Source organism: Pseudomonas sp. FSL R10-2964, assembly GCF_009600035.1.
In the GTDB taxonomy this organism is placed as follows: domain Bacteria; phylum Pseudomonadota; class Gammaproteobacteria; order Pseudomonadales; family Pseudomonadaceae; genus Aquipseudomonas; species Aquipseudomonas bubulae.
Genome location: NZ_WIWH01000033.1, coordinates 1 through 56,998, shown reverse-complemented (window position 1 = coordinate 56,998; position 56,998 = coordinate 1). Strand labels below are relative to the sequence as shown.

At 60.8% G+C, this 56,998-nt stretch carries 53 protein-coding genes (1 of these 53 cut by a window edge); 28 read left to right on the top strand and 25 right to left on the bottom strand.

Annotated features, from left to right (window positions below; all coding sequences use genetic code 11):
- Nucleotides 1-246, bottom strand: partial view of a FadR/GntR family transcriptional regulator gene (locus GHN92_RS17985; RefSeq protein ID WP_138738075.1) — the 5' end (the start) only. It extends 465 nt beyond the left edge of the window; 246 of the gene's 711 nt are visible here — the first part of the coding sequence; its start codon is at nt 244-246; its stop codon lies beyond the left edge, outside the window.
- Between the two features lie 321 nt (nt 247-567).
- Here GHN92_RS17985 and GHN92_RS17980 point away from each other — a divergent pair, with 321 nt between their 5' ends.
- A complete protein-coding gene (locus GHN92_RS17980; RefSeq protein ID WP_178102643.1) occupies nt 568-1,908 on the top strand; it encodes an MFS transporter in 1,341 nt (446 codons plus the stop codon).
- Between the two features lie 13 nt (nt 1,909-1,921).
- Nucleotides 1,922-3,271, top strand: a complete 1,350-nt coding sequence (gudD, locus tag GHN92_RS17975) for a glucarate dehydratase (RefSeq protein ID WP_095000500.1) — start codon at nt 1,922-1,924, stop codon at nt 3,269-3,271.
- Nucleotides 3,272-3,828: 557 nt separating this feature from the next.
- Here gudD and GHN92_RS17970 read toward each other — a convergent pair.
- From GHN92_RS17970 to GHN92_RS17940, 7 genes are all read right to left on the bottom strand, one after another.
- On the bottom strand, nt 3,829-4,239 hold the full coding sequence (locus GHN92_RS17970; protein WP_150628377.1) for an SRPBCC family protein: 411 nt from the start codon (nt 4,237-4,239) through the stop codon (nt 3,829-3,831).
- Nucleotides 4,240-4,268: 29 nt separating this feature from the next.
- Nucleotides 4,269-4,574: an NIPSNAP family protein gene (locus tag GHN92_RS17965; RefSeq protein WP_095000502.1), complete on the bottom strand. Its 306-nt coding sequence runs from the start codon at nt 4,572-4,574 to the stop codon at nt 4,269-4,271.
- 65 nt (nt 4,575-4,639) lie between these two features.
- On the bottom strand, nt 4,640-5,599 hold the full coding sequence (locus GHN92_RS17960; RefSeq protein WP_095000503.1) for an isoaspartyl peptidase/L-asparaginase family protein: 960 nt from the start codon (nt 5,597-5,599) through the stop codon (nt 4,640-4,642).
- The gene (locus GHN92_RS17955) at nt 5,596-6,372 is read right to left on the bottom strand and encodes an amino acid ABC transporter ATP-binding protein (protein WP_095000504.1); all 777 of its coding nucleotides are present in this window, start codon (nt 6,370-6,372) and stop codon (nt 5,596-5,598) included. The genes GHN92_RS17960 and GHN92_RS17955 overlap by 4 nt, the downstream gene beginning before the upstream one ends.
- Nucleotides 6,369-7,466 (bottom strand): amino acid ABC transporter permease, encoded by a 1,098-nt coding sequence (locus GHN92_RS17950; protein ID WP_095000505.1) that lies wholly within the window; start codon nt 7,464-7,466, stop codon nt 6,369-6,371. The genes GHN92_RS17955 and GHN92_RS17950 overlap by 4 nt, the downstream gene beginning before the upstream one ends.
- Nucleotides 7,467-7,468: 2 nt before the next feature.
- Nucleotides 7,469-8,623, bottom strand: coding sequence for an amino acid ABC transporter permease (locus GHN92_RS17945; protein WP_153380710.1), 1,155 nt, complete (start codon nt 8,621-8,623; stop codon nt 7,469-7,471).
- A gap of 13 nt (nt 8,624-8,636) precedes the next feature.
- Nucleotides 8,637-9,674, bottom strand: a complete 1,038-nt coding sequence (locus GHN92_RS17940) for an amino acid ABC transporter substrate-binding protein (protein WP_095000507.1) — start codon at nt 9,672-9,674, stop codon at nt 8,637-8,639.
- A gap of 154 nt (nt 9,675-9,828) precedes the next feature.
- On the opposite strand from GHN92_RS17940, the gene GHN92_RS17935 reads away from it, so the two are divergent.
- Nucleotides 9,829-10,698 carry a LysR family transcriptional regulator gene (locus tag GHN92_RS17935; protein ID WP_095000508.1) on the top strand — a complete coding sequence of 290 codons (870 nt, stop codon included), beginning with the start codon at nt 9,829-9,831 and terminating at the stop codon, nt 10,696-10,698.
- 165 nt (nt 10,699-10,863) lie between these two features.
- Here GHN92_RS17935 and GHN92_RS17930 read toward each other — a convergent pair whose 3' ends face one another.
- On the bottom strand, nt 10,864-11,643 hold the full coding sequence (locus GHN92_RS17930) for a DNA-binding transcriptional regulator (protein ID WP_095000509.1): 780 nt from the start codon (nt 11,641-11,643) through the stop codon (nt 10,864-10,866).
- 140 nt (nt 11,644-11,783) lie between these two features.
- Here GHN92_RS17930 and GHN92_RS17925 point away from each other — a divergent pair, with 140 nt between their 5' ends.
- The 12 genes from GHN92_RS17925 (at nt 11,784) to GHN92_RS17870 (ending at nt 26,674) form a co-directional block, all read left to right on the top strand.
- On the top strand, nt 11,784-13,442 hold the full coding sequence (locus tag GHN92_RS17925; protein ID WP_095039196.1) for a bifunctional 3-(3-hydroxy-phenyl)propionate/3-hydroxycinnamic acid hydroxylase: 1,659 nt from the start codon (nt 11,784-11,786) through the stop codon (nt 13,440-13,442).
- A gap of 1 nt (nt 13,443) precedes the next feature.
- On the top strand, nt 13,444-14,397 hold the full coding sequence (gene mhpB / locus GHN92_RS17920; protein ID WP_095000511.1) for a 3-carboxyethylcatechol 2,3-dioxygenase: 954 nt from the start codon (nt 13,444-13,446) through the stop codon (nt 14,395-14,397).
- A 17-nt stretch (nt 14,398-14,414) separates the two neighbouring features.
- Complete coding sequence (locus GHN92_RS17915; protein ID WP_095018100.1) at nt 14,415-15,284, top strand: alpha/beta fold hydrolase; 870 nt, start codon at nt 14,415-14,417, stop codon at nt 15,282-15,284.
- Between the two features lie 14 nt (nt 15,285-15,298).
- Nucleotides 15,299-16,105 carry a 2-keto-4-pentenoate hydratase gene (mhpD, locus tag GHN92_RS17910; protein WP_095000513.1) on the top strand — a complete coding sequence of 269 codons (807 nt, stop codon included), beginning with the start codon at nt 15,299-15,301 and terminating at the stop codon, nt 16,103-16,105.
- 32 nt (nt 16,106-16,137) lie between these two features.
- Nucleotides 16,138-17,076, top strand: a complete 939-nt coding sequence (locus tag GHN92_RS17905; protein WP_095018102.1) for an acetaldehyde dehydrogenase (acetylating) — start codon at nt 16,138-16,140, stop codon at nt 17,074-17,076.
- Between the two features lie 10 nt (nt 17,077-17,086).
- Nucleotides 17,087-18,097 carry a 4-hydroxy-2-oxovalerate aldolase gene (gene dmpG / locus GHN92_RS17900; RefSeq protein ID WP_095000515.1) on the top strand — a complete coding sequence of 337 codons (1,011 nt, stop codon included), beginning with the start codon at nt 17,087-17,089 and terminating at the stop codon, nt 18,095-18,097.
- Between the two features lie 163 nt (nt 18,098-18,260).
- Complete coding sequence (gene mhpT, locus GHN92_RS17895) at nt 18,261-19,454, top strand: 3-(3-hydroxy-phenyl)propionate transporter MhpT (protein ID WP_153380708.1); 1,194 nt, start codon at nt 18,261-18,263, stop codon at nt 19,452-19,454.
- A gap of 62 nt (nt 19,455-19,516) precedes the next feature.
- On the top strand, nt 19,517-20,788 hold the full coding sequence (locus GHN92_RS17890; protein ID WP_153380705.1) for an OprD family porin: 1,272 nt from the start codon (nt 19,517-19,519) through the stop codon (nt 20,786-20,788).
- Between the two features lie 93 nt (nt 20,789-20,881).
- A complete protein-coding gene (locus GHN92_RS17885; RefSeq protein ID WP_153380702.1) occupies nt 20,882-22,585 on the top strand; it encodes an amidase in 1,704 nt (567 codons plus the stop codon).
- Between the two features lie 556 nt (nt 22,586-23,141).
- On the top strand, nt 23,142-24,500 hold the full coding sequence (locus GHN92_RS17880) for an 8-oxoguanine deaminase (RefSeq protein ID WP_095000519.1): 1,359 nt from the start codon (nt 23,142-23,144) through the stop codon (nt 24,498-24,500).
- A gap of 96 nt (nt 24,501-24,596) precedes the next feature.
- The gene (locus GHN92_RS17875) at nt 24,597-26,111 is read left to right on the top strand and encodes a nucleobase:cation symporter-2 family protein (RefSeq protein ID WP_153380700.1); all 1,515 of its coding nucleotides are present in this window, start codon (nt 24,597-24,599) and stop codon (nt 26,109-26,111) included.
- 197 nt (nt 26,112-26,308) lie between these two features.
- Entirely contained in the window at nt 26,309-26,674 is a 366-nt protein-coding gene (locus GHN92_RS17870; RefSeq protein WP_165484574.1) for a hypothetical protein, read from the top strand.
- A 37-nt stretch (nt 26,675-26,711) separates the two neighbouring features.
- Here GHN92_RS17870 and GHN92_RS17865 read toward each other — a convergent pair whose 3' ends face one another.
- A complete protein-coding gene (locus GHN92_RS17865; RefSeq protein ID WP_153380697.1) occupies nt 26,712-27,923 on the bottom strand; it encodes a YeeE/YedE family protein in 1,212 nt (403 codons plus the stop codon).
- 142 nt (nt 27,924-28,065) lie between these two features.
- Here GHN92_RS17865 and GHN92_RS17860 point away from each other — a divergent pair, with 142 nt between their 5' ends.
- Together GHN92_RS17860 and GHN92_RS23885 are read left to right on the top strand one after the other, a co-directional pair.
- On the top strand, nt 28,066-28,548 hold the full coding sequence (locus GHN92_RS17860; RefSeq protein ID WP_170943704.1) for a MarR family winged helix-turn-helix transcriptional regulator: 483 nt from the start codon (nt 28,066-28,068) through the stop codon (nt 28,546-28,548).
- Between the two features lie 4 nt (nt 28,549-28,552).
- Nucleotides 28,553-28,906 (top strand): peroxiredoxin family protein, encoded by a 354-nt coding sequence (locus GHN92_RS23885; RefSeq protein WP_178102642.1) that lies wholly within the window; start codon nt 28,553-28,555, stop codon nt 28,904-28,906.
- Nucleotides 28,907-29,372: 466 nt separating this feature from the next.
- On the opposite strand, the gene dctM is transcribed toward GHN92_RS23885, so the two are convergent.
- The 9 genes from dctM to GHN92_RS17810 form a co-directional block, all read right to left on the bottom strand.
- Nucleotides 29,373-30,653, bottom strand: a complete 1,281-nt coding sequence (gene dctM, locus GHN92_RS17850; RefSeq protein WP_095000525.1) for a C4-dicarboxylate TRAP transporter large permease protein DctM — start codon at nt 30,651-30,653, stop codon at nt 29,373-29,375.
- Entirely contained in the window at nt 30,650-31,288 is a 639-nt protein-coding gene (locus GHN92_RS17845) for a TRAP transporter small permease (protein WP_150629039.1), read from the bottom strand. Before GHN92_RS17845 ends, dctM begins: the two co-directional genes overlap by 4 nt.
- 99 nt (nt 31,289-31,387) lie before the next feature.
- Nucleotides 31,388-32,380 carry a TRAP transporter substrate-binding protein gene (locus tag GHN92_RS17840; protein ID WP_095000527.1) on the bottom strand — a complete coding sequence of 331 codons (993 nt, stop codon included), beginning with the start codon at nt 32,378-32,380 and terminating at the stop codon, nt 31,388-31,390.
- A gap of 76 nt (nt 32,381-32,456) precedes the next feature.
- A complete protein-coding gene (locus GHN92_RS17835; RefSeq protein ID WP_095025854.1) occupies nt 32,457-33,284 on the bottom strand; it encodes a CoA ester lyase in 828 nt (275 codons plus the stop codon).
- A 16-nt stretch (nt 33,285-33,300) separates the two neighbouring features.
- Nucleotides 33,301-34,506, bottom strand: coding sequence for a CaiB/BaiF CoA-transferase family protein (locus tag GHN92_RS17830; protein ID WP_153380695.1), 1,206 nt, complete (start codon nt 34,504-34,506; stop codon nt 33,301-33,303).
- Entirely contained in the window at nt 34,503-35,873 is a 1,371-nt protein-coding gene (locus tag GHN92_RS17825) for an MmgE/PrpD family protein (protein ID WP_153380692.1), read from the bottom strand. Before GHN92_RS17825 ends, GHN92_RS17830 begins: the two co-directional genes overlap by 4 nt.
- Nucleotides 35,870-36,262, bottom strand: coding sequence for a VOC family protein (locus tag GHN92_RS17820; protein WP_095018112.1), 393 nt, complete (start codon nt 36,260-36,262; stop codon nt 35,870-35,872). The genes GHN92_RS17825 and GHN92_RS17820 overlap by 4 nt, the downstream gene beginning before the upstream one ends.
- A 16-nt stretch (nt 36,263-36,278) precedes the next feature.
- Nucleotides 36,279-37,442 (bottom strand): acyl-CoA dehydrogenase family protein, encoded by a 1,164-nt coding sequence (locus GHN92_RS17815; RefSeq protein WP_095000532.1) that lies wholly within the window; start codon nt 37,440-37,442, stop codon nt 36,279-36,281.
- A gap of 21 nt (nt 37,443-37,463) precedes the next feature.
- Nucleotides 37,464-38,291, bottom strand: coding sequence for a MaoC family dehydratase N-terminal domain-containing protein (locus GHN92_RS17810; protein WP_153380690.1), 828 nt, complete (start codon nt 38,289-38,291; stop codon nt 37,464-37,466).
- A 124-nt stretch (nt 38,292-38,415) separates the two neighbouring features.
- Here GHN92_RS17810 and GHN92_RS17805 point away from each other — a divergent pair, with 124 nt between their 5' ends.
- Complete coding sequence (locus GHN92_RS17805; RefSeq protein ID WP_095000534.1) at nt 38,416-39,324, top strand: LysR family transcriptional regulator; 909 nt, start codon at nt 38,416-38,418, stop codon at nt 39,322-39,324.
- A gap of 56 nt (nt 39,325-39,380) precedes the next feature.
- Here GHN92_RS17805 and GHN92_RS24225 read toward each other — a convergent pair whose 3' ends face one another.
- A complete protein-coding gene (locus GHN92_RS24225) occupies nt 39,381-39,923 on the bottom strand; it encodes a GlxA family transcriptional regulator (protein WP_256666491.1) in 543 nt (180 codons plus the stop codon).
- A 9-nt stretch (nt 39,924-39,932) separates the two neighbouring features.
- Nucleotides 39,933-40,451 carry a DJ-1/PfpI family protein gene (locus GHN92_RS24220; RefSeq protein WP_256666490.1) on the bottom strand — a complete coding sequence of 173 codons (519 nt, stop codon included), beginning with the start codon at nt 40,449-40,451 and terminating at the stop codon, nt 39,933-39,935.
- Nucleotides 40,452-40,533: 82 nt separating this feature from the next.
- Between GHN92_RS24220 and GHN92_RS17795 the strand changes: the two genes are divergently transcribed.
- Both GHN92_RS17795 and GHN92_RS24215 read left to right on the top strand, forming a co-directional pair.
- Nucleotides 40,534-41,370, top strand: coding sequence for an aryl-sulfate sulfotransferase (locus GHN92_RS17795; RefSeq protein ID WP_256666489.1), 837 nt, complete (start codon nt 40,534-40,536; stop codon nt 41,368-41,370).
- A 6-nt stretch (nt 41,371-41,376) separates the two neighbouring features.
- Nucleotides 41,377-41,655 carry an arylsulfotransferase family protein gene (locus GHN92_RS24215; RefSeq protein WP_256666488.1) on the top strand — a complete coding sequence of 93 codons (279 nt, stop codon included), beginning with the start codon at nt 41,377-41,379 and terminating at the stop codon, nt 41,653-41,655.
- 95 nt (nt 41,656-41,750) lie between these two features.
- On the opposite strand, the gene rssC is transcribed toward GHN92_RS24215, so the two are convergent.
- The 3 genes from rssC to GHN92_RS17780 all read right to left on the bottom strand — a co-directional run bounded on the left by rssC (nt 41,751) and on the right by GHN92_RS17780 (nt 44,446).
- Complete coding sequence (gene rssC, locus GHN92_RS17790; protein WP_095000537.1) at nt 41,751-42,233, bottom strand: anti-sigma factor antagonist RssC; 483 nt, start codon at nt 42,231-42,233, stop codon at nt 41,751-41,753.
- A complete protein-coding gene (gene rssB / locus GHN92_RS17785; protein ID WP_095000538.1) occupies nt 42,230-43,414 on the bottom strand; it encodes a two-component system response regulator RssB in 1,185 nt (394 codons plus the stop codon). The genes rssC and rssB overlap by 4 nt, the downstream gene beginning before the upstream one ends.
- A gap of 342 nt (nt 43,415-43,756) precedes the next feature.
- On the bottom strand, nt 43,757-44,446 hold the full coding sequence (locus GHN92_RS17780; protein WP_095000539.1) for a VacJ family lipoprotein: 690 nt from the start codon (nt 44,444-44,446) through the stop codon (nt 43,757-43,759).
- Between the two features lie 298 nt (nt 44,447-44,744).
- On the opposite strand from GHN92_RS17780, the gene GHN92_RS17775 reads away from it, so the two are divergent.
- Nucleotides 44,745-45,008 carry a DUF4404 family protein gene (locus GHN92_RS17775; protein ID WP_095000540.1) on the top strand — a complete coding sequence of 88 codons (264 nt, stop codon included), beginning with the start codon at nt 44,745-44,747 and terminating at the stop codon, nt 45,006-45,008.
- Between the two features lie 77 nt (nt 45,009-45,085).
- Here the strand turns inward: GHN92_RS17775 and GHN92_RS17770 are convergent, their stop codons facing one another.
- Nucleotides 45,086-49,942 carry an NAD-glutamate dehydrogenase gene (locus GHN92_RS17770; RefSeq protein WP_153380688.1) on the bottom strand — a complete coding sequence of 1,619 codons (4,857 nt, stop codon included), beginning with the start codon at nt 49,940-49,942 and terminating at the stop codon, nt 45,086-45,088.
- A gap of 433 nt (nt 49,943-50,375) precedes the next feature.
- Between GHN92_RS17770 and GHN92_RS17765 the strand changes: the two genes are divergently transcribed.
- From GHN92_RS17765 to GHN92_RS17735, 7 genes are all read left to right on the top strand, one after another.
- Nucleotides 50,376-50,732: a hypothetical protein gene (locus GHN92_RS17765; RefSeq protein ID WP_095018116.1), complete on the top strand. Its 357-nt coding sequence runs from the start codon at nt 50,376-50,378 to the stop codon at nt 50,730-50,732.
- Nucleotides 50,733-50,882: 150 nt separating this feature from the next.
- Nucleotides 50,883-51,629, top strand: coding sequence for an amidohydrolase family protein (locus GHN92_RS17760; RefSeq protein WP_153380686.1), 747 nt, complete (start codon nt 50,883-50,885; stop codon nt 51,627-51,629).
- A 320-nt stretch (nt 51,630-51,949) separates the two neighbouring features.
- The gene (locus GHN92_RS17755) at nt 51,950-52,909 is read left to right on the top strand and encodes a MoxR family ATPase (RefSeq protein ID WP_016780594.1); all 960 of its coding nucleotides are present in this window, start codon (nt 51,950-51,952) and stop codon (nt 52,907-52,909) included.
- Nucleotides 52,910-52,912: 3 nt separating this feature from the next.
- Nucleotides 52,913-53,857, top strand: a complete 945-nt coding sequence (locus GHN92_RS17750; RefSeq protein WP_095000549.1) for a DUF58 domain-containing protein — start codon at nt 52,913-52,915, stop codon at nt 53,855-53,857.
- Nucleotides 53,854-54,348, top strand: a complete 495-nt coding sequence (locus GHN92_RS17745; protein ID WP_095000550.1) for a DUF4381 domain-containing protein — start codon at nt 53,854-53,856, stop codon at nt 54,346-54,348. Before GHN92_RS17750 ends, GHN92_RS17745 begins: the two co-directional genes overlap by 4 nt.
- Complete coding sequence (locus tag GHN92_RS17740; RefSeq protein WP_095025859.1) at nt 54,341-55,414, top strand: VWA domain-containing protein; 1,074 nt, start codon at nt 54,341-54,343, stop codon at nt 55,412-55,414. The genes GHN92_RS17745 and GHN92_RS17740 overlap by 8 nt, the downstream gene beginning before the upstream one ends.
- Nucleotides 55,411-56,998 (top strand): VWA domain-containing protein (locus GHN92_RS17735; RefSeq protein WP_256666487.1); only part of this gene is annotated, 1,588 nt, incomplete at its 3' end. The genes GHN92_RS17740 and GHN92_RS17735, both read left to right, overlap by 4 nt.

Here is a 56,998-nt window from a genome sequence, read left to right as displayed (position 1 = left end):
GCGCTCAAGCACGAAGGTACCAATGCCGTGACGGGTTTCGACCAGCCCGGATGCCTGCAATTTTGAAATCGCTTCACGCACCACCGTGCGGCTTACACCGTGCTCGCGCACGATGGCCGACTCGGAAGGCAGCTTCTCGCCGGGCGCCAGTTGGCCCAGCAAAATTCGCTGGGTCAGCTCGGCCACGATGTCGTGGGCCAGGCCCGGTGAACGCTTGCGCAGCGGCGCATTCTGGGGGTCATGCATGGGGCAAATCCATTCGTACAAGACCGCTTGATACTAGCACCCCAGCATGTATGACAAGTTATATAAATCTCAGAAAAAATTGGGTTTTGAACGAACTTTGCTCCTCAGGCAGATACGTTTCCGAACCTGACATCAGGCTTTAAAACGCTCTAAACAGCGATAAAACCTCATAAAAGGTATCTAAACCTGCATCTTTTATAACTTTTTCGTTTGTTTCATAGCATTGCTAGGGAAAAAACCAACTCGTATGATGTCTGGCAACTGCAGAGCCATCTGCAGCACACACAACCCGCATAAAAATAATCAGTGGGGCTTTGAATTGTGAACACTTCCAGCAATCCGTCTGCTGCACACGCCAACGACCCCGTCCTGGCGCGTGCGATCCAAAAAGTGAAGAGGCATGTACTGCCACTTTTCGTCATCATGTTTATCGTCAACTACATCGACCGGGTAAACATCGGCTTCGTACGCAGCCACATGGAGCACGATCTGGGTATTGGTGCCGCCGCCTATGGTTTCGGTGCCGGGCTGTTTTTCATCGGCTACGCACTGTTTGAAGTGCCGTCCAATATGCTGCTGCAAAAAGTCGGCGCCCGCATCTGGCTCACCCGGATCATGTTCACCTGGGGTATCACCGCCACCCTGATGGCCTTTATCCAGAACGAAACCCACTTCTATATCCTGCGTTTTCTGCTTGGCGTCGCCGAAGCGGGCTTCTTCCCGGGCGTGATCTATTACTTCACCCGCTGGCTGCCGGGCGCCGAACGCGGCAAGGCGATTGCCATCTTCCTCAGCGGCTCGGCACTGGCCTCGCTGATCTCGGGACCACTGAGCGGCCTGCTGCTGCAAATCACCGGCATGGGACTGCACGGCTGGCAGTGGATGTACATCATCGAAGGTATGGCCTCGGTGGTGCTATGCGTGTTTGTGTGGTTCTGGCTGGACTCAAAACCCCATGACGCCAAATGGCTCAGCCTTGCAGAGCAAGATGCGCTGGTTAACGAAATTGACCGCGAACAGCGTGAACGCGATGCCGCCAACACCGCCAAGCCGACCCTGGGCATGCTGCTCAAGGACCGCCAGATCATGCTGTTCTGCGCGATTTACTTCTGTATCCAGCTGACCATTTACGCGGCCACGTTCTGGCTACCGAGCATCATCAAAAAAATGGGTGACCTGAGCGATATCCAGGTGGGCTTCTACAACTCGATCCCGTGGCTGATTTCAATCATTGCCATGTATGCCTTTGCCTCGCTGGCCAGCAAATTCAGGTTCCAGCAGGCCTGGGTGGCGGCCGCCCTGGTGATTGCCGCCATCGGCATGTTTATGTCCACCACCGGCGGGCCGATCTTTGCGTTTATCGCCATCTGCTTTGCCGCCATCGGCTTCAAGTCGGCCTCGGCGCTGTTCTGGCCCATTCCCCAAGGCTACCTGGATGCACGTATCGCGGCGGCAGTCATTGCCTTGATCAATTCCATCGGCAACCTCGGCGGCTTCGTCGCCCCCACCACCTTCGGGTTTCTGGAACAAACCACAGGCTCGATCCAGGGCGGGCTCTATGGCCTGGCCGGCACGTCGATCATTGCGGCACTCATTGTGTTCTTTGCCAAAACCAAACCCACACCCACGGCCGTGAACCCCACCGCCCTGCAAACTGCCTGACAAGGACCAGACCATGAATGCCGACCATCAACACCACGCCAGCCAAGCTCCGATCGTGACCAGCCTGCAGGTGATCCCGGTGGCGGGCCATGACAGCATGCTGCTCAACCTGAGCGGCGCCCACGGCCCCTTCTTTACCCGCAATATCGTTATCCTCAAGGACAGCAGCGGCAATACCGGCGTGGGTGAAGTGCCCGGTGGCGAACGCATCCGCGAAACCCTGGAAGACGCCCGTAGCCTGGTGATTGGCCAGCCCATCGGCAATTACCAGGCTGTCCTCAACGCCATGCGCAGCACCTTCGCCGCACGGGATTCGGCGGGGCGCGGCCTGCAAACCTTCGACCTGCGCATCACCATCCACGCCGTGACGGCAATGGAAGCCGCCCTGCTCGACTTGCTCGGTCAATTTCTGCACGTGCCGGTAGCCGCCTTGCTCGGTGAAGGCCAGCAACGGGATGCCGTGAAGATGCTCGGCTATCTGTTCTATATTGGCGACCGTCAACACACCGATCTGGCCTACCGCAGTGAAGCGGATGGCGATGACTGGACACGCCTGCGCCATGAACAAGCCCTTACCCCACAGGCCATCGTGCGCCTGGCGGAAGCGGCACAAGCCCGTTACGGCTTCAACGACTTCAAGCTCAAGGGCGGCGTGCTGCGCGGCGGCGAAGAAATCGAAGCGGTCACTGCACTGGCCGAGCGTTTCCCCGATGCCCGCATCACTCTGGACCCTAATGGAGCCTGGTCTCTCAAGGAAGCCATCGCCCTGTGTCGCGACCAGCACCGGGTACTGGCCTATGCCGAAGACCCTTGCGGCGCCGAAAACGGCTATTCGGGGCGCGAAGTCATGGCCGAGTTCCGCCGCGCCACGGGCCTGCGCACCGCCACCAACATGATTGCCACCGACTGGCGCGAAATGGGCCATGCGATTCAATCGCAGGCCGTGGACATCCCATTGGCCGACCCGCACTTCTGGACCCTGCAGGGCTCGGTACGCGTTGCGCAGATGTGCCACGAATGGGGCCTGACCTGGGGCTCGCATTCCAATAACCACTTCGACATTTCCCTGGCCATGTTCACCCAGGTTGCGGCTGCAGCGCCGGGGGACATCACCGCCATTGATACCCACTGGATCTGGCAGGACGGCCAGCGCCTGACCCGTGAACCGCTGAAAATTGTCGACGGCCATATCAAGGTTCCGACAAAGCCTGGCTTGGGCGTGGACATCGACATGGACGCCGTGGCCAAGGCTCACGAACTGTACAAAGGCATGGGCCTGGGTGCCCGGGATGACAGCGTGGCCATGCAGTACATGATTCCCGGCTGGAAATACGACAACAAAAAGCCCTGCCTGGTGCGCTGAGTCGCTTATTAGAGCGTGGCAACTGCCACAAGGCGCCAGCGATTGGCGCCTTTTTATTGCCCGAAAATTGGATCCAATATCAAATTTCAGGCAAAAAAAAGCCCAAGTAGCTGATGGAAACTTGGGGCTTAAAAATGCATAAACCGTGGTAGGTGAACGCAGGGCGATCTTACCCTATCGTAACAATCAGTAACAAGTGATTCTGCACATTTTATTTCAAGGCAATACTGACCTAAGTCATTAAATAGCCACACTTTTTAAGATTTAGTTGATTTGAAATGGCCATCACGGCACGGATAACGGGTATTTTCAACCCACTTTTGCGCTTGCATTTAATGTGGAAACTGGGCTCGAGCGATTCAGGCGACGCGGTTCAGTTGGTACACCGCGTCGATACCTTCGCGAGCAAGCTCGCTCCCACAATAATGATCAGGCAAACCTCATTTATGTGAGCACAACATGCCCTGTGGGAGCTGGCTTGCCTGCGATTCAGGCGCTGCGGTGTGCCCGTCGAACCGCGTCGATACCATCGCGGGCAAGCCCGCTCCCACAACAAATCAGCCGGGAAAATTGCCGCGCAATGCCGCCAGCCCACCCTGATAGACCCCGGTAAACAGCTCTTCGGCAGCTTCAGTGCTTACACCTGCCGGGGTGAACTGCCCCGACCAGGTCACACGGGCGCCGTCGCCCAGCGCTTCAACGCGCAAGGTCGCCAGGTAGTCGGTCACCGGAAACGGCGCCTCGACAATGGAGTAGCTGTAGGTCTTGCCGGCATTGTCGAATGTTTGCAGGCGCTCAACGATCACCGTGCCATCCACGGTCTGCAGATGGCGCAAGCGCCCGCCTTCGCCAGCTTCGCTGACGGCAACCAGGGGCAACCAGTCCGGCAGCGAGTTGAAACCACCGATCAATTGCCAGACCTGATCGGGTGAAGCGGGAATATCAATAAATGCGGATGCAGTTGCCATAGGGGCATGCCTCTTTGAAGAAGTGGGGGTTAGTCGAAAACCGGCCTGAAAAAGCTGCGCTCGTAACTCAGGATACAGCGATTATCTTCAGCCAGTTTGAACGCGGCAATGCATTCGGCATCTGTTTTTGAGCGTTCGCGGTAGTCTTCATAGGCTGCGAGGCTGGGGAAGGTAAACATGGCCAGAGCAATGTTATTGGCACCTTCCGAGGGCAGGAAGTAACCGTGATGCTGGCCGCCAAATTTGGCTACCAGCGGGATCCAGACTTTGGCATAGGCCTCGAATTCGGCCAGTTGGTAAGGGTCAATCACGTAACGCAGGTAGCAGGTGATCATCGATGCATTCCACGGGGCGAAAGGAGATCGAGACTAATCTCCAGCCGCCCCGCGGGTCAATTCACTCAAAGTCGATGCAGGCAGTCGTCCTCGGCATAAATGGCGGTGTGCAGGCCGCCGTCAGTATCCAGCCAGGCGCGGTACATGCCCGGCGTATTAAAGCTCAGCACGGTCTCGCCGCCCGGTGTCACGGCGACCACGCCGCCGTTACCACCCAGCTCCTTGAGCTCGCCCTGCACAACTTGCTCGCAGGCGTCTGCCAGGCTCGAGCCCACCAGGCGAATACGCGATGCAATATTGTGGGCCACCACGGTGCGCATAAAGAACTCGCCGTGGCCGGTCGCCGAAATCGCCGCGCTGCGGTCATCCGCCCAGGTGCCGGAGCCAATCAGTGGCGAGTCACCCACCCGGCCGTAGCGTTTGTTGGTGATGCCCCCGGTGGAGGTGGCTGCTGCTACATGGCCGTGACGGTCCAGGGCGACAGCCCCCACAGTGCCGAATTTTTTCTCCACACCACCCGGCTCCAGCAACACCGTCTCCGGTTGCTGCTGTTGCGCAGCCCACTGGCGACGACGCAAGGGCGTGTCGTACCAGTCATTGCTGACATGTTCGAGACCCGCCTGTTCGGACAGGAACAAGTCCGCCCCGGCACCGGCCAGCAGCACATGCTCGCTATGCTCCAGCACCGCCCGCGCACCGCATATCGGGTTGCGCACATGATGCACGCCGGCTACGGCTCCGGCTTCCAGGTTGGCCCCGTTCATGATCGCGGCGTCCAGTTCGTGGTCACCGCTGTGGGTAAACACCGCGCCTTTGCCGGCGTTGAACCAGGGGCACTCTTCAAGCTCAACCACACTGGCCTGTACCGCATCCAGACTGCTGCCGCCCTTTTCCAGGACATCGACACCCGCCTTGAGCGCCTGCAGCAGTGCTGCGTGGATCGCCTGTTCGTCTTCGCGGGTCAAAACACCGGGCATCAGCACACCGGCACCGCCATGCAAGGCCATCGCAATGGATTGGGTCATTGGGCATGCACTCCGTGATTGATGATCTGGCTCAAAAAACGTTGGGTTCGAGGTGATTCAGGGGCCGAGAAAAACCGCTCCGGGGGGGCCTCTTCAATGATTTCACCCTGATCCATAAAGACAATGCGGTCGGCTACCTTGCGTGCAAAACCCATTTCGTGGGTCACGCAGATCATGGTCATGCCTTCCTGGGCCAGGCCGGTCATGACGTCCAGCACTTCAGCGATCATTTCCGGGTCCAGGGCCGAGGTCGGCTCGTCAAACAGCATGACCTTGGGTTGCATGCACAGCGCCCGGGCTATGGCGATTCGTTGCTGCTGGCCACCGGATAACTGCGACGGAAACTTGTTGGCGTGGTCGCGCATCTTGACCTTGTCCAGCAAGCCCAGCGCTCGTTCAATGGCCTCAGCCTCGGGCACGCCCAGGTTGGAAGTCTGCGGTAACGTGCAGTTTTTCAGCACCGTGAGGTGCGGGAACAGGTTGAAGTGCTGGAAGCACATGCCCACCTGGCGGCGGATGCGCTCAAGCCCCTTGAGGTTGCCGTCAAGTTCCTCGCCCAGCACGACAACCAGGCCCTGCTGGTGTTGTTCCAGCTGGTTGATGCAGCGGATCAGAGTTGACTTGCCGGAGCCCGAAGGCCCGCAGATCACTACTTTTTCCCCGGCATGGACATTCAGCGAGATGTTTTTCAGCACATGGGCATTGCCGAACCACTTGTTCAATTGTTCGATGCGTACCATTGCGGCGGCATCAGCCTTGGGTTTGCTGATCATGAGCGGCTTTGCTCCATACGTTGTTCAAGGTGTCGGGCATAGCGCGACAGTGCAAAACAGATGACGAAGAAGTAGATCGCCAGGAAGACGTAGATTTCGTGGCCGTACTCAACCCATTCCGGGGCGACGGCGGTGCTCATGGCGATACCGACGATGTCCAGTACGCCGACGATCATCACCAGCGTGGTCTCTTTGAACAGGCCGATAAACTGCGTGAGCAAGGGCGCAATGGATTGCTTGAGCACTTGCGGCAAAATGATCTGGCCCATGGTTTTCCAGTAACCAAAACCCAGCGCCATGGCCGCCTCGTATTGGCCCTTGGGCAGGTTCTGCAAACCGCCGCGCAGGGTTTCAGCCATATAGGCGGCGGTAAACAGGATCAGCACCAGTTGCACCCGCAAGAGGATGTCGAAGGCCGAATCCGGCGGCAGGAACAGCTGAATCATCAGCGAAGCCATAAACAGCAGCGAAATCACCGGCACCGAGCGCACCAGCTCGATATAGAGCACGCAAAGCATGCGCACCACCGGCAGTTTCGAACGTCGGCCCAGCGCCAGCAAAATCCCCAGCGGCAGCGCGAAAATCATCCCGGCGGTGCCCAGAAATACTGTCACCAGCATCCCGGCGAACTTGGTCGAAGACACCTCGGGCAAACCGGCACCGCCCTTGAGCAGCCACCACATCACGATCGGCAGCAACGCCAGATACGCCAGCAGCAGGCGACGGTCCAGGCGCTTGAAAAACAGCAAGACAAACGCCGCCCCTGCCAGCACCAGTGCCAGGCTTACCCGCCACTGTTCGGCTTGCGGATAGAAGCCGTACACAAACAGGTTCCAGCGTTGGGTAATCGGCAACCAGCAGGCGCCGCCGGGGTTGCAGTCTTTGGCACTGCTGCCGATGAAGGTGGCATCGAATACCAGCCAGTTCAGCGCAGCAGGAATGCACCAGCACAGCAGCGCCAGCACGCCCAGGGTCAGCAGGCTGTGGCCCACGCTGGGGAACAACTGGCTGCGGCTCCAGGCTGCGGCGCGCTGTACCCAGGGCAAGCGCGGCGGTGCCAGCGGGACTGCCAGTGCCTGATTCATTGCGGTCATGTTCAGTGCCCCCTCTGGCCGATACGGTGGTTGTAGATGTTCATCCCCAGGGAGATCACCAGGCTGATCAGGCAGTAAGTGCCCATCACCAGCGCGATGCATTCAATGGCCTGGCCGGTCTGGTTCAGGGTTGTTCCGCCGGTGGACGACACCAGTTCCATAAAACCGATGACCACCCCCAGTGAAGAGTTCTTGACGATATTCAGGTACGTGTTGGTGATCTGCGGGATCATCGGGTAGATGGCCTGGGGTACGATCAACTGGCGCATTGTGGAACCGGATTTGAAGCCGAGCGCCCTGGCCGCTTCGTACTGGCCGCGGTGTACCGACTCAATCGCGCCACGCACAATCTCGGCGATATAACTGGCGCTGTAGAACGACAAGGCCAGGCATAACGCAAGCATCTCCGGCACCAGGGTGATTCCGCCCTTGAAACCGAAACCGCGCTGCACCGGTACTTCCCATTGCACATGGGCATCACTCAAGGCGTACACCAGCACGGGCAGCAGCACCGCCCCGGCCAGCAGCGCGGGCCAGCGCCTGGAAGCAAAACCGCGCCACGGCCCGCGGGCTTCCTTCAAGCGGCAAAACACATAATCCAGCAACGTGCCCAGCAGCATGAGGAAAAGCCCCCAGCCGACCACACTGCCCTGTTCGAGCCAGGGCAGTGTGAGGCCGTTGTTGTTCAGAAACACCACGCCAAACAGCGAGGCCGAGTGCTTGACCCCGGGCAGCGCCAGCACCAGGCCGTACCACCAGACCAGATGCACCACCAGCGGCACATTGCGCAAAAATTCGATGCAGGTGCCGCTCAGGCGCTTGATCAGCCAGTTGTCCGAGACGCGCGCCATGCCCAGCGCACCTCCCAGCAGGGTCGCCAGCACAATGCTCAGCACCGACACCAGCAAGGTGTTGAGCAAGCCCACCAGATAGGCGCGGGCATAGGTTGCATCCGGAGTGTAATCAATCAGCGAGAAGCTGATGTCATAGCCTGCGCGCTGGGACAGAAAACCGAATCCCGAGGCGATATTGAGGTTCTTCAAGTTCAGCGCGGCGTTGCTGGAGAGCAGATAAAACACCGCGGCAACCAGAGCCAGTACCAGCCCCTGCTGCAGCACGCTCGACAGGCGCAGATTGGGCGAACGATGGGTCGACATCACAGAAATCCCCTCAGCGAATCGGCGGCGCGTACATCAGGCCATGGTCTTTCCAGCTGCGGTTGAGGCCGCGCGGGATGTTCAATGCCGTCTGCTGGCCGAGGTTACGGTCGTAGATTTGCGCATAGTTGCCGACTTGCTTGAGGGCGCGATAGGCCCAGTCACTGTCCAGGCCAAAGGACTTGCCGATGGTGCCTTCGGTGCCCAGCAAACGGGCGATATCGGTGGATGCGCTCTTGTTGCCACGCAACTCGTCGACGTTATCCGAGGTCACGCCCAGTTCTTCGCCGGTCATCAGGGCATAGGCGGTCCAGGTCACAATATTGCGCCAGACCGTATCACCCTGTGCGACAAAGGCCCCCAACGGCTCCTTGGAAATCACCTCGGGCAGCAGCGCATAGTCCTTGGGGTTGTTCATCAGCGCCAAACGCGCCGCCAGCCCCGAAGAGTCATTGGAAATGGCGTTACAGCGCCCGCGCTGGAAGGCAGCGTAGAGTTCGGGGCTTTTTTCGATGACCACGGTTTTGTAAGTCAGGCCACGGCGGCCAAAATAGTCCTCCAGGTTTTGCTCGGAGGTGGTGCCCGGTGACAGGCAGAAAGTGGCACCGTCCAGGTCGGTGAGTTTCTCGATGCCGTCGGCAGCGTGGGTCATAAAGCCCTGGCCGTCGTAGAACCAGACCGTGGTGAAGTCCACGCCCAGGTTGGCTATGCGTTCAGCGGTCCAGGAAGCGGCACGGGACAGAATGTCGATCTCCCCGGAAGCCAGGGCGGTAAAGCGGTTTTTGGCGGTGGTGGTCAGGTACTCGACCTTGTCTGCATCCCCCAGCACCGCAGCGGCCACAGCGCGGCACAGGTCTACGTCCATACCGGTCCAGCGGCCCTTGTCATCGATCAGCGAAAACCCCGGCTTGTCACCTGCGACCCCGCAGCGCACGCTGCCATGGGCCTTGACCTTGTCCAGCACACCTGCCTGGGCAGCCTGGGCACCGGTCAACAGCAGGGCCAACAGCGGAGCCCCCAGCAAAAGCTTGGCCCTATTCAATTTGTGCATATCATTGCCCTTTTAAAATTCTTCTTGTTATGCCTGTCAACCACAATCCAACGGCAGGTGGCGGTTTAGGTGCACAATAAAGACGGCGGCATGGCGCGGATAGCGGCAATTGATCCACTATGCTGGACGGGCTATCGAATATTGGAATAAGTCTATGAACATTGACTGGTACGAAGATTTTCTCGCCCTGGCCGATACCGGCAAGTTCACGGCCGCGGCCAGCATGCGCAACTCATCGCAATCGGCGCTGAGCCGACGCATTCAATTGCTGGAAGCCCACCTGGGCGCGACCCTGATCGACCGCGAGCGCAACCCGGTGCGCCTGACCGCTGCTGGCGAAGCGCTGCTGCCCAATGCCGTTGAGCTGGTACGCATGGCCCGCGACTGCGAGCAAAGCGTCAAGGTGCTCAACCGGCCGCTGACCTTTGCCTCGCTGCATACCCTGGCGTGCAACTTTTTCCCGGGCTGGATCAGCCAGTTGAACAGCCCGCAGGCGCCGCTGTTCACCCGTATCGACACGGGCTATCGCAGCACCGACGACTACTACATGGCGCTGATGTCCGGGCGCTGCGACTTCATCCTGTTCTATCGCGACACCAAGACCGCACCCTACTCGCGCCAGAGCGAGTTCGAGGTCAAGTCCCTGGGTCATGACGAGCTGTACTGGGTGGCCACTCCGCAACTGGCGGCGCATTGCACCCAGACCGACGAACCGATCCCGCTGCTCAGCTATTCGCGCAGTGCGCAATTGCATGAACTGTCGCGTACCCAGATCAACCGTCACCCCCAGCCTCAGCGTTTGCTGCAGGTATTCGAGGCCACGGTGTCCGAGGCACTCAAACCGATGGTCGCCAGTGGCCAGGGGGTGGCGTGCATGCCCCACAGCATGGTGGCGCCGCTGATTGAGCGCGGTGAACTGGTGCGCGTGTACCCGGACATGGAGTCCGACCATCTGGAAGTGATCCTGGTGCGCTGGCGTGACAACCGCAACCCCCAGGCAGAAGCGCTCTGGCAGCGCCTTTAGCCACACGCACCCCCTTTGTGGGAGCGGGCTTGCTCGCGATGGCAGCACCGCAGTTTGCCTGCCGCACCGTGCGTCTGCATCGAAGGCAAACCTGCTCTCACAGGTTTGGCACTGTTCACATGGCCTGTGCCTTAACCCCGTGAAAATCATATGAGCCTGAGAAGGCTATTGAACCAACCCGACCTGAATCTTTTCCACCACCTCCTGCATCGCCGGTAAAAACCGCCGTGCAGCTTCCTCGACCGGCATGGCCTTGGCGATATACACCAGGTTCAGGCAACCCATCACCCGCTCCTCATGCATCACCGGGATCGCAATCGCCGCGATCTTGCGCTCTTCTCCCCAGTGCGCGTTGTTTTCGCCATAGCCCTTGCTGCGTGTGTGCTCCACCAGTCGCTCGACGAATCGGCGATCCGCCGCCAGCGCCGACTGCGAGTCGTCCCGACTGATCATCAACTCGATCAATTCTTCCCGCTCGGCCGGCGGGCAAAACGCAAAGTATGCCCGCCCGGTCGCGGTCATCAGCAAGGGCAAGCGGCGCCCCACCATCGAACGGTGAAACGACAGGCGACTGAAACGGTGAGTGGTTTCGCGAATCACCATCGCGTCGCCATCCAGGGTGCACAGGTCGGTGGGCCAGGCCACTTGCTGGAGCAATTGACCCAGCAAGGGCGCAGCAATCGAAGAAATCCACTGTTCATCGCGAAAGCCTTCGCTCAGCTCACGCACCTTCAGGGTCAACCGGTAGCTGTCATCCGATTCACTGCGGCGCACGTAGCCTTCGGCCTGCAACGTCTCCAGTAAACGACGCACGGTAGTACGGTGCAAACCGCTCTGCTCGGCCAACTGAGCCGTACTGGCGCCCCCGTCAAAACGGTTGAGACCGTTGATCAGTAACAACCCGCGCATTAGGCCCCGCACGGCCTTGTATTCGGTTTCGCTCATGTGTTTCCCATTATTTTTATCGGTAAATCAACGATGTGCACTGAGTGCACCCTAGCAAGGGTTCTCGTTGTTCACCAGCTTCGCGATTTCCATACTGCGCCCAACAAGAAATCCAAAAAAAGCGCTGTACGGAGATACCCATGAGTTCTGCACCCACTGCTTCCACCTTGGACCTGAGCACCGATATCGCCATTGTCGGAGCGGGTCCTGTCGGGCTGATGATCGCCAATTACCTGGGCCAATGTGGTGTAAACGTCACCTTGGTGGAAAAGCTCGACAGCCTGATCGACTACCCGCGCGCCATTGGCCTGGACGACGAAAGCCTGCGCACATTCCAGGCCGTCGGCCTTGCCGATAACGTGCTGCCGCACACCACGCCCTGGCATGCGATGCGCTTCATGACGCCCAAAGGTCGCTGCTTTGCAGACATCCAGCCCAAGACCGATGAGTTTGGCTGGTCCCGCCGTAACGCCTTTATTCAGCCGCTGGCTGATCGCGTGCTGTTCGAAGGCCTGCAACGCTTTGACAACGTCAAGGTACTGTTCGGTCGCGAACTCGATGGCTTCGAGCAAAGCGACAGCGGTGTGCAACTCACACTGAAAAACGCCGAGGGTCGCAGCGAACGCCTGCAGGCCAAGTACCTGATTGGCTGCGATGGCGGCAACAGCCTGGTGCGGCGCAGCCTTGGCATCAGTTTTGAAGGCAAGACTGCGCCCAATCAGTGGATCGTCGTGGATATCGCCAACGACCCCCTGAGCACACCCCATGTGTACCTGTGCTGCGACCCGGTGCGCCCCTACGTGTCCGCCGCCCTGCCCCACGGGGTGCGTCGCTTTGAGTTTATGGTAATGCCCGGTGAGACCGAGGCCGAGCTGAGCAAGCCCGAAAACATGCGCAAGCTGCTGGCCAAAGTGCTGCCGGACCCGGATCGCATCGAGCTGATTCGCAGCCGCGTCTATACCCACAACGCCCGCCTCGCAGGCCGCTTCCGTCAGGGCCGGGTACTGCTGGCCGGGGATGCCGCGCATATCATGCCAGTCTGGCAGGGCCAGGGTTACAACAGCGGCATGCGCGATGCCTCCAACCTGGCCTGGAAACTGTCACTGGTGATCAAGGGCCTGGCCAATGACCGCCTGCTCGACAGCTATGAGCTGGAGCGCCGGGATCACGCCAAGGCCATGATCGACCTCTCGGTACTGGCCGGCCACGTACTGGCCCCCCCCAAGCGCTGGCAGGGCACCCTGCGCGATGGCGTGTCGTGGCTGCTCAACTATGTGCCGCCGGTCAAACGCTATTTCGTCGAGATGCGCTTCAAGCCCATGCCGCAATACAGCCGTGGCGCTCTGATCGTGCCGAGCGAAAAAGGCTCGCCGGTGGGCAAGATGTTCATTCAGCCCAAGGTACTGACCGACGCCGGTGCGACCGTGCTCCTCGATGAAGTGATCGGCGAGAATTTCGCCTTTATCGCCTGGGGCTGCGACCCGACCTGGGGCCTTACGACGGCGCAGATTGCTCAATGGAAAACCCTGGGTACGCGGTTTATTCAAGTGCTGCCGGATGTCCAGCTCAGGGCCCCGAGCGACGCCGGCAACGACGTGATTCGGGTCGGCGACAGCACTGGCCGCCTGCGCGAGTGGTTCGCCCGCGGCTCATCGTCCATTGCCCTGCTGCGCCCTGATCGCTTCCTCGCCGGGCTGGCCACACCGCAAACGCTCGGCAAGGCCTGCAATGAGCTGGCCCTGGCGCTCAACGTGCAGCCACACATCCAGATGACGCCAGCCGTCAGCAAGGTGGCTTGAGATGAGCGCCTATTTGCACTGTTTGTCACACACGCCGCTGGTGGGCTACGTCGACCCGGCCCCCGAAGTGCTGGCCGAAGTGGACTGCATGATCCGCAATGCCCGCGAACGCATCGCCCGCTTCAATCCGCAACTGATCGTGCTCCTGGGGCCCGATCACTACAACGGCTTTTTCTACGACGTCATGCCGCCTTTTTGCATTGGCATGGCCGCCGATGCCATCGGCGATTTCGACACCGCAGCCGGCCCCCTCGACGTACCCAAAGCCCTGGCCGAAGCCTGCGCCCAAGCCGTCATGGAGGCTGGTATCGACACCGCCGTGTCCTACCGAATGCAAGTCGATCATGCCTTTGCCCAACCCTTGGAACTGTTGCTGGGCGGGTTGCGCACCTGCCCGGTGATTCCGGTCTTCATCAATTCGGTAGCCGTGCCCCTGCCCGGTTTCAAGCGGGCACGACTGCTGGGCGAGGCCATCGGCCAGTGGGCCAGATCACTGGACCTGCGCGTGCTGTTCCTGGCGTCCGGAGGCCTGTCCCATCAGCCTCCGGTGCCAGAACTGGCCAAGGTCGATGCCCGCATGGCCGACCGCTTGATGGGCAGCGGCCGCCAGTTGCCCGCCGATGAACGCGCCGCACGCCAGCAGCGGGTCATCCAGGCCGCCCGGCACTTCGTCGAGGACCAGAACAGCCTGCACCCGCTCAACCCGGTCTGGGACCAGCAGTTTCTCGACACGCTGGAGCAGGGCCGCTTGAGCGACCTCGATGCACTGGGCAATGACGCGCTGTCGGCGCTCGCCGGTAAATCGACCCACGAGGTGAAAACCTGGGTCGCCGCATTCGCCGCATTGTCCGCCTTTGGCCCCTACCAAACCGAAGGCCGCTACTACCGCCCGATTCCCGAATGGATTGCAGGCTTCGGCGCCCTTGGCGCGCAGCCGCTGACCCACCCCCTTTGAATTCAAGGATCACTGCCATGACTGCCACTGCCAGCGTATTCACTGAAGCCTCGACCAGCCGCTTTGCCCGTATCAAGGAAGGCGACCTGGACCTGCAATTGCACTACAACGACGTCGGCCAGGGTGCCGAGACCGTGGTCATGCTCCACGGCTCCGGGCCCGGCGCCAGCGGCTGGGCCAACTTCAACCGCAACATCGAACCGCTGGTGACTGCCGGTTACCGGGTGATCCTGCTCGATTGCCCGGGCTGGAGCAAAAGCGACCCGGTGGTGAGCGAAGGCTCACGCTCCAACCTCAATGCGTCGGCGCTCAAGGGCCTGCTCGATGTGCTGGACCTTGACCGCGTGCACATCATCGGCAACTCGATGGGCGCCCACAGCACCGTGGCCTTCGCTCTGGAAAACCCCGGGCGCATCGGCAAACTGATCCTCATGGGCGGCGGCACCGGCGGCCCGAGCGCATTTGTGCCCCAGCCCACCGAAGGCATCAAGCTGATCGGTGCGCTGTACCGCGAGCCGACCATCGAGAACCTGAAAAAGATGATGAGCGTCTTCGTTTTCGACACCAGCAGCCTGACCGAAGAACTGTTCCAGACCCGTCTGGATAACCTCCTGGCGCGCCGCGACCACCTGGAAAACTTCGTAAAAAGCAGCACCATCAATCCCAAACAGTTTCCCGACTTCAGCCATCGCCTGCACGAAATCAGCGCCGAAACCCTGCTGGTCTGGGGGCGCGAAGACCGCTTTGTGCCGATGGATACCGGCTTGCGCCTGCTGGCAGGGCTGCCCAACGCGCAGCTGCACGTGTTCAACCGCTGCGGCCACTGGGCGCAATGGGAACACGCCGACACCTTCAACCGCATGGTGCTGGACTTCCTGACCCACTGATAACCGAGACCGCCATGAACCCGACTCCCGAAACACTGGCCCAACTGGCCGCCGACCTGCGCCACGCCGAAACCCACAGCAGTGCCATCGCCCCCCTGCGCGAGCTGATCGGTGAGGACAACGCGACAGCCGCCTACACCATCCAGCAGATCAATGTCGCCCACGGCGTCGCCAATGGACGCCGGGTGGTGGGCCGAAAAATCGGCCTGACCAACCCCAAGGTGCAAGCGCAGCTGGGCGTGGACCAACCGGACTTCGGCACTCTGTTCGCCGACATGTGCTACGGCGACAACCAGACCGTACCCATCGATCGCGTGTTGCAGCCCAAGATCGAGGCTGAAATCGCCTTGATCCTCAAACATGACCTGCCCCACTCCGACACCACCTTCGACGAGGTCATGGCCGCCACCGGCTGGGTGATGCCGGCTCTGGAAATCGTCGGCAGCCGCGTGCAGCAGTGGAACATCCGCTTTGTCGACACGGTGGCCGATAACGCCTCCAGCGGCTGCTACGTACTCGGCGGCCCGGCCCGCAGCCTTGATGGGCTGGACTTGCGCAATGCGGGCATGTGCATGACCCGCAATGGTGAAGAAGTTTCCAGTGGCAGCGGCGCGCAATGCCTGGGCCATCCGCTCAATGCGGCCGTATGGCTGGCTTGCACCATGGCGCGCCTGGGCAATCCGCTGCAAGCGGGCGACATCATCCTGACCGGCGCACTGGGGCCGATGGTGGCCGTGGCCGCCGGTGATCGTTTCGAAGCGCATATCGAAGGCATCGGCAGTGTCGGTGTGGACTTCTCGCAACACGGCAGCGCCGAGTAATCGGCGACTTGCGTGCAACTGAGGCAACAATAATGAACAAGAAACTCAAGGTCGCCATCATCGGCTCCGGCAATATCGGCACCGACCTGATGATTAAAATCCTGCGCAATGCCCGGCACCTGGAAATGGGCGCAATGGTTGGCATCGACCCGGCCTCCGACGGTCTGGCCCGTGCTGCGCGCATGGGTGTTGCAATCACCCACGAAGGCGTTGAAGGCCTTACGCGCATGGACGTGTTCAAGGACATCGACTTCGTGTTCGATGCCACATCGGCCGGTGCCCATGTCAAGAACGACGCTTTTCTGCGCGCGATCAAACCCGGCATCCGCCTGATTGACCTCACCCCGGCGGCCATCGGCCCGTACTGTGTACCGGTGGTCAATCTGGAGCAGAACCTGGACCAGTTGAACGTCAACATGGTGACCTGCGGCGGCCAGGCAACCATTCCGATGGTCGCCGCCGTGTCCCGTGTGGCCAAGGTTCATTACGCCGAAATCGTCGCTTCGATTGCCAGTAAATCTGCCGGCCCCGGCACCCGCGCCAATATCGACGAGTTCACCGAAACCACCTCCAGGGCCATCGAAGTGATTGGCGGTGCAACCAAGGGCAAGGCGATCATCGTGATGAACCCTGCCGAGCCGCCGCTGATCATGCGCGATACCGTTTTTGTACTCAGCGAAGCCGCAGACCAGGCACTGGTCGAGGCGTCTGTCGTCGAAATGGCGGCAGCCGTGCAAGCCTATGTGCCGGGCTATCGCCTCAAGCAACGCGTGCAGTTTGACGTAATCCCTGAAGACAGGCCGCTGACCATTCCCGGACTGGGCAGATATTCCGGGCTCAAGACTTCGGTGTTTCTGGAAGTCGAAGGCGCCGCCCACTACCTGCCGGCCTACGCCGGAAATCTCGACATCATGACCTCTGCAGCCTTGGCCACCGCTGAGCGCATGGCGCTGTCGATGCTCAACGTCTGAGGGGAAAACCATGAACGATAAAAAGATCTATATCAGCGACGTCACCCTGCGTGACGGCAGCCATGCCGTGCGCCACCAGTACTCGTTGCAGAACGTGCAGGACATCGCCCGCGCCCTGGACAAGGCCCGCGTCGACGCCATCGAGGTGGCCCACGGCGATGGTCTGCAAGGTTCGAGTTTTAACTACGGTTTCGCCTCCCATACCGATCTGGAATGGATCGAAGCGGCGGCGGACGTGATCAGCCACGCAAAAATCACCACCCTGCTGTTGCCCGGCATCGGCACGGTGCATGACCTCAAGGCTGCGTACAACGCCGGGGCCCGGGTCGTGCGCATCGCCACGCACTGCACCGAAGCCGATGTCTCGAAACAGCACATCGAGTACGCCCGGGAACTGGGCATGGACACTGTCGGCTTTTTGATGATGAGCCACATGATCCCTGCCGATCAGTTGGCGGCCCAGGCCAAACTGATGGAGAGCTACGGCGCGACCTGCGTGTACATGGCCGACTCGGGCGGAGCGATGAACATGCAGGACATTCGCGATCGCTTCCGTGCGTTCAAGGCCGTGCTAAAGCCTGAAACCGAAACCGGCATGCATGCCCACCACAACCTGTCGCTGGGCGTAGCCAACTCGATTACGGCGGTTGAAGAAGGCTGCGACCGGATCGATGCCAGCCTCGCGGGCATGGGGGCCGGGGCCGGCAATGCCCCGCTGGAAGTGTTTATCGCCGCCGCCGAGCGTCTGGGCTGGAACCACGGCACAGACCTTTACACGCTGATGGATGCCGCGGATGACATTGTCCGACCGTTGCAGGATCGCCCGGTGCGGGTCGACCGCGAGACCTTGGCGCTGGGTTATGCCGGGGTGTATTCGAGCTTCTTGCGCCACGCCGAAATCGCTGCGGCCAAGTACGGCCTCAAGACCCTGGACATCCTGGTCGAACTGGGCAAGCGGCGGATGGTGGGCGGCCAGGAAGACATGATCGTCGACGTGGCGCTGGACCTGCTCAAACGCTAAGGCCTTCCTTACCCCCCCCCCTTGTAGGAGCGGGCTTGCTCGCGATGCAGGCAACGCGGTTTACCTGACGAACCGCATTGATCCAATCGCGAGCAAGCCTGCTCCCACAGAAACAGGGGTTAACGCTGCTTCATCCATAACAACAATAAAACGGGTACAGCCCATGACTTCACTCAATCTGCAAATGGCCCGCACCATCGGCCTGTGTTTTCTCGTTGCCCTCATGGAAGGCCTCGATCTACAGGCCGCAGGGATCGCTGCTCAAGGCATGGCTGCCGCGTTCGAACTGGATAAATTACATATGAGCTGGGTGTTCAGCGCCGGAATTTTCGGTCTGTTGCCCGGTGCGTTCGCCGGTGGGTGGCTGGCTGACCGCATTGGCCGCAAACGGGTGCTGATGGCCTCGGTGGGGCTGTTCGGGGTGTTCTCCCTTGCCACCGCATTGGCCTGGGACATTAACAGCCTGCTGGTCGCACGCTGCCTCACCGGCGTTGGCCTCGGTGCCGCCCTGCCCAACCTGATCGCCCTCACCAGCGAAGTGGCTGGCCCGCGCCTGCGCGGTACGGCGGTAAGCCTCATGTATTGCGGCGTGCCTTTGGGCGCCGCGCTGGCCGCCCTGATCGGCATCGCCGACCTGGCCGGTGGCTGGCAAGTGGTGTTCTACGTCGGTGGCGTGGTGCCGCTGTTGATCGTGCCGCTGCTGGGGCTCTACCTTCCCGAGTCGCAGCAGTTTCGCAACGTTCAGGGCGAGGCGCCCATCGGTGTGGTTCGGGGTTTATTTCGCGAGGGCGCGGCACTGCCGACTACGCTTATCTGGGTTAGCTATTTCTTTACCCTGATGGTGGTCTACATCCTGATCAACTGGCTGCCCAGCCTGGTGATCGGCCAGGGGTTCACCGGGCGCCAGGCCAGCTGGGTGATGCTTGCCCTGCAAATTGGCGCAGCAGCCGGCACCCTGTTTCTGGGCTGGGTCATGGACCGCCTGCCCGCCTGGGCGCTATCGGCACTGATCTATGTGGGCATCCTGGTGTCACTGACCGCCCTTGGGTTGGCGAGCCATCTGCCGGGCATGCTGGCGGCGGGCTTTATTGCCGGTTTTTTTGCCACCGGAGGTCAATGCGTGCTCTACGCCCTGGCACCGCATTTCTATCGCCCCTCGATACGCGCCACGGGCGTGGGCAGCGCAGTGGCCATCGGTCGCCTCGGTGCCATGAGCGGCCCCTTGGTGGCCGGCAAGATGCTCGCGCTGGGCACCAGCACCGCCGGGGTGATGCTGGCGTCGGCGCCAGGCATCGTGATTGCAGCCGTGGCCATGTTTTACCTATCGGTGCGGCGCAACGCAGCATCACCCGACTGACTACCTGCGCGCCGAAAGGCGCGCAGTGCTCCACCCCCCATAACAATAAAAGTGAACCTGCCATGCTCAAGACTGTTCTTCGGGCGCTCAGCGCCTGCACCTGGGTTTTATCCATGACCACGGCTGTGGCCAGCGATTTTGTCGATGACAGCCACGCTGACCTGGTGATGCGCAACTATTACTTCGATCGTAACTACGTCAATGCAACCCCGCAGGCTGCGGCCCGAGAGTGGGCACAGGGTTTTATCCTCAACCTGCGTTCGGGCTACACCGAAGGGCCGGTGGGCTTTGGCCTGGACGCGCAAGGCTTGCTCGGTGTGCGCCTGGATTCCTCACGCGCCCGCACCGGCACCGGCCTGCTGCCGTATGACGCCAACACCCGCGAGCCTGCCGATGAGTACTCGGAACTGGGGCTGACCGCCAAGGTTCGCGCCTCGCAAACCGAGCTGCAAGTGGGCACCATCAGCACCTTTTTGCCGATCGCATTCGCCAGCCCTACCCGCCTCCTGCCACAGACGTTTCGCGGCGCCTACCTGAAGTCCCAGGACATCGATCAACTGACGCTGCACGTCGGCTGGCTGGACCGCATCAACCTGCGCGACTCAACCGACTACCAGAAAATGTCTGTCGGCTCGCCCAATGGCCGCTTCAATGGTGCGGCCGAGTCCAACCGCTTTATGTTTATCGGCGGCGACTATGCCTGGTCAGCGCAACTGACTCTCAAGTACTACCACGCCGAACTCGCGCAACTGTACCGCAAGGACTTTTACGGCTTAGTCGATAATCGCAAGCTGGGCCCCGGCAGCCTGAAAAGCGATTTTCGCCTGTTTATTACTGGCGAAGACGGCGCAGCCAAAGCCGGGGCGGTGGACAACCGCAATGCCGCACTGATGCTGACCTACAGCCTGGGCGCCCATAAATTCGGCGCCGGTTATATGCAACTGACTGGCAAGACTGGCATGCCGTATCTGTTTGGCACCGAACCGCTGGTGATCACTGAGGGCACCCTCAGTTCCGAGTTCCTCAACCCCAAGGAACGCAGCTGGCAGGTGCGCTACGACTACAACTTTGCCGGGATGGGCGCGCCGGGCCTCAACGGCATGCTGCGCTACGTGAGTGGCGACAATATCGAGCTGGCCAGGTTTGGCGGCTCGAACCTGAGCGAGAGCGAAAAAGACATCGAAGTCTGGTATGTCCTGCAAAGCGGCCCGCTCAAGGATCTGTCGCTGCGCCTGCGCAACGCCTGCTACCGCAACGACTTCACCGCCCAGGCCAGCCACCGCGATGACAACGAGCTGCGGCTCAATATCGATTACACCTGGAAATGGTGGTGACTATTTGCGACCACACATGCGACATGGGCTGGCTGTGCAGGCAGGAGTTTCGCTAAGCTCTGCGGTTTCCCATTGTCCTCAAGCGGTAAGCCCATGATTGAAGTCACCGAGGTGTCCATAGCCCAACTGCGCGCCGCGCTCGAATCCGGCCAGACCACGGCGGTAGAACTGGTACAGGCTTATCTGGCGCGGATCGACGCCTACGACACAGCTGACACCCCCACCGCCCTCAATGCCGTGGTGGTGCGCAACCCCCTGGCAATGACCGAGGCGCAGGCCTCCGACGACCGCCGTGCCAAGGGCCAGGCCCTCGGCCCGCTGGACGGCATCCCCTATACCGCCAAGGACAGTTACCTGGTCAAGGGCCTGACCGCCGCGTCGGGCAGCCCCGCCTTCAAGGACCTGGTGGCGTACCGCGATGCTTTCACCATCGAGCGCCTGCGCGGTGCCGGTGCCATCTGCCTGGGCAAGACCAATATGCCGCCCATGGCCAACGGCGGTATGCAGCGCGGGGTCTATGGCCGCGCTGAAAGCCCGTACAACGCCCACTACCTGACGGCACCTTTTGCCTCCGGCTCGTCCAACGGTGCGGGTACGGCCACGGCGGCCAGCTTCTCGGCCTTCGGCCTGGCGGAAGAAACCTGGTCGAGCGGGCGCGGCCCGGCGTCCAACAACGGCCTGTGCGCCTACACGCCTTCACGGGGCGTGATTTCGGTACGTGGCAACTGGCCGCTGACGCCGACCATGGACGTGGTGGTGCCCTTTGCCCGCACCATGGCCGACTTGCTCGAAGTGCTCGATGTGGTCGTGGCTGAAGATACTGATACCCGTGGAGACCTGTGGCGCCTGCAGCCCTGGGTAGCGATTCCGAGTGTGGCTTCGGTGCGTCCGGCCTCCTATGCACAACTCAATGCCGGCAGCGAAGCACTGGCCGGCAAACGCTTTGGCGTACCGCGCATGTATATCAATGCCGACCCCGAGGCCGGCACATCCGAAGCACCGGGCATCGGCGGCCCCACCGGGCAACGCATCATCACCCGTGCCTCGGTGATCGACCTGTGGCAAGCCGCGCGCAAGGCCATCGAGGCCCAGGGCGGAGAAGTGATTGAAGTGGACTTCCCGCTGGTCTCCAACTGCGAAGGCGATCGCCCCGGCGCGCCAACCGTGTTCACCCGCGGGCTGGTGTCCAAAGAGTTTATGCATGACGAGCTTTGGGAGTTGTCCGCGTGGGCGTTCGATGATTTCCTGCGCGCCAACGGTGACCCTAAACTCAACCGGTTGGCCGACGTTGATGGGCCGCTGATTTTCCCTCACGACCCGGGCACCCTGCCCAACCGTGAAGACGAACTGGCGGCAGGCATGGACGAATACGTGCGCATGGCCCAGCGCGGGATTACCCCGTGGGATCAGATCAGTAGCGTGCCAGACGGTCTGCGCGGCCTTGAAAAAACCCGGCGCATCGACCTGGAAGACTGGATGGATCGCCTGGGGCTGGATGCCGTGCTGTTCCCGACCGTGGCCGATGTGGCCCCGGCAGATGCGGATGTGAACCCGGCGTCGGCGGATATCGCCTGGAGCAACGGCGTGTGGGTGGCCAACGGCAACCTGGCCATCCGCCATCTGGGCGTACCGACCGTGACCGTGCCCATGGGCGTGATGGCCGACATCGGCATGCCGGTGGGGCTGACGTTTGCCGGTCGCGCCTATGACGATTCGACATTGCTGCGCTTTGCTTCGGCATTTGAGGCAACCGGCAGCAAACGCATGATCCCACCGCGTACACCAGCGTTGACGTGATGGCATGGGCGGGATCTGTGAGCAGCGCCGCTCATAGGTCCCGCCCTCACACCGGGTGGTAAAAACACCCCGCAATTCCTGTGGGAGCGAGCCTGCTCGCGAAGACATCCCCATTGCCCGAAAGACCGCGTCGCCTGCATCGCGAGCAGGCTCGCTCCCACATTACCCGCCCCCGCACCCGCTCCTGATCGACTCTCCAGACTCCAGCAAATTTTCTCCCCTGCCAGCCCCCGGTCACAATCGACAACATCACTGCATTTTTAGTTGTATACAATAATAACCAATTCTGGTTACATCATTGCACGCCTACGACTCCGGCAATCGCCGCTGCGTATTGCGATGGTCAAACACCATGCAGCTTGCACAGCCGCTTCAATTCAACGCGCCTTACCGGCGCATGTCATCGCGTATTCACTGCGCCCATGGGTGTGCCAGTGAACCGACCGCCCCTGCCCAGCCATGCTGCATCCGGCTGCCAGGGCTTGGCTCAAGCCGAAAACCGATGCCTGCAACCGCATCACGTTGAAAGCAAACTCCAAACGGAAGAGGAATACCCATGGCAAAGACTTTACTGGTCAAGAACGCAGAACTGCTGGTCACAATGGATGGTGAACGCAGGGAAATCCGGCGCGGCGGCCTGTTTATCGAAGACAACCTGATCAAGCAGGTCGGCCCCAGCGAATCCCTGCCGCAACAGGCCGACGTGATTCTGGACATGACCGGCAAGGTGGTTATCCCGGGCCTGGTCAACACCCACCACCATATGTACCAGAGCCTGACCCGCGTTGTACCGGCAGCCCAGGACGGCGAGTTGTTCAATTGGCTCAACAACTTGTATCCAATCTGGGCGCGACTCACGCCGGAAATGATCGCGGTTTCGACCCAGACGGCGATGGCCGAGCTGATTCTCTCTGGCTGCACCACTTCCAGTGACCATCTGTATATCTACCCCAACGGCTGCAAGCTGGACGACAGCATCCATGCCGCTGCAGAGATCGGCATGCGCTTTCACGCCGCACGCGGGAGCATGAGCGTGGGCCGTAGCCAGGGCGGCTTGCCGCCCGACTCGGTGGTTGAGAAAGAAAGCCATATTCTCAAAGAGTCCCAGCGTCTGATCGAGGACTACCACGACCCCCGCCATGGCTCGATGCTGCGCATGGTCGTGGCGCCCTGCTCGCCCTTCTCGGTCAGCCGCGACCTGATGCGCGAGGCCGCAGTACTCGCCCGCCAGTACGGGGTCTCGCTGCACACCCACCTTGCCGAGAACGTCAGTGACATCGCCTACAGCCGCGAGAAGTTCGGCATGACCCCTGCCGAGTACGCCGAAGACCTGGGCTGGGTCGGCCACGACGTCTGGCACGCCCATTGCGTACAACTCGACCAGCACGGCATCGAGCTGTTCGCCCGCACCGGTACTGGGGTCGCCCACTGCCCGTGCTCGAACATGCGCCTGGCTTCGGGGATCGCGCCGATTCGCAGGATGCGCGACCACGGCGTGCCGGTGGGGTTGGGGGTTGACGGTTCTGCGTCCAACGATGGCGCCAGCATGATTGGTGAAGTACGTCAGGCCCTGCTGTTGCAGCGGGTGGGTTTTGGCCCCGATGCGATGTCCGCTCGCGAGGCGCTGGAAATTGCCACATTGGGGGGCGCCAAGGTGCTTAACCGCAATGATATTGGTGCACTGGCACCGGGCATGGTGGCGGATTTTGTCGCTTTCGATCTGGGCCATCTGGCCTACGCCGGAGCCCATCACGACCCGCTGGCAGCGTTGGTGTTCTGTACCCCGACCCAGGTCCATACCAGCGTGATCAATGGTCGCGTGGTGGTCAGGGATGGCCACCTCACCACCGTCGACCTGCCGCGGGTGCTGGAACGCCACAACCAGTTGGCCCACCAGTTGGTCAGCGGTGAATAACCCCTTCAGGCCGTTGAGTTCCTGACAGGGCTCAACGGATGCAACTGAGAACGTGCTGTTAGACGCATCTAAAATAACAAAAGCGAGCTACTCACCATGACTTCTACCGCTTCCCCTCGTCCAGAAGACGAAAACCTCGGTACTGGCGCCAACCTGGCCTACGGCCTGCAGCACGTCCTGACAATGTATGGGGGCATCATTGCGGTGCCCCTGATCATTGGCCAGGCAGCCGGCCTTTCATCGGCCGACGTTGGCCTGCTGATCGCCGCTTCGCTGTTCGCCGGTGGCCTGGCCACACTGTTGCAGACACTGGGTATCCCTTTCTTTGGCTGTCGCCTGCCGCTGGTGCAGGGGGTGTCCTTCGCCGGTGTCTCCACCATGGTCGCCATCATTGGCGGTGACGGCGCAGGAGGCCTGCCGGTGGTGTTCGGGGCGGTGATCGTGGCTTCCGTGATCGGCTTGCTGATCACACCGCTGTTTTCCAGCATCACCAAGTACTTTCCGCCCCTGGTGACGGGCATCGTCATCACCACCATCGGTCTGACCCTGATGCCGGTCACGGCGCGCTGGGCCATGGGCGGCAACAGTCAGTCACCTGACTTCGGCAGCATGGCCAACATCGGCCTGGCGGCAATCACCCTGGTGCTCGTGCTGCTGCTCAGCAAGCTGGGCAGCGCCAGTATTTCACGCCTGTCGATTCTGCTGGCTATCGTTATCGGCACACTGGTTGCCACGGCCGTGGGCATGACCGACTTCTCCCGGGTGCTGGAAGGCCCGCTGGTCGCATTGCCCGAGGTGCTGCACTTCGGCATGCCCGAGTTCCGCCTCGCAGCCATCCTGTCGATGCTGATCGTGATTATCGTGACCATGGTCGAGACCTCCGCCGATATCCTGGCAGTGGGCGAAATCATCGACACCAAGGTCGACGCCAAACGCCTTGGCAACGGCCTGCGCGCAGACATGATTTCCAGTACCCTGGCGCCGCTGTTCGGCTCCTTTACCCAGAGCGCCTTTGCACAGAACGTTGGCCTGGTCGCCGTGACCGGTATCAAGAGCCGTTATGTGGTGGCCACCGGCGGCCTGATCCTGGTGACACTGGGGCTGCTGCCGGTGATGGGTCGCCTGGTCGCCGCCGTGCCCACTGCCGTGCTTGGCGGTGCTGGTCTGGTCCTGTTTGGTACCGTCGCCGCCAGCGGCATCCGCACCCTGGCGCAGGTGGACTATCGCAACAACATGAACCTGATCATCGTCGCCACATCGATCGGTTTCGGCATGATCCCCATTGCAGCGCCCAACTTCTACCAGCACTTCCCGACCTGGTTCGAGACCATCTTCCACTCCGGCATCAGCTCGGCCGCAATCATGGCCATCCTGCTCAACCTGCTGTTCAACCATCTGCGGGCCGGCAACTCCGACCAGCAGTCGGTATTCGTCGCCGCCAGCGACCGTATCCTGCGCTCCCGGGATATCAGCTGCCTCAACGATGGCGATGTATTTCGCGATGGCAAGCTGTTCGACTGCAATGGCAAGGAAGTACCCGTGGTGGAGTCCGACGAGCACTACGAACAGTCCCCGCCCTTGCGTAAAAAGAGCTTCGAGCAAGAACACTAACCTGCCTTAAACCCGGCACAACGGCGCTCAGGCGCCGTTTTGCATACTGCGCCGATTTACACAAACAGCCGGCATGCGAACTTTTCCCTGTTTATCTGTCTATGTGAGTACGCGTATCTGCGCGACAAGCGCGAGCTCCAGGCGTCAGTCAGCAGATGGCGACACATTCGAATGATATTCAGAGGTTATCTTCGCTCATGAAATTCCACGCCCCACGGATGGTGCTTTTGAGCCTGTTCGCGTTTGCGGCAATGGGCTCGGCATCAGCTACACCGACAAAGACCCCGCCCGCGGTTTTTGCTACTGAACCTGGAGCCGTTCAGACGACGGCTGCCAATCCCTGGCCAAGGCTGGCCGCTGAACAGACAGCGCCCCTGCTTGCCCGCGACGACCACCACCGGTATGACAACCGCTGGCAAGCTCGCAGAGACGATCGCCGCAGAGAAAACTGGCGTCGCGATCAATGGCGTCGGGAGCAAGCCCGCCGCGAAGCCGAGCGCCGCCGTCATGACCGGGCCATGCACCAGCGCTACGACAACCATCACCGCGACTATCGTCGCTGAAAAAAACGGCTGCCGAGAAAGCAGCCCCTGTCCTTTTTTAGCAGCCGCTCAACGCCGCCTGTGGCCGCTCGCCGGTAAAGAACAGTGGTCGCAGGCGCACGCCCACCGTGTTGCCGATAAACGCTGCCACCAGCCATACCCAGCCATGCAGGCTGCCCGAGGCGATGCCGCTGAAGTACGCGCCAATATTGCAGCCGTAGGCCAGACGCGAGCCATACCCGAGCAGCAGGCCACCAATCACTGCCGCCAGCAGCGAGCGCGGCGGGATTTTCAGGCTGGGAGCAAAACGACCGGCCAGGCCGGCGGCCAACAACGCACCGAGAACTATGCCAATATCCATTACGCTGGTGATGTCTTCCCACACCGGCGCGGCCAGTGCCTTGGCATTGCCCGGCATCTGCCAGAACCCCCAACTGCCAACATCAACCCCCAGTCCGCTTGCCGCCTTGGCTCCCCACAGCGCGAACGCCGAAGTAATACCCCACGGCCGCCCGGCCAGTGCCGGCGTGGCATAGTTCAGCAGCGCCAGACCTATCGCGCCCCAGACCAGAGGCCACGGCCCACGCAAAAAGCGGCGCAGGCCCTGATGTTCACTGGTCACCCCTGCTTCAAGGCTGGCGTGACGGGATTTCTCCAGGCGTACGGTCACTGCGGCGATGATCGCGAACACGGCCAGGCTCAGCAGCAAGGCGGGAACCACCCCGAAGCTTTTAACGATAGAGGTCGCCGGAAACGCAGGCAGGGCAAACCACCAGTCAACATGCTGAGTGGCGATTAATGATCCACAGATAAAGAACAACAGGGTCACCAGCATGCGCGCATTGCCGCCGCCGACAGTGAACAGGGTGCCGGACGCACACCCGCCGCCCAACTGCATGCCGATGCCGAAAATAAACGCACCGAACACCACCGACACACCGATCGGCGCCACCAGCCCGACGACCGGCTGGCCAAACAGGGTGCCCGCTCCCAGCGCGGGGAAAAACAGCACCACAGCCACGGCCAGCATCACCATTTGCGCGCGCAGGCCTGCACCACGGCGATCATTGATAAAGACTCGCCAGGCCGAGGTAAAACCGAATGCAGCGTGATAAAGGGTCAAGCCCAGCGCCGCGCCGACGATCAGCAACAACACCTGGCGCGTACCGACATTGTTTTGCAGGAAAACAGCGCCCTGCAGCAACAAGATAAAGGCCAACAGCGGCGCAAGCGGTTTGCGCCCAGGGGTTATGGAAAGAGAACGACTCATGGAAATCCCGATACGTATGATTTGGCTGAATTGCGTGGCGGCAAAGTATACCCCAGGCGGGGCTGCGGCCTAACCGTTTGACTTAGTAAGGCGCCAAGATAAACTGCGCCTTATGAATATTTTAGAGAACAAGCACCACATCATGCTGCGTGAACTAGAGAGCGCAGCGCCCGAGGTCAGGGACAGCGTAAAGCTGTGTTTCGAGTTGCTCTCGGCGGCAGCGGCGATCAATCGCGCCTGCGCAACACGGCTGGCCAGCTACAACCTGTCGGAGGGCCGTTTTGTCATCATGCTGACCCTCAAAAACGCGGGAGGCAAGCTCTCCCCTCTGGAACTGGCGACCCGATTGTCGATTACCACGGGAACGGTCACCGGGCTGCTCGATGGTTTGCAGCGCGCCGCGTTGATCAAGCGCAAAACCGACCCGACGGACCGGCGCAAATTGATTATTACGCTGACAGCGCAAGGCAAGCGCGTGGTCGATGACGTTTTTGTCGAGCACACCGCCTGGATCAGCGGAATGATCCAGGACTTGCCTCCCGGGCAACGCCAGGCCCTGGCCGAGTCGATCTATTGCCTCTCGGCCAGCCAAGCGCTCGACCTCGCTACAAAAGCTGGTCGATAGCCATTTGAGCAGCAAAGCGTTGCAAGCCAACGACAAGGCGCCGCTGGCGATACTCAAGGAAGAAAACGGGCAGAACGTCGATCTGCGCGATTTTCTCGACATGGGGCCGTTGGTACTGGTGTTCTACCGAGGCCTGTGGTGCCCGTTCTGCAATCAGGCCTTGAGTGCATACCAGCAGATGGTCAGTGATCTGACGGCCGCGGGGGCGACGCTGGTTGCCGTCTCGGCGCAGACGCCGCAGTTCACGGGTAAAACCCGTGAAGCGCTGGGGATCACTTACCTGCTGCTCAGTGATATCGGCAACCACCTTGCCCGTCAGTACGGCATTGTTTTCGAGCTTGAGGGCGAACTGGACTAAATCTACCGTTCCCTGGTGCGGACCTCAAGAGCGTCAACGGGTCTGACTCGCTGACACTGCCACTGGCCAGTGCATTTGTAATCGACCAGGATGCGGTAATACGCGAAGCGTTCTTCAACCTGGACTACGCGCAACGGGTGGAGCCTGAGGAATTGATTGCGGCAGTCGGCCGCGTTTGACCCAAGTAGCGTGCATGCAGGCATCAGCTCATGTGTGCGCCACAAAACCTGTGGGAGCGCGGCTTGCCCGCGATGGCATCCATACGGTGAGCCTGCCAGACCGCGCCGCCTGCATCGCGAGCAAGCCCGCTCCCACAACGGATCCTGCAAACCGCAGCTCTTAACTACGACACAAAACCTGTGGGAGCGCGGCTTGCCCGCGATGGCATCCATACGGTGAGCCTGCCAGACCGCGTCGCCTGCATCGCGAGCAAGCCCGCTCCCACACTATTCCCTGCGCCCGCCCGCTACATCCCCAGCCAATTCGGCAACGCCAGCGACACAAACGGCACATAGGTCACCAGCACCAGGAACGCCAGCATCACCAGTAACCACGGCGATACCGCACGTACCACTCGAGTGAGCGGCATGCCCGTGACCGCCGAGGTGACAAACAGGTTTAGCCCGGTGGGTGGGGTGATCAGGCCAATTTCCATATTCACCACCATGATGATGCCCAGGTGGATCGGATCAATGCCCAATTGCATGGCAATCGGGAACAGGATCGGCGCCAGAATCAGGATGATTGCCGAAGGCTCCATAAAAGTCCCTGCAACCAACAGCACAATATTGACCACCAACAGGAACTCAATCGGGGTAAAGCCCTGCTCCACCACCCAGGCGGTAATCGACTGCGGGATCTGCTCGGTGGTCAGCACATGGGCAAAAAGCATGGCGTTGGCAATGATAAACATCAGCACCACGCTCAGCTTGCCCGCCTCGACAATCACCTTCGGGCATTCGCGGACGGTCATGTCCTTGTAGATAAAGATCGCCACGAACGCTGCATACACCGCCGCCACAGCAGCCGCTTCGGTAGGGGTGAACATGCCCGAGTAAATACCGCCGAGAATGATCACGATCAACATCAGGCCCCAGCCGGCACGGCGCCCGGCGGTGACGATTTCTTTGAACGAGGCCCGGGGCAGCGATGGCATGTCCTTGACCCGCGCCAGGATGTAGATGGTCACCATCAATACCAGCCCCAGCAACAGACCCGGCACAACACCGGCCATAAACAGCTTGCCCACCGAGGTTTCGGTGGCGGTAGCGTAAACCACCATGACGATCGACGGCGGAATCAGGATGCCCAGGGTCCCGGCGTTACAGACGATACCGGCAGCAAAATCCTGCTTGTAGCCAGAACGGACCATGCCGGCGATAACGATCGAGCCCACCGCCGCCACCGTGGCCGGAGAAGAGCCACTCAGCGCCGCAAACAGCATGCAGGCCAGGATTGCGGCAATGGCCAGGCCACCCTTGATATGCCCGACGCAGGCGTTGGCGAAATCGATCAGGCGCCGGGCCACGCCGCCGCTGGTCATGAATGCACCCGATAGCAGGAAAAACGGGATCGCCAGCAATGTGTAGTGCTCGCTGGTTTCAAACAGCTTGATCGCCAGCGAACGCACCGAGTCGTTACTGAAGAACAGAATGGTCATGGCCCCGGACAAGCCCAGGGAAATCGCCACCGGAATACCGACAAACATCAGCACGAACAGGGCGACAAAAAGGAAGGCAATAGTCATTTTGGAGTCCCCTGCTGGTCGTTTTCCGCCAGTTTGACGGCGTCCTCCACTTCACTGTGCAAGCCCAGGCCTTGCTGCTTGCCCTGAATGATGCGGATAAAAACCTGCAGAAAACGCACAAACATCAAGGCAAAACCGATCGGCACGATCATCACGATTTGCCATTGCCTGATACCGAAGCGGTCCAGGTCTTCGGCACTGGTGCCAACGGCATACAACGTGGCCACCCACTGCTCGCTGGAGTACGCCATCAGCACGCAATAGCCCAGGCAAATGGCCACTGCCAGCAAGGCCACCCGCCGCTGATTGGCAGGCTTGAACTGGCGCACCAACAAGTCGACGCCAATATGCGCGCCAATGCGCACGCCCCAAGCCAGGCCGACAAAAATCAGCCAGCCGAACATGGCCTTGGTCAGGGCCACACTCCAGGTCATCTCCTGGGCGATGTAGAGAATACTGTCGCCGATGCCGAGCAGGGTCTCGTTGGCGAACGGCAGCGAGTCCCCCAGGGAATAGAAAACACCATAGAGGTTGTTGAATACGACATACGCGAAGGTGACCAGGGTCATGCCTGCAAGCAGGAATGCCACCAGCATTTCTTCCGCGTGATTCCAGACACGAACGGCTGCGTGCATGGGTAATCTCCCTTGAAAGAACGGTCGAGAAACGACAAAGCAAAGGTTGCCGTGGCGATCCCCTGCGGGACCACCGACGGCAATCAGCGCTGGCGACTATTAACTGCTTTGGTTGGCCTGCTCGGCGGCCGCGATCACATCAGGGCCGATGTCGCTCTCGAACTTCTTCCATACCGGGCGCATGGCTTCACGCCACAACTCGCGCTGTTCCGGGGTAAGGATGATGATTTCGCTGTTGCCGGAATCGGCAATGCGCTGGCGGGAAGCCTGGTTAAGCGCCTCGGCCTGCTTGTTCACCTCCACGGTGACCTCGGCCATGACCGCATCCAGGGTGTTGCGCACCTCTTCAGGCAGGCCATTCCAGAACTTGGTATTGGTGATCACCATGTAATCGATGGCGCCATGGTTGGACTCGGTGAAGAACTTCTGCACCTCATAGACGTTCTGGCTTTCGTAGTTGGACCAGGTATTCTCGGTGCCATTCACCACACCGGTCTGCAAGCCCTGATAAACCTCGGCAAAACTCATCTTGCGTGGCGCCGCGCGCAGGGCCTTGAACTGCTCATCCAGCACGGCGGAAGCCTGTACGCGGAACTTCAGGCCGCGGGCGTCCTTGGGCTCGTAGAGCGCCTTGTTGGCGGACAGTTGCTTCATCCCGTTATGCCAGTAACCAAGCCCGGTAATGCCCTTGCCTTCCATCGACTTGAGCAGAGCCTGACCTTGCGGGCTTTGCTGGAAACGGTCGAGGGCCTGGATATCAGTGAACAGAAAGGGCAAATCGAAAATCTGGATCGGCTTGGAGTAATGCTCGAACTTGGCCAGCGACGGCGCCAGCAGTTGCACGTCACCCAGCAGCAGCGCTTCCATTTCCTTGCCGTCGCCAAACAGCGAGGAGTTCGGATAGACCTCGACCTTGACCTGCCCGGGCAGGCGTTCCTCGGCCAGTTTCTTGAACAACAGCGCGCCCTGCCCCTTGGGTGTGTGCTCGGCGACAACGTGGGCGAATTTGATGCTGATGGGGTCGGCAGCGCCCGCAAAACCTGCGAATAATGGCAATGCGCAGGCCAGAGCCTTGAGAGTGTGCTTGAACATGGGACATACCTCTTGTTGTTATAGATTTGGTAGTGCCTGGTGTTGCCTGTGCTGCGTTTAACCGCTTCGCCTGGCCTCAGTTACAAGGCAGACCGGCCCGGCGCAATACCCGCCGGGCAAGGCCGATGACCGGGGCATCGACCATTTGCCCGTCGAGCACAAAAACCCCGCCTGTGGATGCAACCGCATCCAGAACCCGCCGCGCCCAGTCCAGCTCGTCCTGACGCGGCATAAAAGCGGCGTGAATCACTGCCACCTGACCAGGATGAATGCACAGCAGGCCGCCAAAGCCCATATCCCTGGCATCGGCGGCCATGCGGGCCATGCCGGCGCTGTTGTTGATATCCGCAAATACACTGTCCAGCGGCGGCGCCAGTTGCGCCAGGACGCTGTGCAGCAAAATGGCGTAGCGGGCCTGATCGAGAATGCGCTGCGCGCCAGCCGTATCGCTGGCCAGGCCCAGGTCTAGGCCCAGGTCCAGCGCACCGAAACTCAGGCGTTCCACCCCGCGAGCCCGGGCAATGGCCGGCAATTCAAGCAAGCCCCTGGCGCTTTCGATAATCGGCCACACCGGCTTGCCACACGCCGCAGCCTGTTCGACCTGTGCAGCGCTTTCGGCCTTGGGCAGCAATACCGCCACCACGCCGGGCTGGCGACGGCACAACTCGATATCGGCTGCCTGCTGCTGATGCTGCGGCGCATTGATGCGCACCAGCACCCTGGCCTGCGGATTGTCATTAAGGAAAGCATCCAGACTGGCGCGGGCCTGGGCCTTGAGGTCCTCGGCCACAGCGTCTTCCAGATCGACGATCACCTGATCGGCGCCACTTTGCAGCGCCTTGGGTATCCGCTCGGGGCGAGTAGCCGGGACGAACAGCGCTGAACGAATGCTGGTGTTATCCATCACGATGCTCCATGCCTTATACCGCTCCTAGTTGATGCAGACGCTGGATCTCATCCGCGCCATAACCCAGTTCACCCAGCAGGCTGTCGGTGTGCTGGCCCAGACCGGGAACCGCCTCCATACGCGGCTCGAAAGCGGTGTTGCACCCCGGTGGCAGCAGCGCCGGCAACTTGCCCGCCGGGCTGTCCACTTCGCGCCAGCGTTTACGGGCGGCCAGTTGCGGATGAGCCCACACACCGGCCATATCGTTGACATGGGCATTGGCAATCGATGCCCCGTCGAGCCGGGCAATCACTTCATCGGTACCCATGCCGGCAAAGGTTTCGACAATGATGGCCCGCAACTCGCTGCGATTCTCTGAGCGCCGCGCATTGGCATTAAAGCGCGGGTTGCTCGCCAGGTCTGGCTGTAGCAACACCCTGTCGCAAAATTGCTGCCATTCGCGTTCATTCTGCAGGCCAAGCATCACTGTGCCACCGTCGCCGGCAGGGAACGGCCCGTAGGGGTAGATGGTGGCATGCGCGGCCCCCGCCCGCGGCGGGGGCGCGGCACCGTCGTAGGCGTAATACAGCGGGTAGTTCATCCACTCCACCAGACTCTCGAGCATCGACACATCGATGCGGCTGCCCTCCCCGGTCTTGTCCCGCAACAGCAGCGCCGAAAGCACTCCGGTGTAGGCATACATGCCTGCAGCGATATCGGCAATCGAGCAACCGGCCTTGGCCATGTCATGTTCATCCGGCCCGCCGGTCACCGACAAAAACCCGCCTTCACTCTGGATCAGCAGGTCGTAAGCCTTTTTCTGCTCGTAAGGTCCGCCTTCGCCGTAACCGGAAATATCGCAGACGATCAACCGCGGGAAACGCTCATGCAGGGTTGCAAATGACAACCCCATGCGTTCTGCTGCGCCCGGCGCCAGGTTCTGTACCAGCACATCGGCCGTGGCCAGCAGCTTGTCGAGCACGTCGGCAGCTTGCTGCTGCTTGACGTTGAGGGTCAGGCTTTCCTTGGAGCGGTTGGTCCAGACAAAGTGCGAGGCCAGACCATTGACCCGCCCGTCATAGTCGCGGGCAAAGTCGCCGGAGCCGGGGCGCTCGATCTTGATCACCCGTGCACCGAGGTCAGCCAGCTGGCGGGTGCAAAACGGCGCGGCGATAGCGTGCTCCAGGCTGATCACGGTAATGCCGTCCAGCGGCCGGGGTTTGTGCGCGGTGGCGGTCATGATGGTCTCCCGATGCAGCTCAGTACACTCAAGTCGTCAATATGGCGCAGGTGCCAGACCTGCTCGAGCAGCCCGCTGGCCTGTTCGTCGCTACGCGCTCCCGAGAAGGCCAGCAGGCGGCGAAACTTGTCTTCCAGTTCGGCGCGGCTCAACGTATTGCCCGGGTCGCCTCTGGGCTCATCGATGCTGCCCTGCAGGCTGCGCCCCTGCACCGTGGTCACCAGCACCCGGCCCAGCCAGCGTTGTGGATACGCATCGTCAACGTCGTTATCGAGGACCATGCGCACCTTGTCGCGAAACGCGCCAACGCGCGCATCGCTCAGCGCATGTTGATGAAACTCGGGCAAGCCGGCCTTGCCATAGACGGCAATCAGGCCCAGCACCGTGCCCATGGAAAACTTGGCCTGGTGCACGCTCTGCGGTACCTCTACGCGGCCCAATACATCGATGGCGGCTTGATGGACGCGGGTGGTGACACTGGCGATGTCCTCTGCTCCAAGCCCCTCCCGCTGCATCAACGCCAGCAGCGCATCGGCCGCCGGGTGGGTGTGGCGGCACGAGGCGTGAAACTTGAACGAAGTCTCCGTCAGCGCCCAGCGGCTGCCCAGGCGATCGGACAGGCACGCCGGGTTGGCGTCGCTGGACATGCCGGCAGCCATGCCCTGCTCACCCTCAAGAATATTTTGCGCACCGCTCAGACCCTCGCCCGTCAGGTAAGCAGCCAGCAAACCATCAGCGGCGGCCTTGGCGGTATGCAGCTGCTTGGAGTCCGCGGCATCGCGCAGAAACTCCCACAGGCCCGCGGCCTGGGTCCCGGCAGTGCCCAGCAGGTGGGTGAACTGCTGCGGGTTGAACCCCATCAGCTTGCCGACCCCCACCGCTGCCGCCAGGGTGCCGACCGTAGCCGTGGTGTGAAAGATGCGGTAATGCGAACGGCCAAGAAACTCACCGATGCGAATGCCCGCTTCATAACCGGCGACGGCGGCGACAATCAGATCGCGACCCGATTTTCCCAGGTCCTGTGCCGCCGCCAGCACCGCAGGAAACACCACGGTCGCCGGGTGCAGCACGGAGCTGTTATGCAGGTCGTCCTGCTCCACCAAATGGGAGCTGGCGCCATTGACCAGCGCGGCAAAATACGCCGAGGTGGTCTGGCCATTGACCAGAATACCGGCAGGCCCGGTGCCCGGGCCCATCTTCGCCACGTAGAGTTCAAACAACGGGATCGGGTGCGCGCCCTGACTGGCCAGGGCCGATCCCAGCCAGTCGAGAAACAGCTCTTCAGTACGGCTGATAACGGCTTCGGGTAATTGCTGGTAATCCAGGCTGGCCAAAAAACGGGTGAGCGCTTGCGTGTGCTGACTCATGCCGCGCTCTCCACTCGATTGGACAACTCGATCAGGTTCAGATCCGGGTCACGCAGGTAAATCGAGCGAATCGGCCCCTGGGCACCGGTGCGCATGACCGGCCCCTCGAGGATGGCAACACCCAGGCCGTGCAGCTGCTCGATCACAGCATCCAATGGGGTCGCGACGATAAAACACAGGTCTGCCGAACCCGGCAGTGGCTGGCTGGCCTTGGGCTCGAACTCGGCACCGGCCTGGTGCAGGTTGATCTTTTGCTGGCCGAACCCAAGGGCATGGCGGCCCTGACCGAACACCACGGGCTGCATGCCCAGCACCCGGCTGTAAAAATCCAGACTTGTGGGGATATCCCGTACTGTCAGGACCAGATGGTCCAGATGACTGATCTGCATGTTCTGTCTCCGTTAATTAAAAGGAACGCGGCAACTCGAGCAGATGCTCGGCCACATAGGACAGGATCAGGTTGGTGGAGATGGGCGCCACCTGGTACAGACGGGTCTCGCGAAACTTGCGCTCGACGTCATACTCATTGGCAAAACCGAAACCGCCGTGGGTTTGCAGGCAGGCATTGGCCGCTTCCCAGCTGGCCTTGGCTGCCAGGTACTTGGCCATATTGGCCGCCGCCCCGGCTTTACCCCCACTGTCGTATTCTTCGCAGGCGCGCCAGCGCATCAGGTCAGCGGCTTCCAGCTCGATATGGGCTTCGGCAATCGGGAACTGTACGCCCTGGTTCTGCCCGATCGGACGACCGAATACCACACGATCACGGGCGTACTGTGCAGACTTTTCATTGAACCAGCGGCCATCACCGATGCATTCAGCGGCGATCAGCGTGCGCTCGGCATTGAGCCCGTCGAGGATATAACGAAAGCCCTTGCCCTCTTCGCCGATCAGGCTGCTGGCGGGGATTACCAGGTTGTCGAAAAACAGCTCGTTGGTCTCGTGATTGACCATATTGGCAATCGGCTGCACGGTCAGGCCGTTGCCGATGGCTTCGCGCAGATCGACCAGAAAGATCGACATGCCGTCGGCTTTTTTCTGCACGTCGGCCAACGGCGTGGTGCGGGCCAGCAGGATCATCAGGTCGGAATGCTGAACCCGCGAAATCCACACCTTCTGGCCATTGATCACATACGTGTCGCCCTGGCGCACGGCAGTGGTCTTGATCTTGGTGGTGTCGGTGCCCGTGGTCGGCTCGGTCACTGCCATCGACTGCAAGCGCAGCTCGCCACTGGCCAGCCGGGGCAGGTAATAACTTTTTTGCGCCTCGCTGCCGTGACGCAGCAAGGTAAACATATTGTACATCTGGCCATGCACGGTGCCGGAGTTGCCGCCACAGTGGTTCACTTCCTCAAGAATCACCGAGGCCTCAGCCAGCCCCAGGCCCGAACCGCCGTAGTGCTCGGGGATCATCGCCGACAACCAGCCGGCTTCGGTCATGGCGGCGACAAAGGCTTCAGGAAAGCCCTTGTCTTCGTCAATCTTGCGCCAGTACTCGGCTGGAAACTCCGCACACAGGGCGCGGACACCCTCGCGAATGGCGTTATAGTCTTCGTTCAGATACGGATTCATTAGCGCTCCTTGTTGTCGTTATTAGTCGAAGCTCACTTCGCCCTGCTGGGCGATACCCTCTGCGTTGCCCACCCACAACTCGGCTTTGCCCGCCGCCACGACACGCCCCCGCAGCACAAAGGGCTGAGGTGCAATCAACGGCCGCCCGCCGCGATAGGCAAAGCGCCGCACTTGGGCCTGGGGATTGGCGCGGCAAAAAGCGCGCAGGCTGAGGGTGGCCATCAGCGGCCCGTGTACCACCAGCCCCGGGTAGCCTTCCGTTGCGGTCGCATAAGGCCAGTCGTAATGGATGCGATGGCCATTGAAGGTGACCGCCGAGTAGCGGAACAGCAAGGTGGGGCTCGGCGTGATCGACTCCTGCCAGATGCCCGCAGGCAAGGGCTCGCCCTCTGCCAGCTTGGGCGGGGTTGGTTCGCGGTAGACAATGTCCTGTTCTTCGCGAATGGCCAGTTGGCCGTCCTGCAGATAGTCATGCTGGACAGTGACAAACAGCAGCGAGCCGGTTTTACCGAGTTTTTCCCGAACATCGAGAATGGTGGAAAAACGCGTCGCCCTGGCATCCACCCTGAGCGGAGTAAAGAACTCGACACGCCCGCCCGCCCACATGCGGTTGCGGTTGTGGGCCGGAGGCAAAAAGCCGCCCCGGGCCGGGTGACCATCATCACCCAGCCCCTGTTCCTCTACCGTGGGCTGAAAGAAACACCACTGCCACAACGCCGGCAGAGGCTCCCCGGCCTGCGGCACCTTCTCACCGAAGGTAGCGGCGATACGGGTGACCAGGTTCAGGCTAAGAACGTCATGGATTTCTTCAGTACGACCGATCCAGTCGGCCAGTGCGTTATCGCTCATCGGTGATTGCCCCGTGGCTTGTTATTTTGGCCATGATTGCCAAAAGCCGGGCGATCTGTGAATCTGCGTTTCGGTAAGGGGGCGTTCGGTTTTGCTTAACGCTCAAGCCCAACGGAAATCAGCCATGCATTTTGATCTTGTCGACCTGCGCCTGTTTATTCATATCGCCGAATCCCCCAGCCTCACCCAGGGTGCGCGCAAGGCGTTTATCTCGCCACCAGCCGCCAGTGCACGGATCAAGAGCCTGGAAGAGAACCTGGCCAGCCGCCTGTTGTACCGCGACAGCCGCGGGGTTGAACTGACCCCCGCCGGTGAACTGTTCTTGCACCATGCGCGGATGATCATGCGCCAGGTGGACTATATGAAAAGCGAGTTCACCGAGTACGACACCGACGCGTCGGGGCATATCAGGATCTTTGCCAACACCACGGCAGCCACGGAATTCTTGCCCGGTATCCTGGCCGGTTTTCTTGCCGAACGCCCAGGTGTGACAGTGGACCTGCAAGAGCGCCTGAGCCGCGATATCGTCCGCGGGGTCATGGATGGCTCAACCGATATGGGCATCATCGCCGGTCCGGTCGAGGCTGACAGCCTGCAGGTCATCCACTTCAGCACCGACCAATTGATCCTGGTCACCTCACTGGATCACCCCCTGGCCCACTCCAGGTCGATCAAGTTGGCCGAAACCCTGGCCTATCCGCATATCGGCCTGCACGAAGGCACTACCCTGCTGCGATTTTTAAATGAGCAGGTCGCCCTGCACGGCAATACCCTGAACATGCGCATCAAGGTCTACAGCTTCGAAGCGATGTGCCGGATGGTCGAAGCCGGGGTGGGTATCGCCATCCTGCCGGAGTCTTCGGCCCGTCGTCACCAGCAGACCATGGGCCTGTCGGTGATCGAACTGGACGAGCCCTGGCGGGTGCGCGAACGCAGCATTCTGGTGCGCGACCTGCAGGCACTGCCCAAGGTGACCCGGGCCTTGATCAACAGGGTGCTGGAGCATCACAAGAGCGTTGAGCCTGGCAATTAGTCCTGCACCGATATCCTTGGCCAGCGATCAGACCCGGCATGCGATAAGCCGTCAGATCAGCCTTGCGGTGCAGCGCATCGACTCTGGTTGCGGTAATGCTGCGGGCCGATGCCCAAGTGCTTGTGAAACCCTCGCCGCATACGCTCTTCCCGACCAAAACCTGCGGTTTCGGCTATCCGCTTGATCGGCTCGCTGGTGGTTTTCAGCAACTGGCAGGCAGCTTCAATACGTAAGAGCTCTACCGCATGTGCAGGTGTATGGCCAGTAGTGGCCACGTAGGCACGGGCAAAGTGGCGCGCACTCATGCCAAATTGCTCCGCCAGTATTTCCACACGCAGGTCGCTTTGCAGGTTGGCTGCAATCCAGGCATGCAGACGCACCAGGCGCACGTCAGGGGCTGTACGCAAGGCCAGGGACTGGGCATTGAGCGAAGCGCTGAGCTGGGGTTGAGCCGCCGAGCGCCATACGAAAACGGTGAAATAGCGCGCCAGCTCCAATGCCGCATGGGGGCCGAGATCCTGCTCCACCAACCCCAGCGCCAGGTCGATACCGGCAGCAGCTCCCGCGCACGTCCACAGGTTCGCGTCATGCAGGTACAACCCTTCAGTCTAGCACTGGAGCGTCGGGTAGCGGGCTTGCAGTTCTTCGGCAAACTTCCAGTGGGTCACCACCTTGCGCCCCTCAAGCAGACCGGCAGCGGCCAAGGCGAATGTGCCAGTACCTATGGAACACAGCCTGCGTACGGCCGTGGCGCGGCGGCGCAACCAGCTGCACACAGGTACGCTGGCTTCAAGTGCTGCCACACCCGGCCCCCCTGCCACGATCAGGGTGTCGATAACGTCCGCTTGCTGGTCGATCTGTTCCAGGGACAGTGTATTGACGCTGATCCCGGAAACCGAGGTTATCTGGCCTCCCATGGGCGATACGAGCAACAGCCGATAAGGTGGATCGCTGGCAAAAGTGCCGCCCAACAGCCGCGGTATCGCGGCGAAGACCTCAAGTGGCCCCGCGGCGTTGAGCAACAACAGCTCATCGAATGCCAGCACCACCACCGTACGCGGCGTGGCGCCCGGCATGGCAGCAAAAGAGGGGTGTTTGGCATGGAGCGCCACGGTTTGCCTCGACATACTCGATTCCACGCACACAGGGGAGACCGACAATGCTCCCCTGCCGCGCACAATACCAGTGGAACCTAGTGGGAGTGGCACCATGTCAAAACTGCACAACACCACCCTGAAGCGCCACAAGACCGGTCTGGTCGGCGTCGACCACGCCCGTAGCGCCGGTGGCTACACACTGTTCGCCCCGCAAACGGCAGATGGCAATGTATTCCTGATCGATCTGCAAGGCGAAATCGTACACCGCTGGAAGCTGCCCTGGCGCCCCGGCCGCGACGCCGTAATACTGCGCAACGGCAACCTGGGATACAACGGCAACCACCCCGACTCGCCAGAGTTGTTTACGGGCTGGTCAGTCTGGCACGGCGGCGCCTTCAGCGAAGTCACTGCCGAGGGAGAAGTGGTCTGGGAACACACTGACCTGATGCACCATCACGATGCCCAATGGCTGGACAACGGTCATCTGCTCTACACCACCGTTGAACCGCTGAGCCCGCAGCTGGCCGCGCGCGTGGTGGGTGGCATTCCTGGCAGCGAAGCACCCGGCGGGGTGATCTATGCCGATGTGGTCAAAGAAGTCGACCGCCAGGGCCATGTGGTGTGGGAGTGGCGCAGCTGGGAGCACCTGCGCCCTGAAGACTATCCGCTGCATGATGCGTTTGAGCGCTACCACTGGCCGATGACCAACGCCGTCTCGCCGGGCCGCGATGGCAAGATCATTCTCAGCCTGCGCAGCGTCTCTGCGGTGATTGCCATTTCGCGCAGCAGCAGTAAGGTGCTGTGGCGCCTGGGCCATGATCTGGTTGCGCAACAGCACTGCCCGAGCGAGCTGGAAAACGGCAACGTGCTGGTATTCGACAACGGCATCTTTCGGCCACATACCAGCATGCCGCACTCACGAATACTGGAAATAGAGCCACTGAGCTAACAGATCGTGTGGCAGTACGCCGATACCCCGGGCTATGCCTTTTTCACCCCGTTCATGGGCGGCGCGCAACGCCTGCACAACGGCAATACGCTGGTGACCGAGGCCAATTTTGGTCGACTGTTTGAAATCACGCCGACGGGAGAAGTGGTCTGGGAATATATCAATCCCCTCTTTGCCCCGTACCCGGATGCAGCCTCCAGAGCCTATCTGCCGGGTGAAAACAACGCGATCTTCCGCGCGCACCGTTATCAGCGCCGGGAAATACCATGGTTGGTTGTAACATAAAAAGCTAAAAGCCCCTCACCACGCCTCTCCCGGAGGGAGAGGCGTGGTGAGGGGCTTTTGATCTTTGACAACCTGCGGGATGAGGCGACCGGAAATCAATTCCGCTCGAGTGCATTCACCAGATCATGGAAAGCTTCACGGTTGGAGTCGTTGAGCCCCATCAGAATCTTGTGCGCTTCCAGCACTTTTACCCGCACAACTTCTTCTGTCTGATCCTGCGAAGGCAGGTCGGTCAGGCAATCCGGGCAAGGGATCGGCTTGCCGATGATGTTGAACACCTGATCGAAGCCCATCGACTCCAGCAGCCGGGTGATGTCTTCGTGGGTGGTGACAACAGTCGGTAACAGGCCTGTTTTTTGGCGCGACAATATCGACAGTTTCGCCAGCAAACCCAAGGTGGTGCTGTCGATACTGCGGGTTTCGGTGAGGTCAATCACGATGGCATTGAAATTCAACGCCGTGAAAATCCTCTCGATCGTCGCATCCAGTGCCGAACACAACGTCAGACGCACTTCACCCACAAACTTCAGGACAAAAGTGCCGTCCTGTTCGGCGAACTGAATTCTACCGGTACTCATTTAAGATTCCTGCTCAACACCAACAAGGCGATATCATCCGGCATCTCCCCTAGCGTAGCTAATCCAAACACTTTGCGCAGACCATCCAGGCTGCCGCCTGCTGCTTTCACCCGTTGCGGCAAAGCAGCTTCTTTCTCTTTGAGCGTCGGCTCGGTCAAAAGATCCAGGATACCGTCAGACATCAGAGTCAGGCTGAAAGCTTCAGGCAATTTCATAACCTGGTCTTCATAGGTGGCTTCGTTGAACAGGCCAACGGGCAAACCCCGCCCTTCCAGATAACGGACACTGTCTGGAGTGTAGAGCACCGGCAGCGGCAAGTGCCCGCCAATGCTATAGGTCAGCTCGCCGCTTTCTTCATTGATCACACCGCCCACCATGGTCACGTGCTTGCCCAGCTTGCAGTTGATCAGACCACGGTTGATATGCCCAAGCACTTCGGAGGGCTTGAACTCCGGCAAGGTGCCATTGCGCTTGGACTCGAACAGCAGGCGCGTGGTCATGAACTTGAGCAGCACCGTGACAAAGGCCGAAGAGGCGCCGTGCCCGGAAACATCCGCCAGATAAAAAGCGACCCGACGCTCGTCAACCCGGAAGTAGTCGACAAAATCCCCGGACAGATACAGTGACGGGATGATCTTGTGGGCAAAACTGAACTCATCAGTGGTCCAGGGGCTGACCGGCAGCATGTTCATCTGCACCTGCCGGCCGGCGTTCTGGTCTTCCTGCAGCAAATGCAGGCTGGCTTCCAGTTCCCGGTTGGCCGACTCCAGCTTCTCACGGTAGCGCTGGTTCTCAAGCTGCAACCGCGCACGATCCAGAGCTCGGTGAACCGAATGCTCCAGCACGGCAAGGTCTTCCAGCGGCTTGATCAGGTAGTCGGCAGCGCCAAGGCGCAAAGCCTCGACCACATCGCTCATCACGCCTGCGCCCGAGATGACGATCACCGGCGTTTGCGCCGACCGCTGGGCAACCTGGCGAATCACCTCCAGGCCACTCATTTGCGGCATGCGCAGGTCACAGATGATCAGATCTGGCTGCTCTTGCTCGAACATCTGAAGGCCTTGCAAGCCATTATTGGCCTGAAGGACGCTGAAGCCGCTGTCTTCCAGGTAGGCCGCCAGACTTGCGCGTACTACCTGGTCGTCATCAATGATCAGCAGCGTGGCACTGGTTTTTTGCATGTGGGCAAATGGCGCCAGAATTAGGTTGTCGTTGAAGCTCGTAAACGTCGGGCTCAACAACTGAAATGGCTTGTGAACATCCCTGATTCAAATCGACTGTGTTGCTCGATCCTACAAAGGTGCCCGTGTAAGGCGCAGACGGTACTCCCATCCGCGGGGTGTTTCAAGCTCAGGCCGATAGCGGCTTGAGGTGTTCGTCACGTTAAATTACTGCGGGTTATAAGAACCACGTTTACGGCAACTAAAACCTTGGTAACAAAGGCCGCAAAGCCGATTGATTCTCATCTGCACCCATACAAAAAACGGCCACAAGGGCCGTTTTTTGCGCATCGGTCAAACGACTCAGAAGTCGTCGACAACCTGTCCGTCCTTGACCTTGAATTCACGGCTTTGCAGATACGCATTGCGGATAAAGATGTATTTATCCCCCGTGATCAATTTTTCGGCCGACAGCAGATTGGCGCGGGCATCGATGATTTTCATCCCGGCAACGGTGTTACGTGCTGAAACGTCATGCATGTAGCGGTAAGGTTCGGCATAGGAGTCCGGGTAGATGCCCAGGGCATCTCGCACCGTACTAGGGCCCAGCAGCGGCAATACAAGGTAAGGGCCGCTGCTCAGCCCCCAGTAGCCAAGGGTCTGGCCAAAGTCTTCGTCGTTGCGCTGCAGGCCCATCTTGGTGCCCACATCAAAGAAGCCGCCGACACCGATAATGGTGTTCATCAGCAAACGAGCGGTATCCACGCCCGCAGCGTGGGGTTTTACCTGCAGCACGTTGTTGGCCAGGTTGCGCACGTCACCGACGTTGCGGTACATATTGTGGATGCCATCCTCCAGAAACTGCGGAGTGATGAACTGGTAGCCCTGGGCAATCGGCTTCAGGGCATAGGTGTCGAGGGTGTCGTTAAACTTGAACACAACGCGGTTAAACCCTTCCCACGGGTCATCCTCGGTGGCGGCATTGGCAGCAAACGGCATCATGGCCACACCGGCACAGACAAACAATGGGGCGAGACGAACAGTCCAGCGCATAGCAAAACTCCCTGAAGTTACTCAACACTTGGGCGCTATGCCCTGAGTCTGAACATCAGTATAACGGCAAATGGCTTTTAGGCAGCCCCCAAGCAATCGCCTAAACAGACTTGTATAAAAGATAGACGTTCCCCCCCGCTGCCGATTCTTTTAAAACCACCCGCCTGAACGACAAAAACACGCACCGGGGATTTTGATAGAGATCATGCACTTCGCCCGCGAGTGGATTAATCTAGAGGCAGACCTTTTGCTCACTTCGAAGGTCTACACCAGAGCCTATCAATAAAGGATGAATGCTATGCCTGCCCGCGATCTGCAAGAACAACTCAATACCTTGCGCGAGCAACTGGAACAGAACCCGCCGCTCACCCAGGAAGAGCGTGAACACTTGAACCAGCTCGCCACACAAATCCAGGCTCAGATCGACATCGAAAAAGCGACCAACGATTCCAGCCTTGCCGACAGCGTCAACCTCGCTGTAGAGCGCTTTGAGGTCGATCATCCCACTCTCGCCGTTACCCTGCGCAGCATCGTGCAAACCTTGGGCAATATCGGCATCTGATTTCCGGTAACCCCCAGAAACAAAAAAGCCCCGACTCATTGCACATGAGCCGGGGCTTTGTTTTGCAACTCAGGCTGTCAGAGCCCTGATTGACCGCTTAACGCCAGGTCCAGCAGCTCGCGGTTGGCCACCGCGTACATGGCATAGTCGCTGCCGGTGGCGGCACGCAGATCCACCAGCATCGAGCGCCAGCGCTCAACCATCGAGTGGTTCTGTTCAAGCCACAGCGCCAGCCGTGCCTCGATACTTTCCCCGGCCTCGGTCATCTGCAACACCGAAATGGTAATTGCCCGCTGCTGCCAGTCGATATCGTCGCGGAACGCCTCGCGGGCCAGGGCCTGCCAGTTGTTCTCCACCGGCAGGTTGCTGATCTGCTGCAAGTACCAGGTCAGGTCCAGCGCACTGCCCACGGCGAAGTACGTCTTGGCCACATCCGCAGCATTTTGCCCGGTGACATCCGAAGCCTCGATAATCGGCAACAGGGTATACAGGTGCGTGGTACCCGCTACCATGCGCGCCAGCAACTCCGGCACGCCCGCCTCGACGTAGGCCTGATAGCGGGTCTGCCAGCCTTCGCGGGTCGGCCCTTCCAGCAGTTCGTCGAGCTTGAGGCCCAATGCCGCCAGATGCGGGCCGAAATGCGCCACATCCCGTGCAGCATCCAGCTCGTTACGACGGCTGCGCAGGAACCAGCGTGTAGCGCGGCGACCCAGACGCATCAACTCATCCATCAGCGCCAGCTGGATTTCAGCCGGTACCTGATAGTCCAGCGCCTCGATCTGCCGGAACCAGTGTGGCAGGTGGAAAATATCACGCACGATGACGTAGGCGCCGGCCACGTTGGCAGCACTCATCCCCGTCGACTCTTTCAGGCGCTCGACAAAGGTGATGCCCATATGGTTGACCAGATCGTTGGCAATCTGGGTGCTGACGATTTCACGCTTCAGGCGATGGCGACGCATGGCTTCGGCAAATTTGCTCACCAGCATCGGCGGGAACGCGGTTTCCATGTCCCGGGTCAGGTAGTCGTCATCCGGCACCCGGGAGTTGAGCAGCGCCTCTTTAAGGTCGATCTTGCTGTAGGAGATCAACACCGACAGCTCGGCACGGGTCAGACCGTGGCCCGCCGCTACGCGCTCGTTGAGCTGCTCTTCTGACGGCAGGAACTCGATGGCACGGTCCAGCTTGCCACGGGCTTCCAGATCGTTCATCAGGCGCTTGTATTCGGCAATCCGCTCATAGGCCTTGCGCGCGGCCAGCGAAATGGCCTGGGTCTGCTTGTAGTTGTTGCCCAGGACCAGGCCGCCCACCTCATCGGTCATGCTGCCCAGCAACTGGTTACGCTGCTTCTCGGTCATATCGCCGGCCTGCACCACTTCATTGAGCAGGATCTTGATATTCACTTCGTGGTCAGAGCAGTCCACACCGCCGGCATTATCGATAAAGTCGGTGTTGGAGCCGCCGCCATTGAGGTTGAACTCGACACGGCCCAGTTGGGTCATGCCCAGGTTGCCGCCCTCGCCTACCACCTTGCAGCGCAGCTCATTGCCGTTGACCCGTAATGCATCATTGGCCTTGTCGCCGACATCGGCATGGCTTTCGCTACTGGCCTTGACGTAGGTGCCGATACCGCCGTTCCACAGCAGGTCCACCGGGGCCTTGAGCAAGGCATTGAGCAGTTCGGTGGGGGTCAGCCTGTCAGCGGTAATCGCGAAGCGCTCTTTCATCTGCGCGGAGATGGCGATGCTTTTCGCGCTGCGCGAGAAGATCCCGCCACCCGCCGACATGATGCCGGTGTCGTAGTCCGACCACGCCGAACGCGGCAGATCGAACAGGCGCTGACGCTCGGCGAAGCTGCTGGCAGGCTCCGGGTTCGGGTCGATAAAGATATGCAGGTGGTTGAACGCCGCGACCAGTTGCAACTGATCGGACATCAGCAGGCCGTTGCCGAACACGTCACCGGCCATATCGCCGATACCGACCACGCTGATGCTGTCTTTCTGAACGTTGATCCCGCGCTCTTTAAAATGACGCTGCACGCCAACCCAGGCACCCTTGGCGGTAATGCCCATCTTTTTATGGTCATAACCGGCCGAACCGCCCGAAGCGAACGCATCGCCCAGCCAGAAGCCGTAATCGATGGCAATGCCGTTGGCGATATCGGAGAAGGTCGCGGTGCCCTTGTCGGCAGCCACCACCAGGTACGGGTCATCATCATCGTGACGGACCACGTTCAACGGCGGTACCAATGCGCCGTCTTTCAAGTTGTCGGTGATGTCCAGCAGGCCGGAAATAAAGATCCGGTAGCAGGCAATCGCCTCGGCCTGGATTTCATCACGGCCGCCGCCCAGCGGCAGGCGGCGCGGCACGAAGCCGCCTTTGGCACCCACCGGCACAATGACCGAGTTTTTCACTTGCTGGGCTTTTACCAGGCCCAGCACTTCGGTGCGGAAGTCTTCTTCACGGTCCGACCAGCGCAAGCCGCCACGGGCCACGTTGCCGAAGCGCAAGTGCACGCCTTCAACCCGCGGCGAGTAGACGAAGATTTCAAACTTCGGCACCGGCCTTGGCAGCTCGGGGATCAGGTGCGGGTTGAACTTGAAGCTGAAGTAGGAACGGTTGTGACCGTTGCCATCCGGCTGGTAGAAGTTGGTGCGCAACGTGGCTTTGATCAAGTCCAGGTAACGACGCAGGATGCGGTCTTCGTTGAGCACCTGCACATCGTCCAGGGCTGTCAGGATCGCCTGTTCCAGACGCAGCTGCTTGTCTTCGAGGTCTTCGGCCGTCAGCTTGCGCGCCAGGTAGAAGCGGGTCTTGAACAGCCGGGTCAACTCGCGGGCGATGTCGGTGTGGTTGTTCAGGGTGCTGGCGATATACCCCAGGTCAAAACCCAGGCGAATCTGCTTCAGGTAACGCGCGTACGCACGCAGCAGCGCCACGTCGCGCCATGGCAGGCCGGCAGTCAGTACCAGGCGGTTGAACGCATCGTTCTCGGCATCGCCGCGTACGATATGCACGAACGCATCCTGCAGCGTGTCGTTGAGTTGCTGGATATCCAGGTTCAAGCCTTCGCCAGCGGTAAAGGCGAAGTCATGGATCCAGAACTCACGGCCATTGGCATGCCGCAAACGGTACGGGAACTCGCCCAGCACGCGCAGGCCGAGGTTCTCCAGAATCGGCAGGACATCGGACAGGGCCAGCGGCGTATCGGCGTGATACAGCTTGCAATGCAGCTCCTGACCGGCACTTTGCCCCAGCGGCTGATAGAAACTCATCACCAGCGGGTTCTTTTCGCTCAGGTTCATCAGGTGCTGCATGTCGACCACGGCCGAATGTGCAGCAAAGCGCTCGCGATAGCCTGCCGGGAAACCTTTGGGGAAATCGGCCAGCACCTTGGTGCCATTGGCCTCGCCAAAGCTTTCGACCACCAGGCTGGCGTAGTCGTCCTGCCAGCTGCGGCAGGCCTGGACCACTTCTTTTTCCAGCAACAGCGGGTCGATATCGATGCGGTTTTTCGGGTCAACCCGCAGAATCAGCTGCACGCGGGCCAGCACCGACTCCGAGAAGAAGGTCCAGAACTCGCAATCCGACGCCTGCAGACGCTCCATCAGCACCTGCTGGATTTTCTGCCGCACTTCGGTGGAATAGATATCCCGCGGTACGTAGGCCAGGCAATAGCAGAAGCGGCCGTACGGGTCCTTGCGCAGGAACACGCGAATCTTGTTGCGCTCCTGGATTTGCACGATCGACATCACGGTGTTGAACAGTTCGTCCACCGGAGTCTGGAACAGGTCGTCACGGGGCAGGACTTCCACCACCTGAGCCAGTTCCTTGCCCAGGTGAGCCTTGGCCTGGAAGCCCGAGCGGCGCTCGATTTCTGCCACCTTGCGACGAATATAAGGGATCACCCGCACGCTCTCGCCGTACACCGAAGAGGTGTACAGGCCCATAAAGCGGCACTCCTTGATGACCTTGCCGCTGGCATCGATCTGGCGAATCGACACATAGTCCGGGTACGCCGGGCGATGCACACGGCTCGGGTGCGCGGCCTTGGCGAACGACAGCAGGGTCGGCTCGCGCAGGTAGCTGACGGCGTAGTCTTCGATACGCAGGTCTTCGGCGGTGAGCCCGGCGCGCAACAGCTTGGTCAGGCCCAGGAACGAGTCGGGGTCATATTCGATATGACCGCCATCGGCATCGTCACGCACCACAAATTCTTCATAGCCCAGGAAGGTGAAGTGGTTGCCCACCAGCCATTCCAGGAAGCTTTTGACTTCGGCTTTCTCATCGGCATCGACGGCGTACTGGCAGTTGTCGACACTGGCCAGCAGCTCCTGCACCTTGGCCTTCATCGGCTCGAAGTCAGCCACGGCAACCCGTACTTCACCCAGAACCTGCTCCAGTTCCTTGCTCAGCACATTCAATTCGGCAGCGTGTGCGCAGCGATCGATTTCCAGGTACATCAGCGACTCTTGCGAGACGCCTTCCCCCGTGGTGCCCTTGGGCAGGATTTCCAGCAACTCGCCTTTGGCGCCGCGACGCACGCTCAACATCGTGGTTTGCAGGGTATGAATGCTGTAACCGCGACGGTTCAGCTCGGTACGCACCGAGTCCACCAGAAACGGCAGGTCGTGGTGCAGGACTTCAACTGCCGTGTGGGTGGACTGCCAGCCGTGGCGCTCGTAGTCGGGGTTGAATACCCGCACTTGCGGCTGGGCCGGGTCGAAACGCTCCAGCAGGCGCCACGCCGACAGCGTGCAGCCGGCGAGGTCGGACATGCGCCGCTGTGTAAGTTCATCCAGAGAAATGATGCCGAAGAATTGCTCAGCGAACAGCGCCACTTGTGGCAGTGCCTGTTCACTGATGTGCTGCGCCAGTGCCGCTTGCAGTTGATGCTGGAAGTCGGCTTTGCTGGCTGCGGTGAAGAACGCCATCTGTGGTACTCCGCTTGGGCTTGTTATTGAGAGAAGCGTCGCGTGTTGTTCCCGCGTGAGGAGGTGAAGCTGGCCGTGACCCACGGGTCACATTCACCTGCAAGGATGGTGATCTACAAAAACGACTGCCGGTTGAACAGGCTGTGTCTTTAGAGATAACAATCACCGCGCAGCTTAACGATTGCGCTGTACGGCCTGCTTACGGTGCGGCGACATATTCGGTCATCGGGACGCAACCGCCAGGGCGGTCATAGAACAACCCTAGCATCGGCAAGCGAAAAACCTTCATAAAAGCACCGTAGTTTCCGTAGCGAGCAACAGAAATGACTGACCATTTGCCCAGTTGTTCCATTCAAACCTGCACAAATCGGTTCAGGCTGGCAAAATTGGCCTCTGATCGACCTACCCGCGCCCAGAGCGCCAGGAATTACCCATGCAAATGAACACCGACCACCTGCTCGCCAACCCGTGCGACGACGAAGAAGACAATATGGCCATGCTGTGCTGCCACACCGACAGCGGCGAAATGTTTCTGATGACCCGTTACCCGGACGAAGACGAGCTGGAAATCACCCTGGAAGACGAGCCTTCGACCCTGGACGGCGTCAAGGTCACCTTGAGCCCTACCCGCCTGCTGATCGAAATCGGCGCGGGTGATGCGGACGTTCTCAAGGGCGATGACCACCTGGAAATCCTCCACAACACCCCTGCGGCAGACCTTGGCGAAGTCGAAGAGACCCTGCAGAACATCCTCAAGGGCACCGGTACCTATATCAGCGAGCTGAATTAATCCTCCATGAGGAAGGGAGTCTTGCAGGGCACATTGTGGGAGCGAGCCTGCTCGCGATGCAGGCGATGCGATCTGTCTGGCCCAGCGCACTGATACCATCGCGAGCAGGCTCGCTCCCACATTCATACACTTCCACTGGAGCTCACCACCATGCGCCCGATCTTCGATGTCCACTGCCATATCATTGACAGCGCCTACCCGCTGATTCCCAACAATGGCTATGTGCCCGAGTTCTTCAGTGTCGATGACTACCTGGCCCGGGCCACCCCCCTGGGTATCGTGGGCGGTGCCGTGGTATCGGGTTCCTTTCAGGGCTACGACCAGAGCTACCTGATCGCTGCACTCAAGCGTTTAGGCCCGGGGTTTGTGGGCGTGACCCAGTTGCCCGCCAGTGTCACCGATGCCGAGCTGCAGACCCTGCGCCGGCAGGGCATCCGCGCCCTGCGCTTCAACCTCAAGCGCGGAGGCTCCGAACAACTTGACCAGCTCGAATCATTGGCCATGCGCGTGCATGAACAAGTGGGCTGGCATTCCGAGCTGTACGTTGACTCACGGGAACTGTCAGGGCTGGAAGACCGGTTGCGACGCCTGCCGGCGCTGAGCATCGACCATCTGGGTTTAAGCCATGAGGGCCTGCCCAGGCTGCTGCGCCTGGCGGAGCACGGCGTGCGGATCAAGGCCTGCGGTTTTGGCCGGGTTGATTTTGCCGTGCCGCAAGTACTGCAACAGATCCATAGCATCAACCCCGACGCCCTGATGTTTGCTACGGACCTGCCATCAACCCGGGCGCCACGGGCCTTTGAGGACAACGATATCGCCTTACTGGTAGAGGCCCTTGGCGAAGACGGCGCACACAAAGCCCTGTGGCATAACGCACGGAGCTTTTATGGCTTTTAATCCTGTAGCCGCTGACGAGCGTAGCGAGGCCAAGATCGAACGCAAAGCGTTCGCTAATCCGATAGACGCGGTGCAGCCGAACTATCGGATGGCCGGGATTTACGACTGCTGCGCAGTCGTTCGCAGCCTCGCTACGCTCATCAGCGGCTACAAGACCCCATGCAGATGAGCACCAATCTCAACAAGCCCGGGCATTTCAGGTTTTTCCTGTAAAAATCCCCACCGCCATTAGTCCGCAGAGCCTCCAATGGATTAAAGTAACGCCCCCAGCCCCGGTGTAATTTCTGCGCCGCCGGTGTCCTTTTCAGGAACAGTCATCGATGGAACATCGTGAAGCGCTACTGGCGCTGCGAACCTTTCTTTCAACCCAGATCCTCGGTCAGGAAAAACTGATCGACCGTCTGCTGATCGCCTTGCTCGCTGATGGCCATATGCTGGTCGAGGGCGCCCCCGGCCTGGCCAAGACCAAGGCCATCAAGGAGCTGGCAGAAGGTATTGAAGCGCAGTTCCATCGAATCCAGTTCACTCCCGACCTGCTGCCTGCCGATATCACCGGCACCGAGATCTATCGCCCGGAAACCGGCAGTTTCGTGTTCCAGCAAGGGCCGATCTTCCATAACCTGGTACTGGCAGACGAAATCAACCGCGCCCCGGCCAAGGTGCAATCGGCGCTGCTTGAAGCGATGGCCGAGCGCCAGGTCAGTGTCGGGCGCAGTACCTATGAGCTGTCGCCGCTGTTTCTGGTCATGGCCACGCAAAACCCCATTGAGCAGGAAGGCACCTACCCGCTGCCCGAAGCCCAGCTCGACCGCTTTCTGATGCACGTCAAAATCGGTTTCCCGGATGCCGCCGTCGAACGCCGCATTCTGCAGCAGGCACGTGGCGAAGCCCTTAACGGGGAAACCAAGCCCGAGCGCCGGGTCAGCCAGCAGGCCATCTTCGCTGCGCGCAAGGAAATCCTCGGCCTGTACATGGCCGATGCCGTGGAGGAGTACCTGGTGCAACTGGTCATGGCCACCCGCACCCCGGGCAAGTTCGACCCGGAAATGGCCGAGTGGATCGCCTACGGCGCCAGCCCCCGCGGTTCGATTGCCCTGGACCGCTGCGCACGGGCCCACGCCTGGCTGGCCGGGCGCGACTTCGTCAGCCCCGAAGATATCCAGGCTGTGTTGTTTGACGTGCTGCGCCACCGCATCATCCTGTCGTTTGAAGCCGAAGCCGCCGGTATCGACCAGGACCGCGTGGTGCAACGCATCCTCGACGTCGTGGCCGTTGCCTGACCCATGAACACCCCCCTGCCCGCCGAGCCCGGCATCCGCGTCACCCTTGCGGAACTGATCGAGATGCGCCATCGGGTGCGTGAAGTGCAGCTGTTCGCCTCGCCCAGCCAGCGCAGCCCGCTGGTGGGCCTGCATCACTCGAAACTGCGCGGACGCGGGGTCGACTTCGATCAGGTGCGGGTCTATCAGGCCGGTGACGATGTGCGCACCATTGACTGGCGCGTCACGGCGCGTACCCAGGAACCGCATACCAAGATGTTCCATGAGGAACGCGAGCGGCCAATTTTCATCCTTGCCGAACAAAGCCGGCGGCTGTTTTTCGGCTCGGGGCTGATGTTCAAGTCGGTGCTTGCCGCCCAGGCCGCCAGCCTGATCGGCTGGGCCGCCCTGGGTCACAACGATCGTGTTGGCGGGCTGGTATTTGGCGACCATGAACACTATGAAATCAAACCACGGCGCAGCAAGCAGAGCCTGCTGCAGCTGCTGAACCGCCTGGTGCGGGTCAACCAGTCGCTGCACACCGAAGTGCAATCGGACCGCGACGCGCTGGGCATGGCCCTGATCCGCGCCCGTGAAGTACTGCGCCCCGGCAGCCTGGTGATCGTGATCTGTGATGAACGCGGCCTCACCGACGCCGCCGAGCAGCAACTGAGCCTGCTGTCACGCCATTGCGACCTGATGCTACTGCCGTTGTCCGACCCTCTCGACCACGCCTTGCCCGCGGCAGGGTTGCTGCGCTTTGCCGAGCGCGGCGCGCAACTGGAACTGGACACCCTCAACTATGATCTGCGCCAGGCCTACCGCGCCCAGGCCGAGGCCCGCATCGCCCGCTGGGAACTGCTGGCGCAAAAACTGCGGGTGTTGCTGATGCCGCTGAGCACTCAAAGCGAGATGGTCGAACAGCTGCGCGAATACCTGAACGCCAAACGCCCCGGCAAAGCCTCATGAAAGAACTTGAACAACTGCAACCCTTGATCCTGCCGCCTGCGCTCGGCATCTGGCCGCCAGCGCCGGGCTGGTGGCTATTATTGCTCGTGGTGCCCGCCCTGGGATGGGGCCTGTGGTGGCTGCGCCGCTACCTGCCTGCCAAACGCCTGCCGGCACGCACCGAACAACCGCTCGACCCGGTACGCCTGGCTGCCCTGGAAGAATTGGCCCGGTTCCCCAAACCCTACGATGGCGCACCGGCCGGCGCCTGGTTGCAACAGCTCAACGGCCTGCTCAAGCGCCTGTGCCGCAACCACTACCCCTACAGCCAGAGCCACACCCTCAATGGCCGCAAGTGGCTGGCGTTCCTGGACAACCGCTGCCCGGCTGCCGGCTTGACCCGCTGGATGGTGCTGGTCGAAGGTGCCTACAAGCCCGAGTGCAAGCTCGACGACAAGGCCATTGCCGGGCTCAATCAGGCGGTCGAAACCTGGATTCGCAAACATGTTTGAATTTGCCTGGCCGTGGATCTTCATCCTGCTGCCCCTGCCCTGGTTGATGCGCCTGGTGCTGCCGCCTGCCGACAGCGGGGAGGCGGCGCTGCAGGTCAGTTTCTTGAGTGACCTTGAACAACTGACCCGGCGCAAGGCCCGCGCCACCCTGCCTTCCTGGCGCCAGCAAATTCCCCATGTCCTGCTCTGGCTGCTGTTGCTGACGGCCGCTGCCCGCCCGCAGTGGCTGGGCGAACCTTTGCCGATTGCCGCCAGCGGCCGTGATTTGCTGGTGGCGGTGGATGTCTCGGGTTCGATGGACTACCCCGACATGCAATGGCAGGGTGAAGACGTAACCCGCCTGGACCTGGTCAAAAACCTGCTCGGCGAGTTCCTCGAAAACCGTGAGGGCGATCGCGTCGGCCTGATCCTCTTCGGCAGCCAGGCTTACCTGCAAGCGCCGCTGACCTTCGACCGCCACACCGTGCATACCTGGCTCGACGAAGCACGCATTGGCATCGCCGGTAAGAACACCGCCATCGGCGACGCCATTGGCCTGGCCCTCAAGCGCCTGCGCCAACGCCCGGCACAAAGCCGGGTGCTGATCCTGATTACCGATGGCGCCAACAACGGCGGGCATATCGACCCGCTGACCGCCGCTCGCCTGGCTGCCGAAGAGGGAGTCAAAATCTACCCCATCGGCATCGGCGCAGACCCGGACGAGAGCAGCAAGGGCCTGCTCAGCATCAACCCCGGGGTCGACCTCGATGAGCCGGCACTCGAAGAAATCGCCAAAGTCACCGGTGGCCGCTACTTCCGCGCCCGCAACGGCGGTGAACTGGCGGCCATCAAGGACACCCTCGACCAACTGGAGCCTGTGGCCCAACAACCGACCCAGGCGCGTCCGGCGCAGGCACTCTACAGCTGGCCGCTGGCCGCGGCCCTGTTGCTCAGTATGCTGCTGGTGATCCGCGAACTGTGGCCCAACAACCCGGTGCAGCGCTGGCTGAGCAAGGAGCATTTTCTGCAGCAACATCCTGACTGGCGTGCGCGCCTCACACGCCTGCGCCTGCGGAGGCGTCGATGAGCACGCTCTGGCCGCACTGGTTCCGCCCCGAATGGCTGCTCATCCTGCCGCTGCTCGGCTGGTTGCTGTGGCAGCGCTGGCACCGGGAAAAACGCGCGGGCCGCTGGCAGAAAATCCTGCCGCCCGCTTTTCATCGGGTGCTGCTCAGCGGCGGCAGCGGGCGTAGCAGCAAATTGCCATGGATCGCCCTCGGGCTCGGCTGGCTGCTGGCCCTGCTGGCCCTGCTCGGGCCCAGTTGGCAGCGCGTCGAGCAGTCCTCGCAGAAACCTGAAGACCCGCTGGTGGTGATGCTCGAACTGACCCCCGAAATGCTCGCCACCGACAGTTCGCCCAACCGTCTTGAGCAGGCACGGCGCAAAATCTACGACCTGCTGCAAAACCGCAGCGACGCGCAAACCGCCGTGATCGTCTACGCGGGCAGCGCCCATACCCTGGTGCCGCTGTCCGATGACATGGCCACCAGCCGCAACCTGCTCGAAGCCCTCAAGCCGTCAATCATGCCGCAGCCGGGCCATCGCGCCGACCTGGCGATTGGTAAAGCCCTTGAACTGCTGGATCAGAGCGCACTGGGCCAGGGCCGCTTGCTGCTAATCACCTCATCGCTCAGTGAACAGGAGCGCAACGGCATCCGCCAGGCCTTGAGCGGCCATGCACCGCAACTGCTGATACTGGGTATTGGCAGTCGCGAAGGCGCCCCCGTGGTGGATGAAAACGGGCAGTTTCTCCAGGACGACCAGGGTGCCATTCTCCTGCCGCGTCTCGACAGCCCGAGCCTGCGCGCCTTTGCCCTCGATATAGGTGGCCGCTACCGCCAGGCGCGTCTGGATGACAACGACCTGCGCGGCCTGGGCCTGCTCGACGGCCCGCGCAACCTGCGCAATGACGGCCAGACCCTGCAACTGGATACCTGGGCCGACCAGGGTTACTGGCTGTTGCTGCCGCTTCTGCTGCTGGTGGCCTGCGCGGGCCGCCGTGGCTGGCTGTTCTGCCTGCCCCTGCTGTTTATGCTGCAACCGCAGCCCGCGCAGGCCATGAGTTTTACCGACCTGTGGCTGCGCCCCGACCAACAGGGCCTGCGCCTGTTGCAGCAAAACAAGCCGCTGCTGGCCGTGGAACACTTCACTGACCCGCTCTGGCAGGGCGTGGCCCTGTACCGGGCGGGCGACTATGCGGGTGCAGCCCGACGCTTTGCCGAAGTCAACAGCGCCAGCGCGCACTATAATCGCGGCAATGCACTGGCCATGAACGGCGAGCTGGAAGCGGCCATCGATGCCTGGGAACAGGCGCTGGAACTGCAACCCGAGCTGGAGGCTGCGGCACAGAACAAAGCCCTGGTCGAACAGTTGCTCGAGCAGCAACGCGCCCAGGCCGAAGCTGAAGCCGAAGCCGAACACCCCCCCGAGCCGCCCGCGCCAGCCGAGACTGAAACCCCGCTGAGCAGCAGCGCACAGGGTGCCACCAGCAGCACCCGCAATGAAGACAACAGCTCGGCCACCAGCCCCACCACCGAGCCTGCGCCGCACGAGCAGCTCGACCCCGACACTGCTCCGCACGCCGACGGCGAACCGGACGACGGGCCCACCA

Excerpts from the sequence above, each read along its gene's own strand:
- dmpG (WP_095000515.1), top strand. The coding sequence starts at position 17,087 with ATGAACGATAAAAAGATCTATATCAGCGACGTCACCCTGCGTGACGGC.
- GHN92_RS17755 (WP_016780594.1), top strand. The coding sequence starts at position 51,950 with ATGGAACATCGTGAAGCGCTACTGGCGCTGCGAACCTTTCTTTCAACC.
- GHN92_RS17940 (WP_095000507.1), bottom strand. The coding sequence starts at position 9,674 with ATGCACAAATTGAATAGGGCCAAGCTTTTGCTGGGGGCTCCGCTGTTG.
- rssB (WP_095000538.1), bottom strand. The coding sequence starts at position 43,414 with ATGCAAAAAACCAGTGCCACGCTGCTGATCATTGATGACGACCAGGTA.
- GHN92_RS17795 (WP_256666489.1), top strand. The coding sequence starts at position 40,534 with ATGTCAAAACTGCACAACACCACCCTGAAGCGCCACAAGACCGGTCTG.
- GHN92_RS17810 (WP_153380690.1), bottom strand. The coding sequence starts at position 38,291 with ATGAGCGATAACGCACTGGCCGACTGGATCGGTCGTACTGAAGAAATC.
- GHN92_RS17860 (WP_170943704.1), top strand. The coding sequence starts at position 28,066 with ATGCTGCGTGAACTAGAGAGCGCAGCGCCCGAGGTCAGGGACAGCGTA.
- GHN92_RS17770 (WP_153380688.1), bottom strand. The coding sequence starts at position 49,942 with ATGGCGTTCTTCACCGCAGCCAGCAAAGCCGACTTCCAGCATCAACTG.
- mhpB (WP_095000511.1), top strand. The coding sequence starts at position 13,444 with ATGAGCGCCTATTTGCACTGTTTGTCACACACGCCGCTGGTGGGCTAC.
- GHN92_RS17765 (WP_095018116.1), top strand. The coding sequence starts at position 50,376 with ATGCAAATGAACACCGACCACCTGCTCGCCAACCCGTGCGACGACGAA.
- GHN92_RS17915 (WP_095018100.1), top strand. The coding sequence starts at position 14,415 with ATGACTGCCACTGCCAGCGTATTCACTGAAGCCTCGACCAGCCGCTTT.
- GHN92_RS17890 (WP_153380705.1), top strand. The coding sequence starts at position 19,517 with ATGCTCAAGACTGTTCTTCGGGCGCTCAGCGCCTGCACCTGGGTTTTA.
- GHN92_RS17760 (WP_153380686.1), top strand. The coding sequence starts at position 50,883 with ATGCGCCCGATCTTCGATGTCCACTGCCATATCATTGACAGCGCCTAC.
- mhpD (WP_095000513.1), top strand. The coding sequence starts at position 15,299 with ATGAACCCGACTCCCGAAACACTGGCCCAACTGGCCGCCGACCTGCGC.
- GHN92_RS17775 (WP_095000540.1), top strand. The coding sequence starts at position 44,745 with ATGCCTGCCCGCGATCTGCAAGAACAACTCAATACCTTGCGCGAGCAA.
- GHN92_RS17815 (WP_095000532.1), bottom strand. The coding sequence starts at position 37,442 with ATGAATCCGTATCTGAACGAAGACTATAACGCCATTCGCGAGGGTGTC.
- GHN92_RS17830 (WP_153380695.1), bottom strand. The coding sequence starts at position 34,506 with ATGACCGCCACCGCGCACAAACCCCGGCCGCTGGACGGCATTACCGTG.
- GHN92_RS17945 (WP_153380710.1), bottom strand. The coding sequence starts at position 8,623 with ATGTCGACCCATCGTTCGCCCAATCTGCGCCTGTCGAGCGTGCTGCAG.
- GHN92_RS17970 (WP_150628377.1), bottom strand. The coding sequence starts at position 4,239 with ATGGCAACTGCATCCGCATTTATTGATATTCCCGCTTCACCCGATCAG.
- GHN92_RS17840 (WP_095000527.1), bottom strand. The coding sequence starts at position 32,380 with ATGTTCAAGCACACTCTCAAGGCTCTGGCCTGCGCATTGCCATTATTC.
- GHN92_RS17925 (WP_095039196.1), top strand. The coding sequence starts at position 11,784 with ATGAGTTCTGCACCCACTGCTTCCACCTTGGACCTGAGCACCGATATC.
- GHN92_RS17885 (WP_153380702.1), top strand. The coding sequence starts at position 20,882 with ATGATTGAAGTCACCGAGGTGTCCATAGCCCAACTGCGCGCCGCGCTC.
- GHN92_RS17905 (WP_095018102.1), top strand. The coding sequence starts at position 16,138 with ATGAACAAGAAACTCAAGGTCGCCATCATCGGCTCCGGCAATATCGGC.
- GHN92_RS17865 (WP_153380697.1), bottom strand. The coding sequence starts at position 27,923 with ATGAGTCGTTCTCTTTCCATAACCCCTGGGCGCAAACCGCTTGCGCCG.
- GHN92_RS17880 (WP_095000519.1), top strand. The coding sequence starts at position 23,142 with ATGGCAAAGACTTTACTGGTCAAGAACGCAGAACTGCTGGTCACAATG.
- GHN92_RS17805 (WP_095000534.1), top strand. The coding sequence starts at position 38,416 with ATGCATTTTGATCTTGTCGACCTGCGCCTGTTTATTCATATCGCCGAA.
- GHN92_RS17965 (WP_095000502.1), bottom strand. The coding sequence starts at position 4,574 with ATGATCACCTGCTACCTGCGTTACGTGATTGACCCTTACCAACTGGCC.
- GHN92_RS17835 (WP_095025854.1), bottom strand. The coding sequence starts at position 33,284 with ATGGATAACACCAGCATTCGTTCAGCGCTGTTCGTCCCGGCTACTCGC.
- gudD (WP_095000500.1), top strand. The coding sequence starts at position 1,922 with ATGAATGCCGACCATCAACACCACGCCAGCCAAGCTCCGATCGTGACC.
- GHN92_RS17820 (WP_095018112.1), bottom strand. The coding sequence starts at position 36,262 with ATGCAGATCAGTCATCTGGACCATCTGGTCCTGACAGTACGGGATATC.
- GHN92_RS17750 (WP_095000549.1), top strand. The coding sequence starts at position 52,913 with ATGAACACCCCCCTGCCCGCCGAGCCCGGCATCCGCGTCACCCTTGCG.
- GHN92_RS17745 (WP_095000550.1), top strand. The coding sequence starts at position 53,854 with ATGAAAGAACTTGAACAACTGCAACCCTTGATCCTGCCGCCTGCGCTC.
- GHN92_RS17960 (WP_095000503.1), bottom strand. The coding sequence starts at position 5,599 with ATGACCCAATCCATTGCGATGGCCTTGCATGGCGGTGCCGGTGTGCTG.
- GHN92_RS17845 (WP_150629039.1), bottom strand. The coding sequence starts at position 31,288 with ATGCACGCAGCCGTTCGTGTCTGGAATCACGCGGAAGAAATGCTGGTG.
- rssC (WP_095000537.1), bottom strand. The coding sequence starts at position 42,233 with ATGAGTACCGGTAGAATTCAGTTCGCCGAACAGGACGGCACTTTTGTC.
- GHN92_RS17955 (WP_095000504.1), bottom strand. The coding sequence starts at position 6,372 with ATGATCAGCAAACCCAAGGCTGATGCCGCCGCAATGGTACGCATCGAA.
- GHN92_RS17950 (WP_095000505.1), bottom strand. The coding sequence starts at position 7,466 with ATGACCGCAATGAATCAGGCACTGGCAGTCCCGCTGGCACCGCCGCGC.
- GHN92_RS17825 (WP_153380692.1), bottom strand. The coding sequence starts at position 35,873 with ATGAGTCAGCACACGCAAGCGCTCACCCGTTTTTTGGCCAGCCTGGAT.
- GHN92_RS17935 (WP_095000508.1), top strand. The coding sequence starts at position 9,829 with ATGAACATTGACTGGTACGAAGATTTTCTCGCCCTGGCCGATACCGGC.
- GHN92_RS17930 (WP_095000509.1), bottom strand. The coding sequence starts at position 11,643 with ATGAGCGAAACCGAATACAAGGCCGTGCGGGGCCTAATGCGCGGGTTG.
- dctM (WP_095000525.1), bottom strand. The coding sequence starts at position 30,653 with ATGACTATTGCCTTCCTTTTTGTCGCCCTGTTCGTGCTGATGTTTGTC.
- GHN92_RS24220 (WP_256666490.1), bottom strand. The coding sequence starts at position 40,451 with ATGTCGAGGCAAACCGTGGCGCTCCATGCCAAACACCCCTCTTTTGCT.
- mhpT (WP_153380708.1), top strand. The coding sequence starts at position 18,261 with ATGACTTCACTCAATCTGCAAATGGCCCGCACCATCGGCCTGTGTTTT.
- GHN92_RS17870 (WP_165484574.1), top strand. The coding sequence starts at position 26,309 with ATGAAATTCCACGCCCCACGGATGGTGCTTTTGAGCCTGTTCGCGTTT.
- GHN92_RS17780 (WP_095000539.1), bottom strand. The coding sequence starts at position 44,446 with ATGCGCTGGACTGTTCGTCTCGCCCCATTGTTTGTCTGTGCCGGTGTG.
- GHN92_RS17875 (WP_153380700.1), top strand. The coding sequence starts at position 24,597 with ATGACTTCTACCGCTTCCCCTCGTCCAGAAGACGAAAACCTCGGTACT.
- GHN92_RS17740 (WP_095025859.1), top strand. The coding sequence starts at position 54,341 with ATGTTTGAATTTGCCTGGCCGTGGATCTTCATCCTGCTGCCCCTGCCC.